This is a genomic window from Kitasatospora sp. NPDC051170 (genome assembly GCF_044455705.1).
In the GTDB taxonomy this organism is placed as follows: Bacteria; Actinomycetota; Actinomycetes; order Streptomycetales; family Streptomycetaceae; genus Kitasatospora.
In genome coordinates, this window is sequence record NZ_JBITFA010000004.1 from 168,944 (window position 1) to 223,814 (window position 54,871).

Annotated in this window: 56 protein-coding genes (2 of these 56 cut by a window edge); 37 read left to right on the forward strand and 19 right to left on the reverse strand. The window is 72.7% G+C overall.

Translation table 11 applies throughout. The annotated features are described in order from the left end of the window. Together ACIBCA_RS10835 and ACIBCA_RS10840 are read right to left on the reverse strand one after the other, a co-directional pair. Positions 1–287, reverse strand: the 5' end (the start) of a protein-coding gene (locus ACIBCA_RS10835; RefSeq protein ID WP_396282549.1) for a response regulator. 403 nt of this gene lie to the left of the window's left edge; 287 of the gene's 690 nt are visible here — the first part of the coding sequence; the start codon lies at positions 285–287; its stop codon lies off the left edge, out of view. Between the two features lie 28 nt (positions 288–315). Then, positions 316–1,506, reverse strand: coding sequence for a sensor histidine kinase (locus ACIBCA_RS10840; protein ID WP_396282926.1), 1,191 nt, complete (start codon positions 1,504–1,506; stop codon positions 316–318). A gap of 166 nt (positions 1,507–1,672) precedes the next feature. Here ACIBCA_RS10840 and ACIBCA_RS10845 point away from each other — a divergent pair, with 166 nt between their 5' ends. Together ACIBCA_RS10845 and ACIBCA_RS10850 are read left to right on the forward strand one after the other, a co-directional pair. Beyond that, positions 1,673–2,689, forward strand: coding sequence for an SAM-dependent methyltransferase (locus ACIBCA_RS10845; protein WP_396282550.1), 1,017 nt, complete (start codon positions 1,673–1,675; stop codon positions 2,687–2,689). After that, positions 2,686–3,855 (forward strand): NADH-quinone oxidoreductase subunit D, encoded by a 1,170-nt coding sequence (locus tag ACIBCA_RS10850; RefSeq protein ID WP_396282551.1) that lies wholly within the window; start codon positions 2,686–2,688, stop codon positions 3,853–3,855. Before ACIBCA_RS10845 ends, ACIBCA_RS10850 begins: the two co-directional genes overlap by 4 nt. Before the next feature lie 5 nt (positions 3,856–3,860). On the opposite strand, the gene ACIBCA_RS10855 is transcribed toward ACIBCA_RS10850, so the two are convergent. Next, the gene (locus ACIBCA_RS10855; RefSeq protein WP_396282927.1) at positions 3,861–4,685 is read right to left on the reverse strand and encodes a hypothetical protein; all 825 of its coding nucleotides are present in this window, start codon (positions 4,683–4,685) and stop codon (positions 3,861–3,863) included. 316 nt (positions 4,686–5,001) lie between these two features. Here ACIBCA_RS10855 and ACIBCA_RS10860 point away from each other — a divergent pair, with 316 nt between their 5' ends. The 6 genes from ACIBCA_RS10860 (at position 5,002) to ACIBCA_RS10885 (ending at position 11,695) form a co-directional block, all read left to right on the forward strand. After that, the gene (locus tag ACIBCA_RS10860) at positions 5,002–5,868 is read left to right on the forward strand and encodes a glycerophosphodiester phosphodiesterase (protein ID WP_396282552.1); all 867 of its coding nucleotides are present in this window, start codon (positions 5,002–5,004) and stop codon (positions 5,866–5,868) included. 99 nt (positions 5,869–5,967) lie between these two features. After that, a complete protein-coding gene (locus ACIBCA_RS10865) occupies positions 5,968–6,930 on the forward strand; it encodes a Ppx/GppA family phosphatase (protein ID WP_396282553.1) in 963 nt (320 codons plus the stop codon). A 521-nt stretch (positions 6,931–7,451) separates the two neighbouring features. After that, a complete protein-coding gene (locus tag ACIBCA_RS10870) occupies positions 7,452–8,255 on the forward strand; it encodes a sugar phosphate isomerase/epimerase family protein (RefSeq protein WP_396282928.1) in 804 nt (267 codons plus the stop codon). A gap of 33 nt (positions 8,256–8,288) precedes the next feature. Beyond that, positions 8,289–9,101, forward strand: a complete 813-nt coding sequence (locus ACIBCA_RS10875) for a class I SAM-dependent methyltransferase (protein ID WP_396282554.1) — start codon at positions 8,289–8,291, stop codon at positions 9,099–9,101. A 140-nt stretch (positions 9,102–9,241) separates the two neighbouring features. Continuing rightward, complete coding sequence (ilvD, locus tag ACIBCA_RS10880) at positions 9,242–11,086, forward strand: dihydroxy-acid dehydratase (protein WP_396282555.1); 1,845 nt, start codon at positions 9,242–9,244, stop codon at positions 11,084–11,086. A gap of 81 nt (positions 11,087–11,167) precedes the next feature. Continuing rightward, positions 11,168–11,695, forward strand: coding sequence for a hypothetical protein (locus ACIBCA_RS10885; RefSeq protein ID WP_396282556.1), 528 nt, complete (start codon positions 11,168–11,170; stop codon positions 11,693–11,695). A 12-nt stretch (positions 11,696–11,707) separates the two neighbouring features. Here ACIBCA_RS10885 and ACIBCA_RS10890 read toward each other — a convergent pair whose 3' ends face one another. Beyond that, complete coding sequence (locus ACIBCA_RS10890) at positions 11,708–13,033, reverse strand: hypothetical protein (protein WP_396282557.1); 1,326 nt, start codon at positions 13,031–13,033, stop codon at positions 11,708–11,710. 113 nt (positions 13,034–13,146) lie between these two features. Next, complete coding sequence (locus ACIBCA_RS10895; protein WP_158844506.1) at positions 13,147–13,596, reverse strand: hypothetical protein; 450 nt, start codon at positions 13,594–13,596, stop codon at positions 13,147–13,149. Between the two features lie 187 nt (positions 13,597–13,783). On the opposite strand from ACIBCA_RS10895, the gene proC reads away from it, so the two are divergent. From proC to ACIBCA_RS10930, 7 genes are all read left to right on the forward strand, one after another. Continuing rightward, a complete protein-coding gene (gene proC, locus ACIBCA_RS10900; RefSeq protein ID WP_396282558.1) occupies positions 13,784–14,611 on the forward strand; it encodes a pyrroline-5-carboxylate reductase in 828 nt (275 codons plus the stop codon). 118 nt (positions 14,612–14,729) lie between these two features. After that, the gene (locus ACIBCA_RS10905) at positions 14,730–15,995 is read left to right on the forward strand and encodes an MFS transporter (RefSeq protein WP_396282559.1); all 1,266 of its coding nucleotides are present in this window, start codon (positions 14,730–14,732) and stop codon (positions 15,993–15,995) included. 38 nt (positions 15,996–16,033) lie between these two features. Beyond that, positions 16,034–17,230: an acetoin utilization protein AcuC gene (locus ACIBCA_RS10910; RefSeq protein WP_396282560.1), complete on the forward strand. Its 1,197-nt coding sequence runs from the start codon at positions 16,034–16,036 to the stop codon at positions 17,228–17,230. 226 nt (positions 17,231–17,456) lie between these two features. After that, entirely contained in the window at positions 17,457–17,666 is a 210-nt protein-coding gene (locus ACIBCA_RS10915; RefSeq protein WP_045699258.1) for a helix-turn-helix domain-containing protein, read from the forward strand. A gap of 190 nt (positions 17,667–17,856) precedes the next feature. Continuing rightward, positions 17,857–17,955: a 30S ribosomal protein bS22 gene (locus tag ACIBCA_RS10920; protein WP_003948845.1), complete on the forward strand. Its 99-nt coding sequence runs from the start codon at positions 17,857–17,859 to the stop codon at positions 17,953–17,955. Between the two features lie 148 nt (positions 17,956–18,103). Next, positions 18,104–19,204 (forward strand): NAD-dependent epimerase/dehydratase family protein, encoded by a 1,101-nt coding sequence (locus tag ACIBCA_RS10925; protein WP_396282561.1) that lies wholly within the window; start codon positions 18,104–18,106, stop codon positions 19,202–19,204. Positions 19,205–19,211: 7 nt separating this feature from the next. After that, positions 19,212–20,225, forward strand: a complete 1,014-nt coding sequence (locus ACIBCA_RS10930; protein ID WP_396282562.1) for a lysophospholipid acyltransferase family protein — start codon at positions 19,212–19,214, stop codon at positions 20,223–20,225. 75 nt (positions 20,226–20,300) lie between these two features. Here ACIBCA_RS10930 and ACIBCA_RS10935 read toward each other — a convergent pair whose 3' ends face one another. From ACIBCA_RS10935 to ACIBCA_RS10945, 3 genes are all read right to left on the reverse strand, one after another. Continuing rightward, the gene (locus ACIBCA_RS10935; protein WP_396282563.1) at positions 20,301–21,602 is read right to left on the reverse strand and encodes a DUF5667 domain-containing protein; all 1,302 of its coding nucleotides are present in this window, start codon (positions 21,600–21,602) and stop codon (positions 20,301–20,303) included. Between the two features lie 270 nt (positions 21,603–21,872). Further along, complete coding sequence (locus ACIBCA_RS10940; protein ID WP_396282929.1) at positions 21,873–22,646, reverse strand: ECF subfamily RNA polymerase sigma factor, BldN family; 774 nt, start codon at positions 22,644–22,646, stop codon at positions 21,873–21,875. A 597-nt stretch (positions 22,647–23,243) separates the two neighbouring features. Beyond that, positions 23,244–24,242: an HAD family hydrolase gene (locus ACIBCA_RS10945; protein WP_396282564.1), complete on the reverse strand. Its 999-nt coding sequence runs from the start codon at positions 24,240–24,242 to the stop codon at positions 23,244–23,246. A gap of 37 nt (positions 24,243–24,279) precedes the next feature. On the opposite strand from ACIBCA_RS10945, the gene ACIBCA_RS10950 reads away from it, so the two are divergent. The 7 genes from ACIBCA_RS10950 (at position 24,280) to hemB (ending at position 31,728) form a co-directional block, all read left to right on the forward strand. Further along, a complete protein-coding gene (locus ACIBCA_RS10950; protein WP_396282565.1) occupies positions 24,280–24,555 on the forward strand; it encodes a glutaredoxin family protein in 276 nt (91 codons plus the stop codon). Positions 24,556–24,709: 154 nt separating this feature from the next. Continuing rightward, positions 24,710–25,456, forward strand: coding sequence for an exonuclease domain-containing protein (locus ACIBCA_RS10955; protein WP_396282566.1), 747 nt, complete (start codon positions 24,710–24,712; stop codon positions 25,454–25,456). Between the two features lie 107 nt (positions 25,457–25,563). After that, positions 25,564–26,451: a redox-sensing transcriptional repressor Rex gene (locus ACIBCA_RS10960; protein WP_396282930.1), complete on the forward strand. Its 888-nt coding sequence runs from the start codon at positions 25,564–25,566 to the stop codon at positions 26,449–26,451. 25 nt (positions 26,452–26,476) lie between these two features. Next, a complete protein-coding gene (locus tag ACIBCA_RS10965; RefSeq protein WP_396282567.1) occupies positions 26,477–27,820 on the forward strand; it encodes a glutamyl-tRNA reductase in 1,344 nt (447 codons plus the stop codon). A 41-nt stretch (positions 27,821–27,861) separates the two neighbouring features. Beyond that, positions 27,862–28,872: a hydroxymethylbilane synthase gene (hemC, locus tag ACIBCA_RS10970; RefSeq protein WP_396282568.1), complete on the forward strand. Its 1,011-nt coding sequence runs from the start codon at positions 27,862–27,864 to the stop codon at positions 28,870–28,872. Beyond that, complete coding sequence (locus ACIBCA_RS10975; protein WP_396282569.1) at positions 28,869–30,521, forward strand: uroporphyrinogen-III synthase; 1,653 nt, start codon at positions 28,869–28,871, stop codon at positions 30,519–30,521. Before hemC ends, ACIBCA_RS10975 begins: the two co-directional genes overlap by 4 nt. A gap of 226 nt (positions 30,522–30,747) precedes the next feature. Beyond that, a complete protein-coding gene (gene hemB / locus ACIBCA_RS10980; protein WP_396282570.1) occupies positions 30,748–31,728 on the forward strand; it encodes a porphobilinogen synthase in 981 nt (326 codons plus the stop codon). 111 nt (positions 31,729–31,839) lie between these two features. Here the strand turns inward: hemB and ACIBCA_RS10985 are convergent, their stop codons facing one another. From ACIBCA_RS10985 to ACIBCA_RS10995, 3 genes are all read right to left on the reverse strand, one after another. Next, positions 31,840–32,121: a hypothetical protein gene (locus tag ACIBCA_RS10985; protein ID WP_396282571.1), complete on the reverse strand. Its 282-nt coding sequence runs from the start codon at positions 32,119–32,121 to the stop codon at positions 31,840–31,842. 214 nt (positions 32,122–32,335) lie between these two features. After that, a complete protein-coding gene (locus tag ACIBCA_RS10990; RefSeq protein ID WP_031063479.1) occupies positions 32,336–32,680 on the reverse strand; it encodes a hypothetical protein in 345 nt (114 codons plus the stop codon). 78 nt (positions 32,681–32,758) lie between these two features. Next, positions 32,759–33,103, reverse strand: a complete 345-nt coding sequence (locus ACIBCA_RS10995) for a hypothetical protein (RefSeq protein WP_031063477.1) — start codon at positions 33,101–33,103, stop codon at positions 32,759–32,761. Positions 33,104–33,408: 305 nt separating this feature from the next. Here ACIBCA_RS10995 and ACIBCA_RS11000 point away from each other — a divergent pair, with 305 nt between their 5' ends. Next, a complete protein-coding gene (locus tag ACIBCA_RS11000) occupies positions 33,409–34,065 on the forward strand; it encodes a hypothetical protein (protein ID WP_396282572.1) in 657 nt (218 codons plus the stop codon). A 69-nt stretch (positions 34,066–34,134) separates the two neighbouring features. Here ACIBCA_RS11000 and ACIBCA_RS11005 read toward each other — a convergent pair whose 3' ends face one another. From ACIBCA_RS11005 to ACIBCA_RS11015, 3 genes are all read right to left on the reverse strand, one after another. Continuing rightward, positions 34,135–34,533: a hypothetical protein gene (locus tag ACIBCA_RS11005; RefSeq protein WP_396282573.1), complete on the reverse strand. Its 399-nt coding sequence runs from the start codon at positions 34,531–34,533 to the stop codon at positions 34,135–34,137. Positions 34,534–34,679: 146 nt separating this feature from the next. Further along, positions 34,680–34,952 (reverse strand): chaplin, encoded by a 273-nt coding sequence (locus tag ACIBCA_RS11010; RefSeq protein WP_396282574.1) that lies wholly within the window; start codon positions 34,950–34,952, stop codon positions 34,680–34,682. Between the two features lie 109 nt (positions 34,953–35,061). Then, positions 35,062–35,304: a chaplin gene (locus ACIBCA_RS11015; RefSeq protein WP_396282575.1), complete on the reverse strand. Its 243-nt coding sequence runs from the start codon at positions 35,302–35,304 to the stop codon at positions 35,062–35,064. A gap of 348 nt (positions 35,305–35,652) precedes the next feature. On the opposite strand from ACIBCA_RS11015, the gene ACIBCA_RS11020 reads away from it, so the two are divergent. The 4 genes from ACIBCA_RS11020 to ACIBCA_RS11035 all read left to right on the forward strand — a co-directional run bounded on the left by ACIBCA_RS11020 (position 35,653) and on the right by ACIBCA_RS11035 (position 40,009). Further along, positions 35,653–35,892 (forward strand): chaplin, encoded by a 240-nt coding sequence (locus ACIBCA_RS11020; protein WP_396282576.1) that lies wholly within the window; start codon positions 35,653–35,655, stop codon positions 35,890–35,892. 247 nt (positions 35,893–36,139) lie between these two features. Further along, positions 36,140–37,780 (forward strand): RICIN domain-containing protein, encoded by a 1,641-nt coding sequence (locus ACIBCA_RS11025; RefSeq protein WP_396282577.1) that lies wholly within the window; start codon positions 36,140–36,142, stop codon positions 37,778–37,780. Between the two features lie 346 nt (positions 37,781–38,126). Then, positions 38,127–39,392: a hypothetical protein gene (locus ACIBCA_RS11030; protein WP_396282578.1), complete on the forward strand. Its 1,266-nt coding sequence runs from the start codon at positions 38,127–38,129 to the stop codon at positions 39,390–39,392. Between the two features lie 125 nt (positions 39,393–39,517). Next, positions 39,518–40,009, forward strand: a complete 492-nt coding sequence (locus ACIBCA_RS11035) for a MarR family winged helix-turn-helix transcriptional regulator (protein WP_396282579.1) — start codon at positions 39,518–39,520, stop codon at positions 40,007–40,009. A 42-nt stretch (positions 40,010–40,051) separates the two neighbouring features. On the opposite strand, the gene ACIBCA_RS11040 is transcribed toward ACIBCA_RS11035, so the two are convergent. Next, positions 40,052–40,534 carry a hypothetical protein gene (locus tag ACIBCA_RS11040; protein WP_396282580.1) on the reverse strand — a complete coding sequence of 161 codons (483 nt, stop codon included), beginning with the start codon at positions 40,532–40,534 and terminating at the stop codon, positions 40,052–40,054. A 382-nt stretch (positions 40,535–40,916) separates the two neighbouring features. Here ACIBCA_RS11040 and hemL point away from each other — a divergent pair, with 382 nt between their 5' ends. The 8 genes from hemL (at position 40,917) to ACIBCA_RS11080 (ending at position 49,015) form a co-directional block, all read left to right on the forward strand. Continuing rightward, entirely contained in the window at positions 40,917–42,233 is a 1,317-nt protein-coding gene (gene hemL / locus ACIBCA_RS11045) for a glutamate-1-semialdehyde 2,1-aminomutase (RefSeq protein ID WP_396282581.1), read from the forward strand. Positions 42,234–42,307: 74 nt separating this feature from the next. After that, on the forward strand, positions 42,308–42,958 hold the full coding sequence (locus tag ACIBCA_RS11050; RefSeq protein ID WP_396282931.1) for a histidine phosphatase family protein: 651 nt from the start codon (positions 42,308–42,310) through the stop codon (positions 42,956–42,958). 207 nt (positions 42,959–43,165) lie between these two features. Next, entirely contained in the window at positions 43,166–43,783 is a 618-nt protein-coding gene (locus ACIBCA_RS11055; RefSeq protein WP_396282582.1) for a TlpA family protein disulfide reductase, read from the forward strand. A 32-nt stretch (positions 43,784–43,815) separates the two neighbouring features. After that, positions 43,816–44,595 (forward strand): cytochrome c biogenesis CcdA family protein, encoded by a 780-nt coding sequence (locus ACIBCA_RS11060; protein WP_396282932.1) that lies wholly within the window; start codon positions 43,816–43,818, stop codon positions 44,593–44,595. 2 nt (positions 44,596–44,597) lie between these two features. Beyond that, the gene (locus ACIBCA_RS11065) at positions 44,598–46,349 is read left to right on the forward strand and encodes a cytochrome c biogenesis protein ResB (protein WP_396282583.1); all 1,752 of its coding nucleotides are present in this window, start codon (positions 44,598–44,600) and stop codon (positions 46,347–46,349) included. Positions 46,350–46,352: 3 nt separating this feature from the next. Next, a complete protein-coding gene (gene ccsB / locus ACIBCA_RS11070) occupies positions 46,353–47,480 on the forward strand; it encodes a c-type cytochrome biogenesis protein CcsB (RefSeq protein ID WP_396282584.1) in 1,128 nt (375 codons plus the stop codon). 120 nt (positions 47,481–47,600) lie between these two features. Then, a complete protein-coding gene (locus tag ACIBCA_RS11075) occupies positions 47,601–48,005 on the forward strand; it encodes a hypothetical protein (RefSeq protein WP_396282585.1) in 405 nt (134 codons plus the stop codon). 371 nt (positions 48,006–48,376) lie between these two features. Continuing rightward, a complete protein-coding gene (locus ACIBCA_RS11080) occupies positions 48,377–49,015 on the forward strand; it encodes a ScbR family autoregulator-binding transcription factor (RefSeq protein WP_396282586.1) in 639 nt (212 codons plus the stop codon). On the opposite strand, the gene ACIBCA_RS11085 is transcribed toward ACIBCA_RS11080, so the two are convergent. The 4 genes from ACIBCA_RS11085 to ACIBCA_RS11100 all read right to left on the reverse strand — a co-directional run bounded on the left by ACIBCA_RS11085 (position 49,009) and on the right by ACIBCA_RS11100 (position 52,625). Next, positions 49,009–49,635 (reverse strand): ScbR family autoregulator-binding transcription factor, encoded by a 627-nt coding sequence (locus ACIBCA_RS11085; protein WP_396282587.1) that lies wholly within the window; start codon positions 49,633–49,635, stop codon positions 49,009–49,011. The genes ACIBCA_RS11080 and ACIBCA_RS11085 overlap by 7 nt on opposite strands. Positions 49,636–49,819: 184 nt before the next feature. Then, positions 49,820–50,029 (reverse strand): acyl-CoA carboxylase epsilon subunit, encoded by a 210-nt coding sequence (locus ACIBCA_RS11090; RefSeq protein WP_396282588.1) that lies wholly within the window; start codon positions 50,027–50,029, stop codon positions 49,820–49,822. A gap of 95 nt (positions 50,030–50,124) precedes the next feature. Beyond that, a complete protein-coding gene (locus ACIBCA_RS11095; RefSeq protein ID WP_396282589.1) occupies positions 50,125–51,726 on the reverse strand; it encodes an acyl-CoA carboxylase subunit beta in 1,602 nt (533 codons plus the stop codon). A 479-nt stretch (positions 51,727–52,205) separates the two neighbouring features. Next, positions 52,206–52,625: a PLD nuclease N-terminal domain-containing protein gene (locus tag ACIBCA_RS11100; protein ID WP_396282590.1), complete on the reverse strand. Its 420-nt coding sequence runs from the start codon at positions 52,623–52,625 to the stop codon at positions 52,206–52,208. A 99-nt stretch (positions 52,626–52,724) separates the two neighbouring features. Here ACIBCA_RS11100 and ACIBCA_RS11105 point away from each other — a divergent pair, with 99 nt between their 5' ends. Next, entirely contained in the window at positions 52,725–54,176 is a 1,452-nt protein-coding gene (locus tag ACIBCA_RS11105) for a menaquinone biosynthesis decarboxylase (protein ID WP_396282591.1), read from the forward strand. After that, positions 54,173–54,871 carry the 5' portion of a menaquinone biosynthesis prenyltransferase MqnP gene (mqnP, locus tag ACIBCA_RS11110; RefSeq protein ID WP_396282592.1) on the forward strand. 198 nt of this gene lie beyond the right edge of the window, so 699 of the gene's 897 nt are visible here — the first part of the coding sequence; its start codon is at positions 54,173–54,175; the stop codon falls past the right edge of the window. Before ACIBCA_RS11105 ends, mqnP begins: the two co-directional genes overlap by 4 nt.

Sequence of the window (54,871 nt, forward strand, 5' to 3'; positions counted from 1 at the left end):
TACTCGTCCAGGTCGAAGGTGGTGAGGATCAGCACCCGCGGGGCGTCGGGCAGCGGGCTGCCGTCCTCGGACAGGCAGATCCGGCGCGTCGCCTGCACCCCGTCCAGGCGCGGCATCCGGACGTCCATCAGGATCACGTCGACCGGCGTGTGCCGCAGCCGTTCCAGGGCCTGTGCGCCGTCGCCGGCCTCGGCGGCGATCTCGATGTCGCCCTGCGACTGGAGGATCATCCGGAAGCCGGTACGCAGCAGCTCCTGGTCGTCGACGAGCATCACGCGGATGGTCAAAGGTGGCTCCTGGGGCGTCGGCGCGGCGTCAGTGCGCGGTCTTGAGGGGGAGTGTGGCGCGGATGCGGAAGCCTCCGCCGGGGCGGGGGCCGATGTCGAGGTTGCCGTTGATCATGCCGACGCGTTCGCGCATGCCGATGAGGCCGTGTCCTTGGCCGTCGGTTCCGCCGGTGGTGAGGTGTTCGGTGGTGGTGCCGCGGCCGTCGTCCTCGATCTGGACGGCGAGTTCGCGGTCGCCGTAGTCGACGGTGACGTGGGCGTGGGCGTGGGGTCCGCCGTGTTTGCGGACGTTGGTGAGGGCTTCCTGGACGATGCGGTAGACGGTGAGTTCGACGCCGCGGGGGAGGTCCTTGGGGGCTCCGGTGGTGGTGTAGTCGACGTGGAGTCCCGCGGTGCGGACCTGGTCGAGGAGTTCGGGGAGTTCTTCGACGCCGGGTTGGGGGACGTAGTCGTCGGTGGTGTCGTTGGTGCGCAGGACGCCGAGGAGGCGGCGCATTTCGACGAGGGCCTGTCGTCCGGTGGTGGCGATGGTGGTGAGGGCCTGTTTGGCCTGGTGGGGGTTGTTGTCGAGGACGTAGGCGGCGCCGTCGGCCTGGACGATCATGACGGAGACGTTGTGGGCGACGACGTCGTGGAGTTCGCGGGCGATGCGGGCGCGTTCGGCGGCGACGGCGACCTTGGACTGGGCGTCGCGTTCGCGTTCCAGGCGGGCGGCGCGGTCCTCGAGCTCGGTCAGGTACGCCCGACGGACCCGCGTCAGCCGCCCCCACGCCCAGCACAGGATGAACGGGGTGCTCATCAGCAGCATGATCAGCGCCGCCTCGCCCAGGGTGTACGCGCGGGTGTGCGCGTCGCCCGTGGCGTCGATCGTGGTCTTGACCGGGTGCATCCGCCAGTACACCAGCGGCCCGGCGCTCGCCCCGGCGACCAGCGCAAGCCGGGACGTCCACTTCTGGCCGAAGGCGGCGCCGGTGTAGGCGAACACGAGGTAGGCGATGGAGGAGGCGCCGGGATCGATGTTGGCGGCGATCTGGCCGAGCGCGATGCCGGTGGCGCCGGCCACCGTGACGTCGGGGAAGCGCCGCCGGAAGACCATCAGCGCGGGCAGCAGCAGCGCGACCAGGATCTGCGCGTCGAATCGCCAGCCCTCGTCGGAGGCGCTGTTCGGCAGGAGGCCGAAGAAGAGCACGACCGACGCCCATGCGGAGTCGACCACCATGGGGTGTCGGCGGAGCCAGGCGTTGAGTCGATGCACGTGTCCAGCGTAGGCAGTCGGGTGTGGTGCGAAGGTCCGCCGATAGGGCGATACGTCCCTACTCCGTAGGTCGGAGACGTCCCCGTGCCGGGGAGGGATGCCGGTACGCGGCCCGGTAGCGTCCCCCTCCATGACGTGGATGCGGTGGGCGCCCGCCGTGGAGAAGGCGCTGTACGACCCCGAGGGCGGTTTCTACCGCAGGCCGGAGGGCCCCGCCGGGCACTTCCGCACCTCGGTGCACGCCTCGCCGAGGTTCGCCCGTGCGGTGGCCCGGCTGCTGCTGGAGGTTGACGCGGCCCTCGGCCGGCCGGAGGAGCTGGCCCTGGTCGACGTCGGGGCCGGGCGCGGGGAACTGCTCACCGGGGTCCTGGCCGAACTGCCCGCCGAGGTGGGGGAGCGGCTGCGCCCGTACGGCGTGGAGATCGCCGGGCGTCCGGCCGGCCTGTCGTCCACAGCCCTGTGGACGAGCGAGGTGCCGCGCGGAGTCACCGGGCTGCTGTTCGCCAACGAGTGGCTGGACAACGTGCCGCTGGACGTCGGGGAGGTGGACGACGCCGGGGTGCTGCGCTACGTCGAGGTGGAGACCGCGACCGGCGAGGAGCGGCCCGGCGAGCCCGTCTCGGAAGCGGACGCGGCCTGGGCCGCCCGTTGGTGGCCCGTCGAACACCCCGGGGACCGGGTGGAGTTCGGGGGCCCCCGCGACGCCGCCTGGGCACGGGCCGTCGCCGGGCTGGAGCGGGGCCTGGCTGTCGCCGTCGACTACGGGCACACGGCCGGGCGGCGCCCGCCCTTCGGCACGCTCGCCGGATTCCTGGGCGGGCGCGAGGTGGCACCCGTACCGGACGGCTCCCGCGACGTGACCGCGCACGTGGCCCTGGACGCGATCGCCGTCCCCGCTCTCCACAGCCTGTGGACGACGCAGCGCGAAGCCCTGCGCGCGCTCGGGGTCGGCGGCGGGCGGCCGCCGCTCGCGCTCGCCTCCACCGACCCGGCCGGGTACCTGCGGGCGCTGAGCGGCGCCGGGGAGGGGGCCGAGCTCACCGACCCGGGCGGGCTCGGCGGCTTCGGGTGGCTCCTTCAGGCCGTCCGCATCCCGGTACCTAGGAGCCTGGAGACCCTCGCGGGATGGCAGACTCTCACCCCATGAGGGAGACCACGGTCGGCATCGGGGCGGGCGCCGAGAACTTCACCGGCGCGGCGGGCACCACCGACATGGTGCTCAACATCGGCCCGCAGCACCCCGCCACGCACGGCGTGCTGCGGCTGCGCCTGCTGCTGGACGGCGAGCGGATCATCACCGCCGAGCCGGTGATCGGCTACATGCACCGGGGCGCGGAGAAGCTGTTCGAGGCCCGTGACTACCGGCAGATCATCATGCTGGCCAACCGGCACGACTGGCTCTCCGCCTTCTCCAACGAGCTGGGCGTCGTCCTCGGCGTCGAGCGGATGCTCGGCATGGAGGTCCCCGAGCGGGCGGTGTGGATCCGCACCCTGCTCGCCGAGCTCAACCGGGTGCTCAACCACCTGATGTTCCTCGGCTCCTACCCGCTGGAGCTCGGCGGCATCACCCCCGTCTTCCACGCCTTCAACGGCCGCGAGGACCTCCAGCACGTGCTGGAGGAGGCGTCCGGCGGGCGGATGCACTACATGTTCAACCGCGTCGGCGGCCTCAAGGAGGACCTGCCCGCCGGCTGGCTGGGCCGCGTCCGCGCCGCCGTCGGCATCGTCCGCTCCCAGCTGCCCGTCTTCGAGGACCTCGTCCTCGGCAACGACATCTTCCGCGCCCGTACGGCCGGCGTCGGCATCCTCACCGCCGCGCAGGCCCAGGCGTACGGCGTCAGCGGGCCCATCGCCCGGGCCAGCGGCCTCGACCTCGACCTGCGCCGCGACGAGCCGTACCTCGCCTACGGCAGCGAGGAACTGCGGCAGGTGCTCACCGTCGTCACCCGCGAGGAGGGCGACTGCCTCGCCCGCTTCGAGTGCCTGCTGGAGCAGACCCACAACTCCCTGGACCTCGCCGACGCCTGCCTCGACAAGCTCGCCACCCTGGCCCCCGGGCCCGTCAACCAGCGGCTGCCCAAGGTGCTCAAGGCACCCGAGGGCAGCACCTACACCTGGACGGAGAACCCGCTCGGGATCAACGGGTACTACCTGGTCTCGCGCGGGGACAAGACGCCGTGGCGCCTCAAGCTGCGCTCGGCGTCCTTCAACAACATCCAGGCGCTGACCGAGCTGCTGCCCGGGACGCTGGTGGCGGACATGGTGGCGATCCTGGGGTCGATGTTCTTCGTCGTCGGGGACATCGACAAGTAGGGCCGCTACCCCTGCTTCTTCTTCGGCTTCACCGGGTCCGCCGGGTGCGGCGCCACCTTGCGGTCGCCCTTGGTGGCGATCCGCTCCTCGCACAGGCGGGCCAGCACGCCGTACGCCGCCCCGCCCATCAGCTCGGTGAGCTCCGGACGGTAGCTGACGTACACCGGCTCGGCGCCCTGGTGCGCGGCCGGGGCGCCGGTGCACCACCAGTGCAGGTCGTGGCCGCCCGGGCCCCAGCCGCGGCGGTCGTACTCGCCGATCGAGACCTGGAGGTAGCGGGTGTCGTCGGGGCGGTCGATCCAGTCGTAGGTGCGGCGGATCGGCAGCTGCCAGCAGACGTCCGGCTTGAACTCCAGCGGCTCGTGGCCCTCCTTGAGCGCCAGCGCGTGCAGGGCGCAGCCGGCGCCCCCCGCGAAGCCGGGGCTGTTCACGAAGATGCAGGCGCCGTTGACGCGGCGGGTCTGGCGGTCGCCGTCCTCGTCCAGCATGGTGACGCCGCCGTCTGCGATCAGCCGGCCCTTGGCGTCCGTGCCGTGCGGGTGGTTCTCCCACAGCTCGGGCGTCAGGCGCTTCGCGTGCTTCATGACGCGCTTCTCGTCGTCCTCGTCCGAGTAGTGCGCGCCCAGCGTGCAGCAGCCGTCCGAGGCGCCGCGGCCCTCGCGGATGCCGTGGCAGCCCTGGCCGAAGACGCAGGACCAGCGGGAGGTCAGCCAGGTCAGGTCGCAGCGGAAGACCTGCTCGGCGTCCTCAGGGTCGGCGAACTCGACCCAGGCGCGGGGGAAGTCGAGCGGGACCTCGTCGCGCGGGATCTCGCGGCGCAGGGTCGGCATCGCGAGGTCGACGGGTGTGGGGGAGGCTTCGGGCTTCGCCTTGGCCTTCTTCTTGGACGTTTCTGCTGGTGCCACCCGGTAAGGGTAGAGCTTTCGCGGGGCGGTGGACGGGTTGCGGCGGGTGTCGGCGGCGGCGGACGGTACGGTCTTCGACGAACCGGAGAACTGGCGGGCCGTCATTATGGGGAAGTTTTGGGGCGGTTTGATCCGAATCAGTCCTCCAGCCCGTTGTTCCGGACGAGCCGGACGAGCCGGAGAAGCCAGCCGGACAAGCCGGACAACCGGAAAGCCGACCGCAGAGGGAGCCACCCCGGCCGTGACCGCCTCGCCCCGCGCCGCCGCCCAGGCGGCCGCCCTCGTCGCCCTCGCGGTACTGGCCGCCGGCTGCGCGGCCTCCGAGGGGCCCGCCCTGCGGGCCCGTTCCGCGTCCGCGCCGCCGGTCTGCGCCAGCCCGGTGGTCGTGGGCCACCGGGGGGCTCCGCGCAGTGCGCCCGAGAACACGATGGCCTCCTTCGAGGCGGCCCTCGACCAGGGCGCGGACTGGCTGGAGACGGACGTGCAGACCACCCGGGACGGCGTCCCGGTGCTGATGCACGACGCCACCGTGGACCGCACCACCAACGGCAAGGGCGCCGTCGGCGACCTGACCGCCGCGCAGGTCGCCGCCCTGCGGGTGACGGTGGGGCCGGGCCACGCCGAGCCCGTCCCCACCCTGGAGCAGCTGCTCAAGCGCATCGAGGGCAGCAACGCCACGCTGCTGATGGAGATCAAGTGGCAGCGCACGCCCGAGGACGTCACCCGGATCGCCCGGATCGCCGCCGCCAGCGGCGCCCACGTCGTCCTCTACAGCTTCTCCGTGGACCACCTGCGCCGCGCCCACGCCGCGGCGCCCGCCCTGCCGGTGGTGCTGATCCAGGGCTCCGGGCTCGCCGAGGACCCGGGTGACCTGCCGCTGCGCGGGGTGGCCCTGGAGTCGACGCTGGCCTCCGTCGCCCGGATCGCCGAGGAGCGGAAGGCGGGCCGCGAGGTCTACGTCTGGACGCTCGACGACGAGGTGAACTGGCAGACCATGGCCTCCCGGGGCGCGGATGGTCTGATCACCGACCTGCCCGGCGCGGCCCGGCGCTGGGCGGACACCGCCGGCTGCCGCCCCGAGCGCACGGCCACCCGGCACGGCCACTGACCGCACACCGTCACGCACCGTCACGAAGTGGTCGCGGACCAGCGCGAATACCGTTGCAACGGGCCTGCCCCGCAGTGAGATCGCGTAGCGTGGAGAGTTATGCGACTCGGTGTACTCGACGTAGGTTCCAACACGGTCCACTTCCTCGTGGTGGACGCCCATCCGGGCGCTGCCCCCCTGCCCGCGTACTCCCACAAGGCCGAACTGCGCCTGGCCGAACTGCTCGACGAGGACGGCGCGATAAGCGAGGCCGGCATCGAGCGGCTGGTCGGCCACGTCGCCTCCTCGATCCGGGTGGCCGAGGACAAGGGAGTCGTCGACGTCCTGCCGTTCGCCACCTCCGCCGTCCGCGAGGCCGTCAACGGCGAGGAGGTGCTACGCAGGGTCACCGCCGAGACCGGTGTCGAACTGCGGGTGCTCTCCGGCCAGGACGAGGCCCGGCTGACGTTCCTGGCCGTGCGCCGCTGGTTCGGCTGGTCCTCGGGCCGGCTGCTCAACCTGGACATCGGCGGCGGCTCCCTGGAGATCGCCTGCGGCCCGGACGAACAGCCCGCCGTCGCCTGCTCGCTGCCGCTGGGCGCCGGCCGGCTCACCGCCCGCTGGCTGCCGGAGGACGTCGCCGACCCGGACGGGCTGCGCGAGCTGAGACGCCACGTCCGCGCCGAGATCGCCACCGTCGTCGGCGAGATCACCCGGCTCGGACCGCCCCAGCACGCCGTCGCCACCTCGAAGACCTTCAAGCAGCTCGCCCGGATGACCGGCGCCGCCCCCGCCGACGCCGGCCCGTACGCCGACCGCCGGCTCACCCGCGCAGGCCTGCTGGCCTGGCTGCCCCGGCTGTCCGCGATGACCGTCGCCGAGCGGGCGCAGATCCCCGGCGTCTCGGAGGGCCGCGCCAAGCAGCTGCTCGCGGGCGCGATCGTCGCCGACGCCGCGATGGACCTGTTCGGGCTGGAGGAGCTGGACGTCTGCCCGTGGGCGCTGCGCGAGGGCATCATCCTGCGCCGCCTGGACACCATGGACAGCCCCACCGACCGCCGCCGCCCCGCACTGGCGGGCTGACGGGGCCGGGGACGCCCCGGGCACCGGCTCCCCGTCCGGTGCGCGGTCCGTTTACGCTGTCTCCCGTGGTGCAACCAGCGGACGACGACGGGACGCGGGAGGGCCGCGCCCCCGGGGACGGGCGGCAGCGGCCGGACGGACCGCGCCGTCGGCTCGGGGAGGCGGTGCAGCGCACCGCGAAGAAGGCCGCCGCGAAGAAGGCCACGGCCAGGACGGCCCGGACGGCCAGGGGCGCCGCCGCCGAGAGCACCCCGAAGCAGGCCGCGCGCAGGAAGCCCGCGCCGAAGCCGCAGAAGCCCCAGCCACAGCTGAAGCAGCCAGACCAGCCGGAGCAGCCAGAGCAGTCGAAGCGGCCGGAGCAGTCGCCGCAGAAGCCCGCCGAGACCCGCACCGCCCGTGCCGCCGGAGCCGCCAAGGCCGCCGTGCAGTCCGTCCGCTCCGTCAAGGCCGCCAAGCGCGACGCCGCCCGCCCCCCGCTGCTGCGCACCACCGACCGCCTCGTGCTGCCCCGGCACCCGGCCCTGCACATCCCCGATACCAGGGTGGCCCTGTCCACCGCCTCGGTGTACCCGGCGAGCACCGTCGTCGCCTTCGAGCTGGCCGCCAGGCTCGGCTACGACGGCGTCGAGGTGATGGTCTGGAACGACCCGGTCAGCCAGGACCTCGACGCCCTGCGCCGCCTCTCCGACACCCACCGGGTTCCGATCCTGGCCGTCCACGCGCCCTGCCTGCTGATCACCCAGCGGGTGTGGACCACCGACCCGTGGACGAAGCTGGTACGGGCCCGGGCGGCGGCCGAGAAGCTCGGCGCGAGCGCCGTCGTCGTCCATCCGCCGTTCCGCTGGCAGCGCCAGTACGCCCGCGAGTTCGTCGAGGGCGTCAACCGGATGGCGGGCGAGACCGACGTCCGCTTCGCCGTCGAGAACATGTACCCCTGGCGCTACCGCGACCGCGAGGTGCTCGCCTACTCCCCGGGCTGGGACGTCACCGACGAGGAGTACCGGCACTTCACCATCGACCTCTCGCACGTCGCGACCTCCCGGATCGACGCCTTCGCGATGGTCGAGCGGATGGGCGACCGCCTCGCCCACGTGCACCTCGCGGACGGCAGCGGCTCCGGCAAGGACGAGCACCTGATCCCCGGCCGGGGCAAGCAGCCCTGCGCCGAACTCCTGGAGCACCTGGCCCGCACCGGCTTCGACGGCCACGTGGTGCTGGAGGTCAACACCCGCCGCGCCGCCTCCCCCGCCGAACGCGAGGCCGATCTCGCCGAGGCCCTCGCCTTCACCCGCCTGCACCTCGCCTCCCACTCGGGCGTACGCTGACGACCGGTCCGCAGGACACGCCGAGGGGGAGCAGTGACGAACGATCAGAAGTTCTCCGAGATCCGCAACTTCCGCGAACTCGCCTCGAGTTTCGGCTCCGTGGCCGCCGCCTACGACCGCGGCCGCCCCGGCTACCCGCAGGAGCTGTTCGACGAACTGGAACGCGCCTGGGGCCGCAGCCTCGAAGGCGCCCGGACCCTGGACGTCGGCGCCGGTACGGGCATCGCCGCCCGCCTGCTGGCCGCCCGCGGCGCGGACGTGGTCGCCGTCGAGCCCTCGGCCGGGATGGCCGCCCAACTCCTCGCCGTCTCACCGCGGTTCCCGCTGGTGCGCGGCGTCGGCGACGACCTGCCCTTCCACGACGACTCCGCCGACCTGATCACCTACGCCCAGGCGTTCCACTGGACGCACCCCGAGAAGTCCCTGCCCGAGGCCGTCCGGGTGCTGCGGCCCGGCGGCGCCCTCGCCGTCTGGTGGAACGTCTTCGACGAGAGCGTCCCCTGGGTCCGCGCCCGCGACGAGCGGCTCTCCGCGGCCCTGTCCGGCCGCTACCACGGCTACGGCCACATCGACGACCTGACCGCCCCCTTCACCGCCGCCGGGCTGGAGGTCCACCGCGCCAAGGTGAGCTGGCAGCGACAGGTGCCCGTCGAGCAGGTCGTCGACAACCTCACCTCCCGCTCCTACTTCGCCTCCCTGCCGCCCGGGCGCCGCGAGTCGCTGCTCGCCGGCGAAAGGGCCGCGCTGCTGGCCGAGTTCCCGGACGGGCAGGTCGTCGAGCCGTACGTCCTGGACCTCACCGTCGCCGTCACCCCCGCTCGATCCGCCGCCGTCACCCCCGCTTGATCCGCGCTCGACCGGGGCTGCCCGCATCGCGGACGGACCGTCCGCCGGCCGGACGGCGGGCGTAGGCTCGATACCCACAACGGCCCCCGCACCCTCCCGCCGGCGGGGCGCCGGCGAGAGCCCCGAAGGAGTGGAGCACAGTGCCCGAGCTGAAGTCCCGTACGGTCACCCACGGTCGCAACATGGCAGGCGCCCGGGCGCTCCTCCGGGCCGCCGGCGTAGCCCGCGAGGACTTCGGCAAGCCGATCATCGCGGTCGCCAACTCCTTCACCGAGTTCGTCCCCGGCCACACCCACCTCCAGCCGGTGGGCCGGATCGTCTCCGAGGCGATCAAGCAGGCGGGCGGCATCCCGCGCGAGTTCAACACCATCGCCGTCGACGACGGCATCGCCATGGGCCACGGCGGCATGCTCTACTCGCTGCCCTCGCGCGACCTCATCGCCGACTCCGTGGAGTACATGGTCAACGCGCACTGCGCCGACGCCCTGATCTGCATCTCCAACTGCGACAAGATCACCCCGGGCATGCTGATGGCCGCGCTGCGCCTGAACATCCCGACGGTCTTCGTCTCCGGCGGCCCGATGGAGGCCGGCAAGGCCACCCTCGTCGACGGCACGGTGCGCAAGCTCGACCTGGTCGACGCGATCTCCCAGGCCGTCAACGAGAACGTCTCCGACGAGGACATCGCGATCATCGAGGAGAACGCCTGCCCCACCTGCGGCTCCTGCTCCGGGATGTTCACCGCGAACTCGATGAACTGCCTCACCGAGGCCATCGGCCTCTCGCTGCCCGGCAACGGCTCCGTCCTCGCCACCCACACCGCGCGCAAGGCCCTCTACGAGAAGGCCGGGCAGACCGTCGTCGAGATCACCAACCGCTACTACGGCGGCGACGACGCCTCGATGCTGCCCCGGGCGATCGCGACCCGCGCCGCCTTCGAGAACGCCATGGCCCTGGACATCGCCATGGGCGGCTCGACCAACACCATCCTCCACCTGCTCGCCGCCGCCCAGGAGGCCGAGCTGGACTTCGACCAGCGGGCCATCGACGCGATCTCCCGCAAGGTGCCCTGCCTGTCCAAGGTCGCGCCCAACGGCTCGTACTACATGGAGGACGTCCACCGCGCCGGCGGCATCCCCGCCATCCTCGGCGAACTCCACCGTGGCGGACTGCTCAACGAGGACGTCCACACCGTCCACTCCGACTCGCTCGCCGAGTGGCTCAAGACCTGGGACGTGCGCGGCGGTTCGCCCTCCGCCGAGGCCGTCGAGCTGTGGCACGCCGCCCCCGGCTGCGTCCGCTCCGCCGAGGCGTTCTCCCAGTCCGAGCGCTGGGACACCCTGGACACCGACGCGGCCGGGGGCTGCATCCGCAGCGTCGAGCACGCCTACTCCGTCGAGGGCGGCCTCGCCGTGCTGTACGGCAACCTCGCCGAGGACGGCTGCATCGTGAAGACCGCCGGCGTCGACGAGTCGATCTGGACGTTCAGCGGCCCGGCCGTCGTCGTCGAGTCCCAGGAGGACGCCGTCGAGGCGATCCTCGCCAAGCGCATCAAGGAGGGCGACGTCGTCGTCATCCGCTACGAGGGCCCCAAGGGCGGCCCCGGCATGCAGGAGATGCTCTACCCGACCTCCTTCCTCAAGGGCCGGGGCCTCGGCAAGGCGTGCGCGCTGATCACCGACGGCCGCTTCTCCGGCGGCACCTCGGGCCTGTCCATCGGCCACGCCTCCCCGGAGGCCGCCTCCGGCGGCACCATCGCCCTCGTCGAGGACGGCGACACCATCGCCATCGACATCCCCGGCCGGACCATCTCGCTGGAGGTCCCGGACGAGGTCCTCGCCGAGCGCCGCCGCGCCCTGGAGGCCGGGAACGGCTACCGGCCGAAGAACCGCGACCGCCAGGTCAGCGCGGCCCTGCGCGCCTACGCGGCGATGGCCACCTCCGCCGACAAGGGCGCCGTCCGGGACGTGTCCAAGCTCGGCTGACCCGGCCCCGCGCGAGGGGAGCCGTCCCGACCGACGGGACGGCTCCCCGCCGCCACCCCGGCCCGGGGGATAATCGACGGCGTGAGCGAGCAGCCCCCCACCACCGCCCCCGTCCCCGGCGCCCCCGCACCGGAGGCGATCCGCTTCTTCGGCACCACCTGGCTGAACCGGGACGGCGGCTACTGGCTGCGCCGGGTCGGCTTCTCGGTGGGTGCCCTGCTGGCGACCGCCGCCGCCGTCCTCGTCCTGCGCTTCGGCGTGGAGGGCGTCAGCCTCTCCCAGAGCGGCGGCTTCCTGAACGGGCTGCTGACCGCGGCCATCGCGGTCTGCTCGATGATGGCCGTCATGCGCACCTGGAAGGTGCTCACCGAGGGCAAGGACCGCCTCACCGGCTGGATGGCCGAGGACAAGTCGCTCGGCGCGGTCTGGCTGATCGGCGGCGCCGGCACCCTGGCCGCCTACTTCGCCCGCAGCCTGGTCGAGGCCCCCGGCGAGTCCGTCAAGCGCGCCGCCTACGAGCAGGCCCTCGCCCAGCACACCAAGCGCCAGGCCGACCGCAGCGGCCGGCCCGACGCCAAGACGCCGGGCCGGGGCAAGCGCAAGCGCTGATCCGCGCAGCGGTCAGTACCGGCTGACGGTCCCGCACTCGCCGCCGTCGTCGGGGGCGAGGTCCTTGCTGCGGTCGTACGGGTCGGTTGCCGGGCCGGTGGGCCTGGAACCCGGGGCGTCCGGGGTGCCCGGCTGGTCGGCGAACTGCTCGAACCCCGGGTGGTAGAAGCCGTCGTAGACGCCGCAGGCCGAGTTGGCGGAGTCCGACGTGGTGCCGGGGGCGTGGACGATCTTCTTCGGCTTGACCGTGTAGCGGGCCGGGTCGTAGAAGCGGAAGTTCTCCACCCGGCGCACGATCGTGCGGGTTGTCGGGGTGTCGGGGGCGACGTCGTCCACCGGCACCACCAGGCTCACGGGCTTCGCGGTGCCGTCGGCGGGCTTGGTCGGCTTGGGCTGAGCCGGCTGGGTGGGCTTGGGCCGCTTGCCTGCCTCCTTGCCCGGGCGCAGCGCGTACACGTAGCTGTAGTCGGTGCGGACCAGCACGCCCTTGTCACCGTCGCTCTCGTACGTGATCCGGCCCTGTACCTTGACCACCGCACCGACCGGGATCGCGTCACGCTGGTCGAAGCGGCTGAACCAGGCGGTGGCGTCGTGCTCCTTGGACGGGTTGTCCAGAGCCGCTGCCGCCTGGTCGCTCTCCTCGCGGTCCATCATCGCCAGCGCGGCGTCGGGACGGCCACCGGCGATCACCGCGGGGTCCAGGTTGGTGGCCGTCAGGTAGTCCTTGACCAGCTGCAGCTGGTTGGCGACCTGGTCGGCGGAGAAGACGCCCAGCGCCTTGGCCTCGGGGAGCACGAACGCCTCGGCGCCGTTCGGCCAGCCCTCGGCGGGGGAGCCGGCCCACGGGTGGGCGGCGGTCGGCGTGTCCTCGGAGATCCTGGGCGGCGCGGTGGTGGGCTTGGCCGTCTCCGGGGCGACGGTCGGCACAGGGGTAGCGGTGTCCGACGAGTCGCCGTGGAGCCAGGTGCGCAGCCCGTCCACGTTCAGCGCGGCCAGCAGCACCACGACGGTCAGCACGATGAACAGCGGGGTGCGCCACTCGAACCTGCCGCGGACCGGCTTCAGGTTGCCCCACGCGTCGTAGGCCAGGGGCTTCGGCTTGCGCCCGAAGCGGCGCTTCGGCGGCGTCGGCCCGTCGTTGACGGAGCGGCGCCCGCCCGGGTCGACGGGCGGGGTGTGCTTCCATCGCGCGGAGAGCATGCGGGTGCGCCCGCTCTGCTCCTTGACTTCGGCACCCTTGACGAAATCCTCGTCGAGGACGAGGTCTGCGAACGGGTCCTTCCCGCCCGCCTCGCGGCCCTCGTCGGGACGCGGTTCCGGATCTTCGGCTATCGGCATCGCGCCAGTATGCCGACGAGGGGTGACGGTTTGTCGATCGGGGGCACACCTTGTGGTGAACTCGCGCGCGAGCCGCGCGAGTTCAGTGCCGTTTCATCCGGATCGCGCCGGTTTCACCCCTTCTTGCGGGCCTGCTTCACCGACCCCACCACGCCGACCACGCCCAGCAGGATGGCGGCGGGCAGCAGCGACTCGAAGAAGGCCCAGATCAGGCCCGCGTCACTGAGCAGCCACTGCGCCACGGTGTTCAGCACCAGCAGCCCGCCGGCCGCCGGAAGCGCCGCCTTCCACGGGTGCGCGTCCGCCCAGCGGGCCAGCCGCCGGTCCGTGGTGTCGCGGCGCAGCTGACCGCCGACCGAGCCGACCAGGAAGAAGAAGAACAGGCCCCAGCCGGCCGGACCGGCCAGCATGCTCAGCGCCCAGTCCCCGGTGATCGCCTCGATCCCCAGGGCGGTCGCCCCCACCACCGCACCGACCCCCGCGGCAGTCCGCCACGGGCCCACCGTCGCCGAGGCGACCGCGAGTTGCCGGTTCTCACGTCGGGACATCTCGTCGTGTGCCATACCTCAACGGTGCTCCCACGAGGCCCCGCGAGCCATAGGGGAAACCCCCGAGTTTCCCCTGAGGGCGGCCTCCACCCGGCAGAACCGCCTCCCTCCATCACTTCCACAGCCCACGGAGCGGACGCTCCCGCCGCCCGCCCCCGCCCGGTGCGAGGATGGCCGCAGTACCGAGGTGAGGAGCCGAACCATGGCCAGCAGTGGGGCACGCGGACAGAAGATCGCCTTTCTGGGCACCGGCAAGATCGGCGAGGCCCTGCTCTCCGGCCTGCTGCGCGCCGGCAAGGCCCCGGAGGACGTGATGGTGACGGCCCGCCGCCCCGAGCGCGCCGCCGAACTCGCCGGCCGGTACGGCGTGGCGGCCGTCTCCAACGCCGAGGCGGCCAAGCTCGCCGACACCCTGATCCTCGCCGTGAAGCCCCAGGACATGGGCTCCCTGCTGGAGGAGCTGGCCCCGCACCTCGGCGCCGACCGCCTGGTGATCTCGGCGGCGGCGGGCATCCCGACCGCCTGGTTCGAGGAGCGGCTCGCCGCCGGTACGCCGGTGGTCCGGGTGATGCCCAACACGCCCGTCCTGGTGGACGAGGGGATGAGCGTGATCTCCGGCGGCTCGCACGCCACGGAGGAGCACCTGGTGCGGGCGGAGGAGATCTTCTCCTCGGTCGGCAAGGCGCTGCGGCTGCCGGAGGCCCAGCAGGACGCGGCGACCGCGCTCTCCGGCTCCGGCCCGGCGTACTTCTACTTCCTGGTCGAGGCGATGACGGACGCGGGCATCCTGCTCGGCCTGCCCCGCCAGGTGGCGCACGACCTGATCGTGCAGTCCGCGATCGGCGCCTCGGTGATGCTGCGCGACTCCGGCGAGCACCCGGTGAAGCTGCGCGAGGCGGTGACCTCCCCGGCGGGCACCACCATCGCGGCGATCCGCGAGCTGGAGAACCACGGGGTGCGGGCCGCGCTGCTCGGCGCCCTGGAGGCGGCCCGGGACCGCTCCCGGGAACTGGCCTCCGGCGGCAAGTAGGCCGCGGGCGGGCGATGGATCCCGTAGAGAAAGTCGCTGCACGACCCCTCCCGTGGCGACGTCGCACGCCCTACGCTCTCGGCCAACATCGTCGTACCGGCCGGTAGCGAGGTCCCGCATGAGCGTCGAAGCACCCGCGCAGTCCGGACAGCCCGAACAGCCCGGACAGTCCGGAACGCCCGAGCTCACCCCCGAGCTCACCCCCGGGCTGCGCGCGGGCCGGGCCGCCCTCGCGGTCAGCTTCCTGCTCCAGGGCGTCACCTTCGCCCTGCTGGTCACCTGCATCCCGGAGATCCAGCACCGCTACGGGCTGAGCGACGGCCTGCTGCCCGTCTTCCTGGCGGCCGTGCCGATCCTCGCGGGCGTCGGCTCGCTGACCTCCGAGCGGGTGGTCAGGCGCACCGGCGCCCGCGCCGTGCTCAGGGTCGTCCAGCCGGCGATCTGTCTGAGCCTCGCCGCCGCGGGCCTCGGCGACGAACTCTGGCAACTCGCCCTGGCCCTGGGCGCGTTCGGCCTGCTGGTCGGCGCGCTGGACGCCAGTATGAACATGCTCGGGGTGGGCCTCCAGCACCGCTACGGCCGCTCGATCATGATCGGCTTCCACGCCGCCTTCAGCCTCGGCGGCATCCTCGGCGCCGCGATCGCGGGCCTCGGCTCCCACTACGAGCTGGGCCTGCCGGTGCTGTTCGGCGCCTCCGCCGCCGTGATCGCCCCGCTCGCCGTCCTCACCGGCGCCCGGTTCGCCGGACCGGCCGAACTCGGCGACGCCGTACGGGAGGCCGCCGAGGCCGCGGCCCGGTCCATCCCCTGGCGCCCGCTGCTGCCGCTCTGCCTGGCGATGGCCTTCGCCTACATCGCCGACGCCTCCGTCTCCAACTACAGCGTCAAGTACCTCACCGACGGCCTCGGCAGCCGCGAGGACCTCGCCAAGCTCTCCTACCTCGGCTACATGGTCGCCATGCTGTTCGGCCGCGCCCTCGGCGACCGCGCGGTGCAGCGCTTCGGCGCCGTCCCGGTGGTGCGCGTCGGCGCCGCGCTGGCCGCGCTCGGCTTCGCCCTGGCCGCCGCCGCGCCCGGCGCCTGGGCGGGCATCGCCGCCTTCACCGTGCTGGGCCTGGGCATCTGCGCGATCATCCCGCAGGTCTTCGCGGCCGGCGGCCGGCTCTTCCCGGCCGACTCGGACGCGGCCGTGGCCCGGCTCAACCTCTTCAACTACGTGGGCTTCCTGATCGGTTCGCCGCTGGTCGGCGCGATCGCCGACGCGAGCTCGTACCGCTGGGCGCTGCTCGCCCCGATGCTGCTGGTGCTCGCCGTCCTGCCGCTGGCCGAGCGCTTCGCGCCCACCCCCGTTCCTCCTGCCGTTCCCTCACCCGTCGCGCCCTGACAGCCGCCCGGCCACCCCCACCCGCTACGGTGGAGGCCATGCCCGAAGCCGAGCGTGACACCCCCTGCGGCCTGCAACTCTTCTGGGACGAGGCCGTCATCGCCTACGACTTCGGCCCCGGCCACCCGATGGACCCGACCCGGCTCGCGCTCACCATGCGCCTCGTCGAGGCCCTCGGGCTGAGCACCGGGCCCGGGGTGGCCGTCCGCTCCGCCCCGCCCGCCGGGGACTCCACCCTTCAGCTGGTGCACACCCGGGAGTACGTCGAGGCCGTCAAGCACGCCGCCGCCCACCCCGAGCTGTCAGACCCCCGGCACGGGCTCGGCACCGACGACAACTGGTCCTTCCCGGCCGTCCACTCGGCCTCCGCGCTGATCGCCGGCCAGTCCGTGGCCGCCGCCGAGGCCGTCTGGCGCGGCGAGACCCCGCACGCCGTCAACTTCGCCGGGGGCCTGCACCACGCCATGCCCGGCAAGGCGTCCGGTTTCTGCGTCTACAACGACCCGGCCCTCGCCATCGCCCGGCTGCTCGAACTCGGCGCCGAGCGCGTCGCCTACGTCGACGTCGACGTCCACCACGGCGACGGCGTCCAGCAGGCGTTCTGGAACGACCCCCGGGTCCTCACGATCTCCCTGCACGAGCACCCGGCCACGCTCTTCCCGCAGACCGGCTGGTCCACCGAGACGGGCGGCCCCGACGCCGTCGGCACGGCCGCCAACCTCCCGCTGCCCGCCGGCACCGGCGACTCCGGCTGGCTGCGCGCCTTCCACGCCCTGGTGCCCGAGCTGCTCGCCGCCTTCCGCCCGCAGGTGCTGGTCACCCAGCACGGCGCGGACACCCACCTGGAGGACCCGCTCGCCCACCTCGCCGTCACCGTCGACGCCCAGCGGCTGATCGCCGAGGACCTGCACGACCTCGCCCACCGGCTGACCGGCGGCCGCTGGGTCGCCACCGGCGGGGGCGGCTACGCCGTGGTCGACGTCGTCCCGCGGACCTGGACCCACCTCGTCGCCACCGCCGCCGGACGGCCCGTCGACCCGGCCACCGAGACCCCCGAGACCTGGCGCGCCGAGGTCTACCGCCGCACCCGCCGCCCCGCCCCGCTGCGCATGACGGACGGCGCGCGCCCCGCCTGGCGCGACTTCGACGCGGGTTACGATCCGGCGGACCGGCTCGATCAGGCCATCCTCGCGGCCCGCCGCGCGGTGTTCCCCCACCACGGACTGCTGGCCTGAAAACGGCGTTTCGGCCGTCGGCGGACCGGGCGGTGCGTACGCCGACCGGGCACATCCGCCGGGCGGCTACGTACTGCAACAGTCCTATCTCTCACCGTACGAGGACTGCTTCTCCCCTCTTCCCACTGGTACCACCCATAACTACTCTGGGGATACACGTGTGCCGGTGGAGTCACCGGAGGGGAAGCCGGTGCCTTGCACACGGGTTAAGGGTCGGGTGATGGTCATGAGTTCCGTCGAGCGCCCCCTGCAGGAAGTCGTCTTCCTGACCGTGGCGGAGGTCGCCGCGGTCATGCGGGTGTCGAAGATGACGGTGTACCGCCTGGTGCACAGCGGAGAGCTGCCGGCCATCAGGGTCGGGCGGTCCTTCCGGGTGCCCCAGCAGGCGGTGCACGAGTACCTCAAGGAGTCCTACGTGCGTCTTGAGAGCGCGTAGTCCGCGGCGTTCGAGCCCGGGTCCGCCGACGCGGGCCCGGGCCCGTTCGCCGTGGATTTCCCGGGCGTTTCCCGGACAACAGGAGTGCGGGTTAGGGCCCCGGGCAGCCGGACGGTAGGCTAGGCCCTCACGTCAGTCGTATGGACTCCGTCTCTCACGGGCGAGAGTCTCAGTGAGCGAGGGTTGTTCCGTGGGCTCTGTCATCAAGAAGCGTCGCAAGCGTATGGCCAAGAAGAAGCACCGCAAGCTTCTCAAGCGCACTCGCGTTCAGCGTCGCAACAAGAAGTAAGCGCCCCCGGCCGCGCCTAGCGCGCCCAGCGCTTGCATCGCCCGCCCAGGCCCTCGTGGCCCGGGCGGGCGATGTCGTTTCACGGCCCGGCAGGGCGGCGCGGTACGGTGCACGCAGGCTTCTCGGGTCGGGAATGGGGTGCAGCACCGTGGGTGTCGTCGTGCTCGTCACCGGCGTGGCACGCCATCTGGGTGCCCGCTTCGCCGCCGAGATCCGCCGCCGTCCGGGCGTCGACCTGGTGGTCGGCGTGGACGTGCAGCCGCCCCGCCTGCCTCCGGAGGAGCCGGAGGGCCCGGCCGCCCCGTACCGCTTCCACCAGCTGGACCTGCGCCGCCCGGCCGTCGCCCGGGTGATCGCCGAGCACCGGGTGGACACCGTGGTGCACCTGAGCGTCAGCGCCACCGGGCTGGGCTCCACCAACCGCTCCGCGGTGAAGGAGTCCAACGTCATCGGCACCATGCAGCTGCTCGGCGCCTGCCAGAAGGCCCCCGGGGTGCGCCGGCTGGTGGTGAAGTCGACCACGGGCGTGTACGGCTCCGCCCCCCGCGACCCCGCCGTGTTCAGCGAGCGGATGCAGCCCAAGGACCAGCCCGGCGGAGGATTCGCCAAGGACGCGGCCGAGGTCGAGGGGTACGTACGCGGCTTCGCCCGCCGCCGTCCGGACGTCGCGGTGACGGTGCTGCGCTTCGCCAACATCGTCGGCCCGGGCGCCGACACCCCGCTCAGCGAGTACTTCGCGCTGCCCGTCCTGCCGACCGTTCTCGGCTACGACCCCCGGCTGCAGTTCGTCCACGAGGACGACGCCGTCGCCGTGCTCTGCCGGGCCGCGGGGGAGCCCGAGCCGGGCACCGCCAACACCGGGACCTTCAACGTGGCCGGGGAGGGCGTGCTCCTGCTCTCCCAGTGCGCCCGCCGGCTCGGCCGCCCCATGCTGCCGCTGCTGCTGCCCGCCGTCTCCTGGATGGCGGTGCTGGCCCGGCAGACCCGGCTGGTGGACGTCTCGCCGGAGCAGCTGCGGCTGCTCACCCACGGCCGGGTCGTGGACACCACCCGGCTGCGGGAGACCTTCGGCTACCGGCCGGTCTTCGGCACCCCGGAGGCGTTCGCGGACTTCGCCGCGGCCCAGCGGCCGGGCCTGCTGCCGCCCGAGCGGCTGGCCGCCGTCACCGACCGGATGACCGCCCTGCTGGGCCGCGAGGGCACGAGCGGCCTCCCTTCCGTACCGACCCGCCCCCGCCCGAGGAGCTGAACCCGCCATGAGTGCCGCAGCCGAGAACGCGCCGGGCGAGGCCAAGGTCATCCCCATCGAGTCCGCCCCGAGCTGGACGACCCCCGACGCCGGGGCCCCGGCTCTGGCCGACCGGATCGCCGGGGCCGTGGGCGGGGCGCTGTCCGGGCAGCTCGGCCCGGCCGCCACCAGGGTGTTCGGCAAGGGCTGGGAGGGCCGGGCGGCCGAGGGCCTGTCCTTCCTGCGCCGCCGGCTCACCGGCGAGTACGAGGTGGACGAGTTCGGCTTCGACCGGGAGCTCACCGAGGAGGTGCTGCTCTCGCTGCTGCGCCCGCTGGCCGAGAAGTACTTCCGGATCGAGGTGCAGGGCGTCGAGAACATCCCGGCGGAGGGCGGCGCGCTGATCGTCGCCAACCACTCCGGGACGATCCCGCTGGACGCGCTGATGACCCAGGTCGTCATCCACGACCACCACCCGCACCGGCGGCACCTGCGGATGCTCGCCGCCGACCTGGTGTTCGTGCTGCCGGGGATCAACGAGCTGGCCCGCAAGGCCGGCCACACCCTGGCCTGCAACGAGGACGCCCAGGCGCTGCTGGAGCGCGGCGAGGTGGTCGGGGTCTGGCCGGAGGGCTTCAAGGGCATCGGCAAGCCCTTCTCCGAGCGCTACAAGCTGCAGCGCTTCGGGCGCGGCGGCTTCGTCGCCTCGGCGCTGCGGGCGAAGGTGCCGATCGTGCCCTGCTCGATCGTCGGGGCGGAGGAGACGTACCCGATGATCGGCAACGTGAAGACCCTGGCCCGGCTGCTGGGCCTGCCGTACGTGCCGATCACGCCGACCTTCCCGTGGCTGGGCCCGCTCGGGGCGGTGCCGCTGCCGACGAAGTGGACGATCCGCTTCGGCGAGCCGATCGCGACCGACGGCTACCCGGCGGAGGCGGCGGACGACCCGATGCTGGTCTTCGACCTGGCCGACGAGGTGCGCGAGACCATCCAGCACACCCTGTACCAACTCCTGGTGCAGCGCCGCTCGGTGTTCTTCTGACCCCTTGCTGATCCGTACGCCCGACGGGCCCCGGTGGAGTGTCCACCGGGGCCCGTCGAGCGTTCCGAACCGGGATCAGCCGCCGAGGATGCGCAGCCCGGGCAGCAGCCCCGGGATGAGCGGGGGCACGTCCACGCCCTGCTGCTGCGGGGCCGCGCCCGGCGGGCCGGGCACGGTGCTGGCCCGGGGCGCCTGCGGCGGGGCCGCGTCGGTGCTGGGCGAGGGCTTGGGGCCGGTGAGGCCGTTGGTGAGGTTGCCCACCAGGCCGTTGACGGCGTCGGCGCCGCCGCCGGGCAGGGCGCTGGGCAGGCCGCCGCCCTGGGTGCCGCTGCCGGTGGCCCCGTTGCCGGGGTTGGCCGGGGTGCGGTCGGTGCCGCCGGGGCGGTTGGCGCCCGTGCCGGTGCCGCCCTGGGTCTGGTCGGTGCCGGGGGTGGTGCCGGTGCCGCCCTGGGTGTCGGCGGAGGAGCCGGGGGTCCTGCCGGCGGTTCCGTCGCCCGCTCCGTCGCCGGGCCGGCCGTCGCTCTTGGCGGCGGGCTGGGCCAGGTGCAGGGGCGCGACGTCCTCGCTTATGTCGTCGAAGAGGCGGTTCACCTGGTCGGCCTGCCGGGTGAGCTGGACGGGCAGCTTGCCCTCCAGCTCCGTCCAGCGGCCGTCCTCGTCGTTGGCGAACCCGGCGAGGGCGCGCATCGGATCGAGCGAGCCGTTGCTGCGGTAGACGGAGCGCAGCAGGTCGCGGCCCTTGAGGGCGTCGGTGTGCATGTCGTCCAGGGCCCGGCGGACCTGGTCGACGGTGCCCGGGCTGAGGGCGCCGGCCGGGTCGCCGCGGCCGACCAGGCTCTTGGCCTCGCCGAGGCGGGTGGCGGCGTTGTCGAGCAGCAGCCGGCCGCGCTCGGAGTCGGAGTCCGCGAAGTCGAGGCGGAGGCCTTCGAGTCCGCGCTTCATGCCGTACAGCGTGTCGCCCGGGAGGGCGTTGGAGCTGGCGGCCGCGGCGCCGGCGAGGCTGCCGACGGCGAGCCCGGCGACCAGGCCGCCGATCGCGAACCGGCGGCTCCAGCGGCCGCGTGGTGCGGTCCGGACGGCGCGGTGGCGGCGCTGGCGGGGCACGGTGGCGCCGCCTCCGCCGGCGAAGGCCTGCTCGAACGCGGCCATCAGCTGGGCGCGTTGGACGGTCCGGACCTCGTGGTCGAGCTCCGGACCGGGCAGGGCTCCCAGCGCGTCGGCCACGCCGACCAGTTCGGCCATCGCGGCCGATCCGGCGCCGATGGCGGCGGGGTCGGCCGTCTCGGCGCCGGCCGCGCGGCGCTGCTCCGTCTGGTGGGCCTCCAGCACCTCGGCGAAGGCCCTCGCCCGCCGGTGCTCCAGCACGTTTGCCGTCACGGGCCTCACCTCCCTTCGTCGTTGTCGACTGCCCGGCCTGCCGGACGGTTGCCCGGGCGGGCCAAGGCCACTCCATCGGGTGACAGGTCGCAATTCGACTTGACGGTATGCCCGGTGGTGGCTTGCACGCTGGCCAACGAGCGGTGCGGGCGGTCGGTTACGCGTGGCTGATCATCGGATCGACCGTTCACCCGGACGTGTCGGCCGCACACGGATGGTGACGTGCGGCCCGGCGGGCCCGCGGTTATCGCGCCTTCGGTCACCGCCGCCTCACCGCGCGTCGGGCGGGAGGAGCCGGGCCAGGGTGCGTACGGCCCGGTACTGGAGGGTCTTGATGGCGCCCTCGTTCTTGCCCATGATCCGCGCCGTCTCGGCCACCGAAAGCCCTTGCAGGAAGCGGAGGGTGACGCACTCCTGCTGCTGCGGGTTGAGTCGGCGCACGGCGTCCAGCAGGGCGGCGTTGGAGAGGGACTCCAGCACCGACTCCTCGGGGCTGCGCTCGCACTCGTTGGAGTCGAGCATCTCGCCGGTGGTGACCTCCAGCCGGAACCGGCTGGACTTGAAGTGGTCGGCCACCAGGTTGCGGGCGATGGTGACGAGCCAGGCGCCGAAGTCGCGCCCCTGCCAGGTGAAGGTGCCGATCCGGCGCAGCGCGCGCAGGAACGTCTCGCTGGTGAGGTCCTCGGCCGTGGCCCGGCTGCCGACCCGGTAGTAGATGTAGCGGTAGACGGTGTCGGCGTAGTGGTCGTAGAGCCGGCCGAAGGCGTCGCTCTCGCCGTTCTGGGCCCGCTCGACGAGCTCCATGATCGGGTTGTGCTCGGTCTCGTAGCCGGGGCTGGGGGCGGTGCGGGTGCGCCCGCGTCCGAGGCCGGTGCTGCCGGTGCGGCTGCGCGAGCCGGTGCCGGCGGAGCCTGCGGCGGTGGTGCGCAGGGCGAGGCCCGGCCCGGGCTGGGGGCCGAACGCGGCTCCGGCGGGGACGAGTTGGGGTGAGGCGACGAACTGGCTGCGCAGCAGGGTGCGCAGCAGGTCGAGGCCCGTGGAGATCTGCCGCTCGGTGGCCGGTCGGCCGCGCAGACCGGTGCGGGGACGCAGGGGCGCGGACGACGGGCGGGAGGGTGCAGGCGCGTCGTTCCGGACGGGTGGGTACACGGGACTCCCAGAGGCAGAACTGTGGACGGATCACCTCCGCCTGCGCGGAGAGCGCGCCCGTTCCGCCCGTTCGAGCGGGGCGGTGGGGTGACGCGCATCCAGGAGAGAATAACGCTTTGTGCAATGACAGCTACACCGTGTGGCCGAAGTGGTCGTTTGAGATCCACTTGATGCGCATATTCGGCTGACACTGACCGGAGATGTCATCGTTCATCCGGCTCAACGTGATCGAACGGGCGCCCAGGGTGACCAATTCGGCGCTGCGACGGGCGGTTTCCCAGCCTTGGCGGTCGGCAACCCCTGACTTTCCCGGACTGGCGAACGATCAGAACCGGTCACCGGCGGCCAGGTTCACGCAGTGGGGCGTGAAACGCCTGGTGGGAGCGGGAGTTCGCCCGTACGAGGGGGCGGAAAAAGGCCCCGGTTGACGTCGCGTCGCCCGTCCGGGGGAGTGCCGTGAAGCCCCGGGGGGAAGGCGGTTCGGACGGCGGCTCAGCCGAGCCGGCGCCGCCGGTGCAGTGCCGCCGCGGCCGCCGCCGCCCCGGCGAGCACCCCGAGCGCGGCCGCCGCCGGCAGCCCGATGCGGGCGGCCCTGCGCCCGGTGCGGAAGTCGCGTACCCGCCAGCCCTGGGCCCGGGCGTGGCGCCGCAGCGCGCCGTCCGGGTTCACGACGTACGGGTGGCCGACGAGGGAGAGCATCGGGATGTCGTTGGCCGAGTCGCTGTAGGCGGCGCAGCGGTCGAGGTCGAGCTGTTCGCGCCGGGCCAGGGCGCGCACCGCGGCGGCCTTGGCGGGCCCGTGCAGCATCTCGCCGACGAGCCGGCCGGTGTAGAGGCCCTCGCGGGCCTCGGCGACGGTGCCGAGCGCGCCGGTCATGCCGAGCCGGCGGGCGATGATCCGGGCCACCTCCAGCGGGGCGGCGGTGACGAGCCAGACCCGCTGCCCGGCATCCAGGTGCATCTGGACGAGGGCGCGGGTGCCGGGCCAGATCTTGTCGGCGACGACCGGCTCGAAGATCTCCTCGCAGATCGCCTCGAGGTCGGCGGTGGGCTTCCCGGCGACGATGCCCAGGGCGGTGTGCTTGGCGTCGGAGATGTGGTCCGGGTCCTCGGTGCCGTGCAGCCGGAAGAGGGTCTGCTGCCAGGCGAAGCGGGCGATGTCGCGGCGGGTGAGGAAGCCGCGGCGGTAGAGGCCGACGCCGAGGTAGAAGATCGCGGCCCCGCGCAGGATGGTGTTGTCGCAGTCGAAGAAGGCGGCGGCGTGCGGGTCGTCCGGGTCGGGGGTGTGGTTCCCGGCGGGGGCCCTGGGCGCCTTGCGGCCGGCGGCGGGCGCCTCACCGCCCTGCGGCACCTCCTCCGCCACGTCCTGCGGCAGGGGCTGCGGCGCTGCGCGCAGCGCCGCCTCGGCGGCCTCCGCCGCGGCCTCGCCCGCCAGGGCGCTCCGCTCGGTGGGGGAGCGCCTCGCCTGGGTGAGCCTTCGGAGCACGGCCATGTCATCGAGCATAGCCAGCCGGGCGGAGAATGCTCCCGTGAGCCCATTGCTGCGACGCAGGACCCCCGAGCCCGGGAACCGTACCGTCACCCTCCTCGCCAAGCCCGGCTGCCATCTGTGCGACGAGGCCCGCGAGGTGCTGCTGCGGGTGACGGGTGAGCTGGGGGCGGCCTTCGAGGAGAAGGACGTCACCCAGGACGAGGAGCTGTTCCGCCGCTACTGGGAGCAGATCCCGGTGACCCTGATCGACGGGCGCCAGCACGACTTCTGGCGGGTCGACGAGGCGAGGCTGAGGGCCGCCCTGGCGCACTGACCGGGCTTCACCGCCCCCGCCGTCCGGCGGGGATGGTTCGCCGAATCGTTGTCGAAGACATCCCGGTTCGGCTTGGTTCGGGGCGCTACGGTCGGCTTACGATCGAACGCGTTTGCGCCCGTGGGGGGCTGATGAGCACACGAGGACTGCCGCCATGCTTCCCCGCCCGACCTCCGGCACCCCCGAAGCCCCCTCCGGGGCCCGGGGCTTCGCCGTGGTGGACGTGGAGGCGACCGGCCGCAGCCCGTGGCGCCACCGCGTGGTGGAGATCGCGGTGGTGCTGCTGGACGCGGCCCTGCGCCCCGAGGGCGAGTTCGCGACCCTGCTGGACCCGTCGGGCCCGGTCGGCCCCACCCATGTGCACCGGATACGCCAGGCCGACGTCGAGGGCGCCCCGCGCTTCCGCGAGATCGCCCCGCACCTGCTGGAGCTGCTGGCGGGCCGGGTGCTGGTGGGCCACCACGTCACCTGCGACCACGGCTTCCTGGACCGCGAGTTCGCCCGGATCGGGGTGCCGCTGCCGCCCGTCCCCCTGCTGTGCACGATGCGCCTGTCCCGTGAGCACCTGCCCCCGGCCCCCGGCTACGGCCTGGCGGCCTGCGTGGAGGCGGCGGGCCTGGGCTGGTACCCGGCGCACACCGCGCTGGGCGACGCCCGGGTGACGGCCGAGCTGCTGCGGCACTGCCTGGGCGCCCCCTCCTGCCCGCCGGACGACTGGGCGGGCCCGCTGCGCGAGGCCGCCGTGGTGCCCTGGCCCCGGCTGGGCCGGGCCCGCTCCCGCCCGTCCGACGCGGGCGTCCCGCTGGTGCGCAGGGAGGCGCCGTACGGCCCGTGGCTGCCCGGTGCCCAGGCCCCGGCCGTGGTCCTGACGCGATGCGGTGCTATGGGCTCGACGGCGTGATGCGCATCACTGTGCGGGGACAAATCGGACACCATCTTTGTGCACACGTTCACAAACGCATAGCCTGGCTGCCAAAGCCCAGCTTCACCCACAGGAGCACCGTGGCAATCGGCCGATCACCACAGAGCAGTTCGCAGACGCCCGACCAGGGCGCCGCGCGCCGACCCTCGCGTGCCCGGGGCATCCCGGAGGCGACGGTCGCGCGCCTCCCCCTCTACCTGCGGGCCCTCACCGCGCTCTCCGAGCGCTCGGTGCCGACGGTCTCCTCCGAGGAGCTGGCCGCCGCGGCCGGCGTGAACTCGGCCAAGCTGCGCAAGGACTTCTCCTACCTCGGCTCCTACGGCACCCGGGGCGTCGGCTACGACGTCGAGTACCTCGTCTACCAGATCTCCCGCGAGCTCGGCCTGACCCAGGACTGGCCCGTGGTCATCGTCGGCATCGGGAACCTCGGCCACGCGCTCGCCAACTACGGGGGCTTCGCCTCCCGCGGCTTCCGCGTCGCCGCCCTGCTGGACGCCGACCCCAACGTGGTCGGTTCCACGGCGGCCGGCCTGCCGGTGCGGCACATGGACGAGCTGGAGTCGATCGTCGAGTCCCAGCACGTCTCCATCGGTGTGATCACCACCCCGCCCGGCGCCGCCCAGCAGGTCTGCGACCGCCTGGTCGAGGCGGGCGTCACCAGCATCCTGAACTTCGCCCCCACCGTGCTGGCCGTCCCGGACGGCGTGGACGTGCGCAAGGTGGACCTCTCCATCGAGCTGCAGATCCTCGCCTTCCACGAGCAGCGCAAGGCCGGTGAGGAGCCCGACCGCACCGAGTCCGTCCTCGACCGCGCTCCCGGCCCGGTCCGAGCGGCCGCCGCCAAACTGAGGCGGGCGGCCGGCGGCAGCGGCAAGGGCCGCACCGCCGACACGCCGGCCAAGGACCAGGCCGAGCAGGCCAACGGCAAGAGCGCCAAGGGCGACGGGGACCTCTCCGCGGTGATGCCCGCATGAACACCGAGAGCCGCTGGGGGCGGGCATGAGTCTTCTCGTCGTCGGACTGAGCCATCGCACGGCTCCGGTCGGCGTGCTGGAGCGCGCCGCGCTGACGGGCGAGGTGCCCACCCGCCTGCTGCACGACGCCGCCGCCACCGCCACGGTGGCCGAGGCCGCGCTGCTCAACACCTGCAACCGGATCGAGCTGTACGCGGACGTGGACAAGTTCCACGCCGGCGTCGCCGAGCTGTCGCTGCTGCTCGCCCACCACAGCGGGGTGGACCTGGAGGAGCTGACCTCCCACCTGTACGTCCACTACGAGGACCGCGCCGTCCACCACCTCTTCTCGGTGGCCTGCGGCCTGGACTCGATGGTCGTCGGCGAGGGCCAGATCCTCGGCCAGCTGCGCGACTCCCTGGCCAAGGCCCAGGAGGAGCACACCGCCGGGCGCGGCCTCAACGAGCTGTTCCAGCAGGCCCTGCGGGTCGGCAAGCGGGCCCACAGCGAGACCGGCATCGACAAGGCCGGCCAGTCCCTGGTCACCTTCGGCCTGGAGCAGGTCGCCGCCGGCGCGGGCGAGATCGCCGGCAAGCGCGCCCTGGTCGTCGGCGCCGGCTCGATGAGCTCGCTGGCCGCCGCCACCCTGGTCCGCTCCGGCGTCACCGACCTGATGATCGCCAACCGGACCCCCGCCCGCGCGGAGCGCCTGGTCGAGATCCTCGGCCCGGACGTCGCCCGCACCCTGGACCTCGCCAAGGTCCCCGAGGCCCTCGGCGACGTCGACCTGGTGATCTCCTGCACCGGCGCGGCCGGCGTGGTGGTCAGGGCCGAGGACGTGGCCGCCGCCGTCGCCCTGCGCCCGGCCGGCGCGAGCCCGCTCGCCCTGCTCGACCTCGCCATGCCCCGCGACGTCGACCACGCCGTCCACGAGCTGGACGGCGCCCTGCTGGTCGACCTGGAGAGCCTCTCCCACGCCCACGCCGCCACCCCCGGGGCCGGCGACGTCGACCAGGTCACCCGGATCGTCGCCGACGAGGTGACGGCCTTCGGCGCCGCCCAGCGGGCCGCCCGGATCGCCCCGACCGTCGTCGCCCTGCGCTCGATGGCCTCCGACGTCGTCGCCGCCGAGCTGGGCCGCCTGGACTCCCGGCTGCCCGACCTCGACGAGCGCTCGCGCGCCGAGATCACCCAGACCGTCCGCCGCGTCGTCGACAAGCTGCTCCACGCCCCGACCGTCCGGGTCAAGCAGCTCGCCGCCGAGCCCGGCGGCGCCTCCTACGCGGAGGCCCTGCGCGAGCTGTTCGACCTCGACCCGGCGGCCGTCCACGCCGTCTCGGGCACCCCGGTCGGCGGCGCGCCCCAGCCCTCCGCCGGGGGCACCAGATGAACCGTCAGCCATCCCACGAGTACCACCGGGACGATCACCTCATGAATGGTCAAGCGATCACGGAGCCGGCCCCGGCCGACTCCGCCCCCCTGCGGCTCGGCACCCGGCGCAGCGCGCTGGCCATGGCCCAGTCGGGCATGGTGGCCCGCGACGTGACCAGGGTCACCGGGCGCCCCGTCGAGCTGGTCGAGATCACCACCTACGGCGACACCTCCCGCGAGGCGCTGGCGCAGATCGGCGGCACCGGCGTGTTCGTCTCCGCGCTGCGCGACGCGCTGCTGGAGGGCCGGATCGACTTCGCCGTGCACTCGCTCAAGGACCTGCCCACCGCCGCCCCCGAGGGCCTGGCCCTGGCCGCCGTCCCCGAGCGCGAGGACGTCCGCGACGCCCTGGTCGCCGCCGAGGGCCTGGCCCTGGACGAGCTGGTCGAGAAGCTGGAGGGCGCCGGCCGCCCGGCCCGCGTCGGCACCGGCTCCCCGCGCCGGATGGCCCAGCTCAACGCCTGGGCCGCCGCCCGCGGCGCCCAGTTGGAGACCGTCGCGATCCGCGGCAACGTGGACACCCGCATCGGCTACGTCGCCTCCGGCGGGCTGGACGCCGTCGTGCTGGCCACCGCCGGCCTCAACCGGCTCGGCCGCAGCGCCGAGATCTCCCAGCACCTCGACCCGGAGCTGATGATCCCCGCCCCCGGACAGGGCGCGCTCGCCATCGAGTGCCGCGCCGCCGACACCGGGCTGACCGCCGCGCTCGCCGCCCTGGACCACGCCCCCACCCGGGTCGCCGTGGCCGCCGAGCGCGCCCTGCTGGCCACCCTGGAGGCCGGCTGCTCGGCCCCGGTGGCCGCACTCGCCACCTGGGGCGGGGAGAACGAACTGCAGCTGGACGGCGTGGTCGGCGACCCCGACGGAACCGCCCTGCTGAAGATGTCCGCCAACGGTCCGATCGTCCTCGACGAGACCGCCGAACAGCAGGCGCGGGCCCTCGGCCACGCGCTCGCTGAACGGCTGCTCGCCGCGGGCGCGGACACCCTGATGGGGGAGCGAGCCCGATGAGCCCCACCGCCGCGACCGACGCCCTGTTCCCGAACGGGCACCCCGCAACCGGGCGGTGCACCTTCCTGGGCGCGGGCCCCGGTGACCCGGGCCTGCTGACCCTGCGGGCCGTCGAGGTGCTGGCCACCGCCGACGTCCTGGTCGCCGACCCGATGACCGCCGTCGCCGTGCGCAGCCACTGCCCCGCCTCCGTCCAGGTGCACCACCCGGCCGCCGAGGGCGCCGACTTCGACCTGGCCAAGCTGGTCGGCGAGGCCGTCCGCTCCGGCAAGCACGTCGTGCGCACCGTCGACGGCGACCCGGGCCTGGACGGCTGCGCCGCCGAGGAGATGCTCAGCTGCGCGGGCGACGGGATCGCCTTCGAGGTGATCCCGGGTGTCGCCCAGTCCGTCGGCGTCCCCGCCTACGCGGGCGTCCCGCTGCGCGGCGCGGCCGGCGCCGACGTGCGCTTCGTCGAGGCCGCCGCGCTGCTGGCCGGCGGCCCGGTGGACCTCGGCTCGGCCGACACCACCCTGGTGGTCCGCACCACCCTGGGCCAGCTGCCCGCCACGGCCGGCGCCCTGGTCGCCGGCGGCCGCACGGCCGATTCGGCGCTGAGCGCCACGCTCTCGGGCACCACCACCCGCCAGCGCACCTTCACCTCGACCCTCGCGGGCATCGCCGCCGACCTCAAGGCCGCCCGGGTGCTGCCCTCGCCGGTCTCGGCCCCCGTCGACCCCGCCACCCCGGTGATAGCCGTGGTGGGCGAGCAGGTCGCCCACCGCTCCTCGCACTCGTGGTTCGAGACCAAGCCGCTGTTCGGCTGGAACGTCCTCGTGCCGCGCACCAAGGAGCAGGCCCACGGCCTCTCCGAGCAGCTGCGCTCGTACGGCGCGGTGCCGCAGGAGGTGCCGACCATCGCGGTCGAGCCGCCGCGCACCCCGCAGCAGATGGAGCGGGCGATCAAGGGCCTGGTCACCGGACGCTACGAGTGGATCGCCTTCACCTCGGTCAACGCCGTGCGCGCCGTCCGGGAGAAGTTCGAGGAGTACGGCCTGGACGCCCGCGCCTTCGCCGGGATCAAGGTCGCGGCGGTCGGCGAGACCACCGCGCAGGCCCTGGTGGACTTCGGTGTGAAGCCCGACCTGGTGCCCTCCGGCGAGCAGTCCGCCGCCGGTCTGCTGGAGGACTGGCCGCCGTACGACCCGGTCTTCGACCCGATCGACCGGGTGCTGCTGCCGCGCGCCGACATCGCCACCGAGACCCTGGTCGCCGGCCTGGTCGAGCTGGGCTGGGAGGTCGACGACGTGACGGCCTACCGGACGGTGCGCGCCTCGCCGCCGCCGGCCGAGACCCGCGAGGCGATCAAGGGCGGCGGCTTCGACGCGGTGCTCTTCACCTCCTCCTCGACGGTGCGCAACCTCGTCGGCATCGCCGGCAAGCCGCACAACGTCACCGTCATCGCCTGCATCGGCCCGGCCACCGCCAAGACCGCCGAGGAGCACGGCCTGCGGGTCGACGTGATGGCCCCGGCGCCGTCGGCGGCCGCCCTGGCCCAGGCGCTGGCAGACTTCGGGGCCAAGCGCCGCGACACCGCGACGGCCGCCGGTGAGCCGGTCTACCGGCCCAGCGAGCGCCGCCCCGGCTCGCGCCGCAAGGCCGCCCGCTAGAGGGCCCGTCCGGCGGATCCCGCCGGGCGCGCGACGCCGGGCATCCCGCCTGGCCGCACGCCCGAATCGGCCAAGTACGTCCGGTACGAGGCCGACTCGGGCGCACGCCCAGCCGGGCGCCCGACGCCGCGCGCTCATCCGGCAGGATCCGCCGGACGGGCCCCGCCCCGTCCGGGGGCGGTGACCGCCGCCCCCGGTGCCGTGCAACCGTTCGGAGAGAGAAGCCGTGTCCGCTGAATTCCCGTACGTCCGCCCCCGCCGGCTCCGCCGGAGCCCGGCGATGCGCCGCCTGGTCGCCGAGACCCGGCTGCACCCGGCGGAGCTGATCCTGCCGCTGTTCGTCCGCGAGGGCGTCAGCGAGCCGGTGCCGGTCACCTCGATGCCCGGGGTCGTCCAGCACACCCGCGACACCCTGCGCAAGGCCGTCGTGGAGGCGGCCGAGGCGGGCCTGGGCGGCGTGATGCTGTTCGGCGTCCCGCTCGTGCAGGACGCGACGGGCAGCGAGGGCACCAACCCGGACGGCATCCTCCAGCAGGCGATCCGGGACGTGGTCTCCGAGGTCGGCGACTCCCTGGTGATCATGTCCGACCTCTGCCTGGACGAGTACACCGACCACGGCCACTGCGGCGTGCTGGCCGCCGACGGCAGCGTCGACAACGACGCCACCCTGGAGCGCTACGCCGAGATGGCCCGGGTGCAGGCCGACGCGGGCGTCCACCTGGTCGGCCCCTCCGGCATGATGGACGGTCAGATCGCCGTCATCCGCAAGGCGCTGGACGAGGCCGGGCACCAGGACACCGGCATCCTCGCCTACACCGCCAAGTACGCCTCCGCGTTCTACGGCCCCTTCCGCGAGGCCGTCGGCTCCTCGCTCAAGGGCGACCGCAAGAGCTACCAGCAGGACCCGGCCAACGCCCGCGAGGCGCTGCGGGAGCTGGAGCAGGACCTCGCCGAGGGCGCGGACATGGTGATGGTCAAGCCGGCCATGGCCTACCTGGACATCCTGCGCCAGGTCGCCGACGCCTCCCCGGTGCCGGTCTCCGCGTACCAGGTGTCCGGCGAGTACGCGATGGTCGAGGCGGCCGCCGCGAACGGCTGGATCGACCGCGAGCGGATGGTCATGGAGACGCTCACCTCGATCCGCCGCGCGGGTGCCGAGCAGATCCTCACCTACTGGGCCCTCGAAGCGGCCGCGATGCTCAAGTAGGAGGTACGGCATGACGGAAGGCCGGGCCCCCGCGAAGGAGGGGGCCCGGCCTTCCGTCATGCGAACGAACGACCGTACGACCCTACGACTCTACGACCCTGCGACCGGAGGCTACTTCCAGTCGTGGCTGTGCCAGCCGTCGGTGTGGGCGAAGCCCTCGAAGCCGCCCATCACGTCGGTGGAGGTGGCGGCGAAGCCGCCCACGGCACCGGCGGCGGTGTTCGAGGTGTGGGCGATGCCCCAGCCCTCGGCGGCCAGGAACGGCTCGTCGGCGGAGGCGACGAACTGTCCGCCGCCCGCGAGGCCGGTGTGGGCGAACGCCGGGGTGGCGGCACCGGCGAGCGCCAGTGCGGCGACGGCGGTGAGCGCGGCCTTGGCCAGCGTGCTCTTCATGGAACTGCCCTCTCTCTCGGAGCGCCCGGGCGGGCGCTCATGACACGTGATCACATCCGGCCGTCGGCCCCGACGCCCCACGCGCCGGGCCCGGTGACCGGTCACCCGGTCGGACCGCGCCGGATGGGCGGCCGGGCCGGACACCTCGTCACAAGCCCGGAGGGCCCGGGGAGACCAACCTCCCCGGGCCCTCCGTCCGTGCTGTGCGCCTTGATCAGCCGATCAGGTGCGAGACACCCGCGTCGCCCGAGGACTGGGTGTTCTGGCCGACGTTGCAGATCTGCTTCGGGGTGCTGTTCAGGACGGGCACCTCGACCGGAACCGCGACGCCGACGACGGCGACGGCGATGTTGTGGACCTCCGGCAGGCAGATGTTGGCGTTGTCCAGGGTGTGGAAGTTCGGGCTGCCGTTGCCGTGGGTGCCGGTCTGGTTGGTACCGCCGTTGCCCTGAACGGAGGTGGCGGCGCCGTCCGAGTCGATGATGGCGGAAGCCGAGCCGGCGGACATCGCGATGGCGGCGGCGGCCAGGCCGGCGGCGGCGAGGGACTTCTTGATCATTTCCGGTTTTCCTCTCGAGGGGTGAATCGGGGAGCGATTCGAAGATGGTTCAGAAGGTTCGGTACGGCTGGGGGAGCGTCAGCCGACCAGGTGGGACACGCCCGCGTCGCCGTGGCTCTGGGTGCCCTGGCCCTGGGTGCAGTACTGCTTGCCGCCGCTGTTGGCGATCGGGACCTCGACCGGGACGGCCACGCCGAGCACGCCAACCGCGATGTTGTGGATCTCGGGGAGGCAGACGTTCGCGTTGTCCAGGAAGTGGAAGTTCGGGCTGTTGTTCCCGACGGTGCCGGTGAAGTTGGTGCCGCCGTTGCCCTCGATCGAGGCGGCGGCGCCGTCCGCGTCACCGATCGCCGAGGCGGGCGCGGCGGCGGCGGCCAGCGCGGCGACGGCCAGGCCGGCGGCGGCGAAGGACTTCTGGATCATGGGGAGATCCCTCTCTGAAAAGCTCTCTGGTTTCCGTGCGTACAACGCGTAGAACGCTCAGACCCGGTCTGCAGTCACTGACGTCCAGATCAAAGAATGACGGCACGGAAGGTTACGGGGATTTTTGAAAAGAGTCCGGGAGGCGCGTCCGGAGGTGGTTTCCGGTCGGATTATTAGTCCGAACCGGTTAACGCCCGCAATCCGGACTCGGGCTGACTCGTTGAAGCAGTTTGCTTTCCGGCCGCGTGCGCGCGGTCTTCGGTACGAATGGATCTCCAGTACGGACAGGTGGAACGGTGAAAAGCATGAAGTTCTCCAAGCGGGCCGGCGCGATGCTGCTGGCGGTCGGTGCGGGCGTGCTCGCCTCCCAGGGATCGGCCTCCGCCGCCCCGATCGGCCCGGACCAGGTCGGGGCCCTGGAGGACAAGCTGGCCACCCAGCAGGTCCCCGCCGACATCCCGCTGGCGCCGCTGGGCAGCCACCTCCAGGCCGGCATCCCGGCCTCGCTGGTGATGCCGCCCGTGCCCGGCCGCACCACGAGCACCGAGCTGGTCCCCGACCACCTCGTCCCGCAGCTCAGCACCGGCCGGGTCGGCCCCAGCGCCAAGGCCGAACTGCCGCTCCCGCTGGTGGACCAGGGCGCCGACCTGGGCCAGGTGCTGCTGGACGCCCCGGCCGCGCCGCTGCACGCCGACACCCCCGGCCTCGCCCTCGGCAAGCCGCTGGCCCTCGCCCAGGACGGCACCGGGCAGCTCGCCGACGGCCGGCTCAAGGTGGACGAGGTGGACCCGCGCCTGGTCACCGGCGCCGTCCAGGCCGTCCCCGGGGCCAGCGCCAGCCTCGGCGGCGACGACCAGCGGATCTCCGTCACCGACAAGGTGAACGACCTGGCCACCACCGCCACCGCGACCACCACCGGCGTCGTGCAGCAGACCGGCCTGAGTGACCTGACCCAGCTCTGACGGTCCGTACGAGGAAGGGCCGGGCCCCCGCCGCGGGGTGCCCGGCCCTTCGCCGTACGCGACGCGGGCTCAGCCCGGCAGCACGCCGCTCAGCCCGCCGACCAGCGGCAGGTCCTTGACGCCGCCGCCCGTGCTCAGCGGCCCGGTCAGCAGGTCTGTGCCGACCGGGGCGAGGCCCTGGTCCGGCTTGAGGGTCGCGCCGTTGTTCAGCACGTCGGCCGAGGAGTTCGCCCACGGGTCCAGCCGCAGGCTCTTGATCGGCGCGACGCCGTAGCCGAGGCCGGAGGTCGTCCCGCCCAGCGCCTGGCCGACGTCCGTCTTCGCCAGCGTCGCCGGGCCCGGAGCGGGCGCAGGGGCGGGGGCGGCCTGGGCCGTACCGGCGCCCAGCAGCACCGCGGCGCCCACGGCGGCGGCCAGCGAGGCCCCGGTCTTCGTCGAGGTCTTCGGAAGCACGGTCTTCGGAAGCATGCGGATCACCCTTCGGTGGATCGGGGTTCCGGACGGTCGACCGCCCGGGGATGCCGAACTGCCCCCCGGCCGGTCGGTCGGGGGGCAGTACTACGGCCGATGGGGGTCCCCCCGGCCGAAGGCTGGGGGATGTTGCCGATCGGCGATCAGCAGTCGTCCGCGGGGTGGTGCGGGTGCGCGTCGATGTTGGCGCAGGAGTTGCCGAAGGCCGGGTTCAGCAGGCCGATCACGTTGATCGAGTTGCCGCACAGGTTGATCGGCACGTGCACCGGGACCTGGACCTGGTTGCCCGAGGCGACACCGGGGGAGCCGGCGGCCACGCCCTCGGCGCCCGAGCTGGCGGCGGCGGAGCCGGCCGCGCCCAGGACCAGGCCGGCGGCGGCGGCGGAGAGGACGGCGACCTTCTTCATGTTCTGCATGGGGGTTGATCTCCTCGATCACACACGGGGTGGAGCGAGCCGCGCCCCGCACTCGGGGCGCGGCACGGGCTCAGGGGAATCACGCGTCGCCGGCGCGGCGACGGCCGATTCAGCCGATGTTGGCGCAGTTGTTGCCGAACGCCGGGTTCAGGATGCTGATGACGCCGATGGAGTTGCCGCAGACGTTGACCGGGATGTGAACCGGGATCTGGATCTGGTTGCCGGAGAGCACACCCGGGGAGCCGGCGGCGACACCCTCGGCGCCGGAGCTGGCGAACGCACCGCCCGCGGCACCGAGGACCAGGCCGGTGGCGGCCAGGGACAGGGCGGCGGCCTTCTTGAAGTTACGCATCTGTTCTCCTCCGATTTCTGCCCGACCGTTGGGAAATGTCGGGAGGCGGGCGAGCAGGAATACTCGCCCGAGGTCTTCTGGGATTTCCGTGGTTTTCACTCCGGCGGCGCACACCGGCGTGTGGACGCCCATGGCTCGGACGTTGACGCAGCCGCCGCGTCGTGAGGGAGAACGAGACACGAGCCGTGGGGAAACGGTCCGGCCGAAGCTGATCACCCGAATGCCGATCGGGATCGCCATTGCTCCACACGGGTGACAGTGCGGGCACCGTCGCAACCGGTTCGGACGGGTCTCGTTCTAGATGTCGCACTCCCCGTGCATCTCTGTATGAACAGTCAGGAGGCTCGCATGAGCATCAAGAAGACCGCCGCCGTCGGCGCGGCCGTGGTGGGCATCGTGGCCGCCGGCGCCGGCACCGCGATGGCCAGCTCCGGCGCCGAGGGTGTCGCCGCGGGTTCCCCCGGTGTCATCTCGGGCAACCAGGTGCAGGTTCCGGTTCACATCCCGGTCAACCTGTGCGGCAACACCATCGACGTCGTGGGCCTGCTGAACCCGGCTTTCGGCAACCACTGCGTCAACGCGGGCTGACACCCGGCACCCGGTTCGGCCGGTGCGGGCCGCCGCTGCGCGCTTCCCTCCTGGGGCGCGTGGCGGCGGCTCTGTCGCGTTTCCCCCTGGGGATCGCCTGGAGCGCCGTCACGAGGCGTGCCGCAAGCCTTGTTGGACTACTCGTCAGTACCTAATGTGAGACCTGCTCACCTTTTCTTGCTCCTCCTGCTGGAACCGTCCGGCGCCCCCCGGCCGGCGGTTCCCCCACCCCCGCAAGGAGTTGCGTGTGACCAGGTTCCGATCGCCGGGGGCGCTGCTCGCCACCGGCGCCCTCCTCGCGGCCCTCGGCTTCGCCGGCGCCCCCGCCGCCGTCGCCGACACCCCCGCCGCCCCGGCCCCCGCCACCGCCCGTCCGGCCGCGATCGTCTCCCTCGGCGACAGCGCCATCTCCGGCGAGGGCGCGGGCACCGACACCAACGACGGGTACTTCCCGGAGACCGACACCCCGACCGACTACTGCCACCGCCACCCCAAGTCGGAGATCTTCGTCACCGACATCCCCGGCGTGACCCCGATCGACCTCGCCTGCTCCGGCGCCCAGACCGGCGACCTGGTCAGCGACCCCGCCCTCGCGAAGATCACCGGCCCGGGCAGCGGAGACTTCGGCGAGCCCAAGCAGGACGTCGGGCTCGCCGCCGCCGCCGGGAAGTACGACGTCAAGATGGTCGTGGTGACCATCGGCGCCAACGACGACTTCGACTTCAGCGGCATCATGATGCACTGCCTCGCGCAGTACTTCCCCGTCCCCAAGGACCAGGGCTGCCGCGACACCATCGGCAGCGACGAGATCCGCCGCCGGGCCGCGGCCCTCCAGCCGAAGGTCGTCGCCGCGCTGCAGAACATCCGGCAGACCATGCGCAACGCGGGCTACGCCGACTCCTCGTACCAGCTGGTCTACCAGTCGTACTTCAACCCGATCACCCCGGACATCCGCCGCAACGACTACCTCGGCAAGATCGCCGACGGCTGCCCGGCCTTCCCCGAGGACCTCGCCTGGGGCCACAACTGGGTGGTGCCCACCTTCAGCGACGCCCTGCGCGGCGCGGCCGAACAGGTGCCCGGCGTGCGGTACCTGGACCAGCGGCGGGTCGCCTTCGGGCACGAGGTCTGCGCCGAGTGGACCAGCTCCCCGTACGAGTACACCAACGGCGACGTCATCAACCTCGCCGAATGGGCCCGCAACGGCTGCGACGCGCAGATCGGCATCCCGGGCCTGTGCATGAACATGGTCCGCCAGTCGTACCACCTGCGGGTGGCCGGCTACCGGGGCGAGGGCGTCTGCCTCGGCCAGTTCTTCGCCCGCCCCGACCTGCCCCAGGCGTACTGCACCCTCAACCAGCAGAACGTCACCTCCATCCAGCCGCTCAGCCCCGGCAAGCCCTTCGGCGACACCCCCGAGGACGGCGCCTGGTACCAGCTCACCAACGCCGCCGGCGGCAACGCCCTCGACCTCACCGGCGGCGGCACCTACGGCGACTCCACCAACGGCCGCGCCGCCATCACCTATCCGGCCACCGGCGGGCTGAACCAGTCCTTCGTCCTGGAGGCCAAGGCCGGCGGCAGCTACGAACTCGACTTCAGCGGCAACCGCAACATGTGCCTGGACGCCAACGCCGCCTCCACCGCCCCGGGCACCCGGATCCAGCAGTGGGGCTGCAACGCCGGCGCCAACCAGCACTGGATCTTCAAGCCCTCCGGCGACGGCACCTACCGGATCGCCGACTCCGCCGACCCCACCAAGGTCCTCGCCGCCTCCACCACCCTCGACCCCAAGGGCAACCCCACCGTCCAGCTCGCCACCGACACCGGCGCCCCCGAGCAGCGCTGGCAGCTCGCCAAGCTCGGCATCGTCTACCTCCACGGCTAGGCCCTCTCTTTCGGATCTTGCCGGGCGGGCAACATCCGAAAGAGAGGGCCCTAGAACCCCTCACGAAGCCGTCGCCGCCCCCACCCGGGCGGCGACGGCCGCGCTCATCGGGTACGGCGTCTCCACCGGCAGCAGCCCCGGATCACGGGTCAGCCGGACCTGCTCGGCCAGCGCCATGGCATGGCGGCATCGTCCAGGGCCGCGCCCGGCGGGTGCCACGGCTTTTCGCCGGGCGAGTTCCCCGGGCGAGGCGGGAGGGGCGGAAGAGGCGGTGCCGTAGGCTCTCGGGCAAATCGCTGCGCCGAAGCCGCGCGGAAGTCATGAGCGGGGCGGAGTACGGGAGCAGATGAGCACGGCATCGAGTACCGCGTCGTCCAGTGCCGAGACCGCCGCGGCGCCCACAGCACCCGAGGTCACGCAGCGGGCGCCCGGGAGGTTCAGGGCGCAGGCCCGCCGGTTCGCGCCCGCCCTGGGCGCGTACGCGGCGGTCAAGGCGATCGGCCTGGCCGTCTTCCTCGGGCTGCTCGTCCACACCGGGGACTACCTCAAGAAGGCCCCGGGCCGAGGCGGCGGCGCTCGGCCCTGGGACGTGCTCGGCACCTGGGACGGCGTCTGGTACCAGCGCATCGCCGAGAACGGCTACAACCCGCAGCTGATCCCGCTGCACGGCTTCCCGCGGGCCACGTTCTACGAGAACTCCTCCGCCTTCTTCCCGCTCTACCCCTGGCTGATGAGGCTGGTCGGCGCCGTCACGGGCCTGGGCCCGTACGGCTCCGGGATCGTCGTCTCGGTGCTCGCCTCGCTGGTCGCCGCGGCCGGGATCTTCGCCGTGGCCGAGCGGCTGGGGGGCGTTCGCGCCGGGGTGATCGCCGCCGTGATCTGGGGGCTGTTCCCCGGCTCGGGCGTGGAGTGGGCCGTCTACTCCGACTCGCTGTTCGTCGCCCTCTCCGCCTGGGCCTGCTACTGCGTGATGACCCGCAGCTGGCTCACCGCCGGAGCGCTGACCCTGGTGGCGGGCCTCAACCGCCCGACCGCCGCCGCGCTGATCGCCGCCGTCTCGGTCTCCGCCCTGGTGGCGCTGATCCGCGGCAGGGACGGGGTGGCCCGCCCGCTGACCGCGATGCTGATCACCCCCTGGGGCCTGGTCGGCTACATCGCCTGGGTCGGCTGGCGGATGGGCGACTGGGGCGGCTACTTCAAGCTCCAGCGCGGCGCCTGGAACCGCTACTTCGACGGCGGCGCCTCCACCCTGAGCACCGTCATGGACGTGGTCACCGGGCACTGGACGTTCTGGCAGTCCAACCCGGCCCCGGACCTCATCGCCATCGCCCTACTGATGGCCCTGCCCGGCCTGCTGGTGCTGCTGTGGCAGGCCCGCCCGCCGCTGGTGCTGTGGGTCTACACCGGGCTCACCATCGTCCTGGCCCTGAGCAGCAACCAGATCTTCGACAACATCTCCCGCTACCTGCTGCCCGCCTTCCCGCTGTTCATCGGCCTGGCGGTGGCCCTGCGCCGGGCGCGGACCTCGACCGTGGTCGGCCTGTTCGCGATGCCCGTCCTCGCGGCGGGCTGGTACGCGGGGTACGCGCTCTTCGAGCTGGGCATCCCGTAGGCGGCAGCCCGCACCCCAGCCCGCACCCCAGCCCGCACCGCCGCTCGGGGGACGCCCGGGGCGCCACGGATTGGTTCGCAACGGGATCATCCGCTCCCGGACGGGCCGTTGCTAACCTCGACCGCATGACGACGACCTCGCCGGCGCCCCGCACCCGCGACCTCTCCGGTCTGCTGGACCACGCCAGCCACGTGCTGGCGACCAGGATGGCGGCGGCCTTCGCCGAGCTGGGGATCACCCCCCGCGAGTACAGCGTCCTCTTCCACGCCCAGCAGGCCGAGCACACCCAGATCCAGCTGGCCGAGCTGACGGACGTCGACAAGACCACCATGGTCGTCACCGTCGACGAACTGGAGAAGGCCGGCCTCGCCGAGCGCCACCCCTCCACGGCCGACCGCCGGGCCCGGATCGTCTCCGTCACGGAGGCCGGCGCCCAGGCCGTCGAGCGCGGCACCGCCATCGCCGACCGCGTCCACCGCGACCTGCTGGACTCCCTGCCCGGCCCCGAGCGCGAGGTCTTCGTCTCCGCCCTGGCCCGCCTGGTCGAGGGCCACCTCGCCGAACCCGTCGAGAGCGACCGCCCCGTCCGCCGCGCCCGCCGCCCCCGCGGCACCTGACCGCAGGTCGACTCACCTCAACTCACCGGCGGAGCAGGACCGTTACGGCCAGACCAGGCAGTACAGCTGGTGCCCCGCGTCGTGCAGCCGGTTCGCGAAGTCCTGCCACTCGTGCAGCATCGTGTAGATGACGAAGGCGTCGCGCGGCCCGCGCCGGTCCGGGACGGTGGACCAGATGAACGCGGCGGCGCCGAGCTCGGTCTCGTCCGCCTTGCGCAGCGGCTCGACCACGTTGTGCGGGAGCTGGACGACGGCGTAGTCGGGGTGGAGGACGACCAGCTCGAGCGGCGGCACCTGGTGCAGCGGGACGCCCTGGATGCCGGTGAGCACCATGGCGCTCATCGTCTCCGGCTTGATCTTGGTGGACAGGTGCCCGTTGGGCGAGCCGCTGGTCTCCATCAGGTCCCCGAGCCGGCCGAGCGCGCCGAGCTCGCCCGCGTCCAGGCCCAGCCCGCCCGGGCCGAGCGCGGTGGGCACTCTGGCGGCGGTGGCGCGGTCCGGTGCGCCGAAGTACTTGTACGTCACCCCCACGCGTCCCTCACCCCGCCTCTCGCCGCCGCGACGGCCACGTCCCGTCCCCGCTCCCGTACCCCCGCGTGCGGCTTCGGCCGGGCTGCGGGGGCCACCCGCGGCCTCGTCGTAGCCGTCCTGCGCCTCGGACACTCGGACCATCCTCACCGGAATTCGCCGGAATCGACAGACCCCCGCACGCCCGGCGTCCCTCCGGACGTGCTCCTTACCCGTCATGCGCCGCCGTACCCATTCGCGGTACGCGGCAGTCCTCTGCCAGCCACCGGCGCGCTCTTGCACCCGGTGTGCAAGGACAACCGTACCGACAACGGTGCCCGGATCATCGTTCCAGATGATCGGGCCCGACATGCAGAGGGCAAGGACACGATTTGAGACCATGTCCTTTGTGAGCTACCCCTATGAAGCCCCCCAGTCCCAGTCGCTGTTCGACCGCGCCTCGGTCGTGACGCCCGGCGGCGTCAACTCCCCGGTGCGCGCCTTCCGCGCGGTCGGCGGCACGCCGCGCTTCATGGTGTCGGGCACCGGTCCCTACCTCACCGACGCCGACGGCCGCGAGTACGTCGACCTGGTCTGCTCCTGGGGCCCGATGATCCTCGGCCACGCGCACCCCGCCGTGATCGACGCCGTCCAGCAGGCGGTCACCCGCGGCACCTCCTTCGGCACGCCCGGCCGGGGCGAGGTCGAGCTGGCCGAGGAGATCGTCTCCCGGGTCGCCCCCGTCGAGCAGGTCCGCCTGGTCTCCTCCGGTACGGAGGCCACCATGTCCGCGATCCGGCTCGCCCGCGGCTTCACCGGCCGGGCGAAGGTGGTGAAGTTCGCCGGTTGTTACCACGGTCACGTGGACGCGCTGCTGGCCGCCGCCGGTTCCGGCGTCGCCACCTTCGGCCTGCCGGACACCCCCGGCGTCACCGGCGCCCAGGCCGGCGACACCATCGTGCTCCCGTACAACGACCTGGCCGCCGTCGAGGCCGCCTTCGCCGCCCACCCCGGCGAGATCGCCTGCGTCATCACCGAGGCGTCGCCCGGCAACATGGGCGTCGTCCCGCCGCTGCCCGGCTTCAACGGCGGCCTGGCCCGCCTCTGCCGCGAGAACGGCGCGCTGTTCGTCTCCGACGAGGTGATGACCGGCTTCCGCGTCTCCAAGGCCGGCTGGTACGGCCTGGAGGCCGCGAACGAGGGCTGGGCGCCGGACCTGCTGACCTTCGGCAAGGTCATGGGCGGCGGCTTCCCCGCGGCGGCCTTCGGCGGCCGCGCCGACGTGATGGCCCACCTCGCCCCGGCCGGCCCGGTCTACCAGGCGGGCACCCTCTCCGGGAACCCGATCGCCACCGCGGCGGGCCTGGCCCAGCTGCGCGGCTGCACCGACGAGGTGTACGCGACGGTCGACAAGGTCTCCGCCGAGATCTCCGGCCTGGTGTCCGCAGCGCTCGCCAAGGAGGGCGTGGCCCACCGGCTGCAGACCGCCGGGAACATGTTCTCGGTCTTCTTCACCGAGGCGACGGTCACGAACTACGACGAGGCGAAGACCCAGGAGGCGTACCGTTTCACCGCCTTCTTCCACGCCATGCTGGCCGAGGGCGTCTACCTGCCGCCGTCCGCCTTCGAGTCCTGGTTCGTCTCGGCGTCCCACGACGAGCGGGCGATCGAGCGCATCGCCGCCGCCCTCCCGGCCGCGGCCCGCGCCGCCGCCTGACCGCCCCGATCCAGACGACCCAGCCTCAGGAGTACCGAGAAGTGAGCGCCAAGGAGATCACCGTCGTCCACGTGATGCGACACGGTGAGGTGCACAACCCGGAGGGCGTCCTGTACGGGCGCATGCCCGGCTACCACCTGTCCGAGCTGGGCCGGCGGATGGCCGACCGGGTCGCCGAGGACCTGGCCGGGCGGGACATCACCCACGTGGTGGCCTCCCCGCTGGAGCGCGCCCAGGAGACCGCCGAGCCGATCGGCAAGGCGCACGGCCTGGAGGTCGCCGTCGACGAGCGGCTGCTCGAGGCGGAGAACATCTTCGAGGGCAAGACCTTCGGCGTCGGCGACGGCTCGCTGCGCAACCCCGGGTACTGGAAGTACCTGACCAACCCGTTCAAGCCGTCCTGGGGCGAGCCCTACCTCGACCAGGTCGTGCGGATGATGGGCGCGCTGGGCGCCGCCCGGGACGCCGCGCGCGGGCACGAGGCGGTCTGCGTCAGCCACCAGCTGCCGATCTGGATCCTGCGCTCCTTCGTCGAGCGCCGCCGGCTCTGGCACGACCCGCGCAAGCGGCAGTGCTCGCTGGCCTCGCTGACCAGCTTCACCTTCGAGGGCGACAGCATCGTCTCCGTCGGCTACCGCGAGCCGGCCCGCGACCTGCTGCCCGCGCACCTGATCGGCAAGGGCAAGAAGGGCGACAAGCCGGTGGGCAAGAGCTTCGGCGCCTGAACGCGCGCGAGCACGCACGGAGGCTTCACGGATGCTTTCCGAGCGCGGCTGAACGCTACGCCAGGCCCGCGTAAACGGTGGGTAAGTATGACCTCGGGCCGCCCGGTGACACCCGGGCGGCCCGACTGCGTCCCAGGTCAGAAGGGGTGCGGCGCGCAGGGCGGGGCCCCGGCGAACGGTTCCCGGCCTCCATGCGAAACTTTTCACATGTCTGCCATGGCGCGCCCCCGTCCCCGTGTCGCCGCAGCCGCCGCCGCCACTGCCGCCGCCGCTGCGCTCGCCCTCACCGGATGCTCCTCCTCGGGCTCCTCGGGCAACGGCGCGGACCAGGTGGGCTTCGTCTCCGTCAAGGACACCAACATCTCCAAGGCCGAGCCCGGCCACCGCGTGGAGGCCCCCGACATCTCCGGCGAGACGCTCGACGGAGGCCAGGTGAAGCTCTCCGACTACCGGGGCAAGGTCGTGGTGCTCAACGTCTGGGGCTCCTGGTGCGGCCCCTGCCGCGGCGAGGCGGACGACCTGCAGCGCGTCTGGACCAAGTACAAGGACCAGGGCGTGCAGTTCCTCGGCATCAACACCCGGGACTCGGAGAAGACCAACGCCGTCCGCTTCGAGCAGGAGAAGGGCGTCACCTACCCGAGCATCTTCGACCCGGCCGGCAGCCAGCTGCTCAAGTTCCCCAAGGGCAGCCTGAGCATGCAGTCCATCCCGACCACCCTGGTCATCGACCGGGACGGCAAGCTCGCCGCCCGCGCCGTCGGCGGCACGGTGGACGACGCGCTGGAGTCGATCCTCCAGCCGGTGGTCGCGGAGCCGGTGAAGTGAGCGCCACAGCCCCCGTAGCCGACCCCGCCGCACTGCACCCCGCCGCCGCACTCCACCTGGCCGACACCTTCACCACCGTCCAGAGCGGGGCGCTGCTGGCCGCCGCGCCGATCGCGGTCGCGGCCGGTCTGCTCTCCTTCTTCTCGCCCTGCGTCCTGCCGCTGGTGCCCGGCTACCTCTCGTACGTCACCGGCTTCTCCGCCGCCGACCTCGCGGACGCCCGCGGCGCCCGCCGCGGCCGGATGCTGGCCGGCGCGGCCCTGTTCGTCCTCGGCTTCACCGCCGTCTTCGTCTCCGGCGGCGCCCTGTTCGGCCAGTTCGGCGACACCCTCCAGGAACACAAGCGGGTCATCTCGATCGTGCTCGGCACGGCGACCGTGGTCATGGGCCTGGCCTTCATGGGCCTCGTCCCCGGCCTGAGCATGCGCGAGGTCCGCTCGCACCGCCGCCCGGCGATCGGCCTGCTGGGCGCCCCCCTGCTGGGCGTGGTCTTCGGCGTCGGCTGGACGCCCTGCATCGGCCCGACCATGTCGGCCGTCCAGGGCCTGGCCCTGAACCAGGCCGATGCGGCACGCGGCGCACTGCTGATGACCTTCTACTGCCTGGGCCTGGGACTACCGTTCATCGTGGCCGCGCTGGCCTTCCGCCGGGCCCTGGGCGCCTTCGGCTGGGTCAAGCGGCACTACCCGCTCGTCATGCGGATCGGCGGCGGCATGCTCGTCCTGGTCGGCCTGCTGCTCGTCTCCGGGCAGTGGGACGTGATGGTGAGCGACCTGCAGTCCTGGACCGCCGACTTCCAGATCGGAATCTGAGCGTGAGCAAGACCACGACCGAGGCCGAGCTGCCGCCGGCGCCGGACGAGACCGAGGCCGAGCGGCTCAGCACCGCGCCGGTCGATTCGGACGGCCCCACCGGCATAGGGGTGATCGGCTGGGCGCGCTGGATGTGGCGTCAGCTGACCTCCATGCGGGTGGCGCTGATCCTGCTGTTCCTGCTGTCGCTGGCCGCGATCCCCGGCTCGCTGCTGCCGCAGAACGGCCAGGGCAGCCAGGCCGCGCTCAAGGTCGTCGCCTGGAAGGCGCAGCACACCACCGTCGCGCCCGTCTACGAGAAGCTCCAGCTGTTCGACGTCTACAGCTCGGTGTGGTTCTCCGCGATCTACATCCTGCTGTTCGTCTCGCTGGCCGGCTGCATCGTGCCGCGCACCTGGCAGTTCGTCGGCGTGCTGCGCTCCCGCCCCCCGGCGGCGCCGCGCAACCTGACCCGGATGCCGGTGTACGCGGCCTGGCGCACCGAGGCCGAGGCGGAGGCGGTCAACGCCGCCGCGCACCGGCTGCTGCGCAGGCGGGGCTTCCGGGCGCACCTGTCGGGCGGCTCGGTGGCGGCCGAGAAGGGGTACCTGCGCGAGGTCGGCAACCTGCTGTTCCACCTGTCGCTGTTCGCCCTGCTCGGCGGTTTCGCCTGGGCGAGCCTGGCCTCCGGCACGGCCGGCAAGCTGATGATCGAGGGCGAGGGCTACGCCAACACGATCACCCAGATCGACGACTTCAGCGGCACCCCGTTCTACACCTCCGACGACCTCGACCCCTTCTACCTGAAGCTGGACAGCTTCACCGCCCGCTTCCAGGCCAGCGGTTCGCAGATCGGCGCGGCCCGGCAGTTCACCGCGAACGTCGAGTACTCCACCGGCAGCGACCCGACGCAGACCACGCCGGGCAAGATCGAGGTCAACCACCCGCTGGAGATCGGCGGCAGCAAGGTCTTCCTGATCGGCCACGGCTTCGCGCCCGTGGTGACCGTCAAGAACGCCAAGGGCGAGGTCGTCTACCACGGCGCCACGCCGTTCCTGCCGCAGGACGCCAACCAGACGTCCACCGGCGTGGTGAAGGTCTCCGACTACGGCGTGGGCCCCGACGGCAAGAAGGTCCAGCTCGGGTTCACCGGCAACTTCCTGCCGACCGCCCCGGCCAGCTTCGAGAACACCGGCCCGATCTCGCTCTTCCCGGACGACGCCGCCCCGATGCTGGTGCTCAACGCCTGGGCGGGCGACCTCGGCAACGACGCGGGCCGGCCGCAGAACATCTACCAGCTGGAAACCCGCAAGATGACCCAGCTGATGCAGGACGGCCAGCCCGCGAGGGTCCGGCTCAAGCCCGGCCAGGGCTGGGACCTCCCGGACGGCTACGGCACGCTCACCTTCGACGGCTACAAGCGCTTCGTCAGCCTCAACATCTCGCACCGCCCGGGCAACGAGGTCGCCCTGTCCGGCGCGGTCCTGGCGATCCTCGGCCTGATCGGCTCGCTGTTCATCCAGCGCCGCCGGATCTGGGTGCGGGCACTCGCCCTGCCGGGCGGCGGCACCCAGGTGGAGCTGGCGGGCCTCGGCCGCAGCGAGTCGGCGAAGATCGCCGACGAGCTGGCCGAACTCGCGGTGGACCTCCAGGACGACGCCCCCGCCACGGATGAACCAGATGATTCGGACGATTCGGAAGACCCCGGCCCCGACCCCGGAGCTGTGGACGCACCCTCGGAACCCGTCCCCGCCGACCAGAACTCCAAGGAGTAGACGGTGCAACTCGCCTCGGTCGACCCACAGCTGGCCGATCTTTCCCTCAAGCTGATCTATTCGGCCATGGTGGTCTACACCCTCGCCATGTTCGCCCACATGATCGAGTGGACGTTCGGCAGCAAGGGCGCCATCGCCGTCCGGTCGAACGCGGCGGCGGCCAGCCTCTCCGAGACCGTCGCCACGGCCTCGACGAAGGCCGCCAAGAAGGTCACCGTCACGGTGGCCGGCGCCGGCGGCCGGACCACCACGCTCACCCGCACCGCCGTGGCGGGCGAGGGCGCGACGGTCGTCACCAGCGGCCGCGGCGCGGACGAGGTCGACGGGCCCGGCGCGGCCGGCACCAGCGAGCGCGCCGACCTCGCGGGCCGCATCGCCGTCTCCCTCACCGTGCTGGCCCTGCTGCTGCACGGCGGCGGCATCGTCGCCCGCGGCCTGTCGGTCGTCCGCTGGCCGTGGGGCAACATGTACGAGTTCTCCTGCGCCTTCGCCTTCGCGATGACGGCCGCCTACGTGGTGCTGCTGGCCGCGAAGAAGAAGGTGCGCTGGCTGGGCCTGCCGGTCGTGCTCGCCGCGCTGCTGACCCTCGGCATCGCGACCTCGCTGCTGTACACCGACTCCGAGCAGCTCGTCCCGGCCCTGCACTCGCCGTGGCTGGCGATCCACGTCTCCACCGCGATCTTCTGCGGCGGCGCCTTCTACGCGGCGTTCATCGCCACCCTGCTCTTCCTCGGCAAGGACTCCTTCGAGAAGCGCACGGCCGCCGGCCTGTCCACCGGCCCGCTGGGCACCTCGGCCTCGATCTGGCGCCGCCTGCCGGCCGCGTCCACCTTCGACAAGCTGTCCTACCGGATCAACGCCCTGGTCTTCCCGCTGTGGACGTTCACCATCATCGCGGGCGCGGTCTGGGCCGAGGCGGCCTGGGGCAAGTACTGGGAGTGGGACCCGAAGGAGACCTGGTCGTTCATCACCTGGGTCGCCTACGCCGCCTACCTGCACGCCCGCGCCACGGCCGGGTGGAAGGGCCGCAAGGCGGCCTACCTGGCGCTGGCGGCCTTCGCCTGCTGGCTCTTCAACTACTACGGCGTGAACATCTTCGTCACCGGAAAGCACTCCTACGCGGGGATCTGACGGGGCGGCGCACACCCACCGGCCCGGCTGTCCGCAGAGGTAGCCGGGCCGAGTTGTGACAGGGGTAGTTCGTGCCGGCCGCCGGCCGGTACGGGAGGGACTTGAGGAGGAGATCGCGCAATGGAGTGCGACGAGGTCATGCTGACCGTCCGAATCACCGCTCGTGAGCAACTGCTGCTCCGGCGGCTCGCCCAGGGGCACCGGAGCGACGTGTCCGAGGTGGTGGCGGACGGCCTGCTGGACGTCATCCCCACGCTCAGCTCGCCGCAGGACGCCTACCGGCTGCTCGGCGCCCTGGCATCGCCCGCGCCGTGCGCCCTGACGGTCTGGCTGCCGGCCCCGCTGGCCGACCTGCTGGTGCCGGGGGCGACCCGGATCGCCCAGATCACCGGGCTGCGGATCGAGTCGGCCAGCGCGATGCTGGGCGCCGCGCTGCGGCTCTGGCTGGCCCAGGACCCGGTCCGGCTGGCCACCAACCTCAGCGTGATGCACGCGGGCCGCCCGGCGGCCCTGGCAGCCGCGTAGAGCCCGCTCCCCGCCTCCCGCGTCACCTGTCGGCGGGAGGCGGGACCCGGCGGTCGAACGGCGGCTGCGGACGCTCCAGACGCTTCGGGCGCTCTGGACGGCCCTGGACGGCCCTGGACGGCTCCGGACGCTTCGGAGCAAAACATACATACCACCCGGTATGTCTTCTGCGGCCAGGGTCACCCCGGCCACGCGACCCTGCACACCCCCTCCGGCCTGCGGAAACGCCGGTCGGGCGACCCCCGGCCTTGGGCGGGGGGCCGTCCCCCGCTGAACGGCGGGGTCGACGAGGGGGCTAGGTTGGAGACCAGCCATGCGGTTTCGGACGGGGTGGGGATCGCGTCCGGCAGAGCCATGAGGGGCGGGGGCCAGTGGTCAAGCAGGTACGCGCGGAACGGACCAGGAGCGCCGTGCTGGTCGCGGCGGCGAACACCTTCGCCGAGGTGGGATTCGAGACCGCCAGCCTGGTCGGCATCAGCCGCAGGGCGGGCGTCAGCAAGGGCGCGCTCTACTTCCACTTCGTCTCCAAACAGGCCCTCGCGGACGGCGTGCGCGCCGCCGCCGGGCGGGAGATCGGCTCGGCCGCGCTGCGCGCCCTGCGCACCGAGGGGCGCCCGCTCCAGGGCCTGATCGACCTCTCGAACGAACTCGCCCGCATGCTGCGCGAGGACGTGGTGGTCCGGGCCGGCGTGCGGCTCGGCCGGTACGCGTCCGGCGACCAGGGGCTCTGTGCCGAGGCCGCGGCCGCCCCGGCGGGCTCCGACGCCACCTGGCGCAGCCTCACCGCCGTCGTCCACCGCCTGCTGGACCGCGCCCAGGACGCGGGGGAGCTGCGCCCCGAGGTGGACCGCCGCGCCGCCGCCGAACTGCTCACGGCCGTCGCCGCCGGACAGGTCCTGCTCTCCGGCGGCCGCCCCGAACGGCTCGGCCCGGAGGGCGTGCGCCGGGTCTGGACGGCCCTGCTGCCCGCTCTCGTCCCGACCGATCGCCTGGACGCCTACGACTACTGAATCCCGGTGTGCGTCCGGTCGGCCACGCTCAGCCGGGCGAGCGCGTGCGGCTGGACGAGCCCGGGCAGCAGCAGCGTCCACATCGTGGTCATCCGCGGCACGAGGTCGCGCCGGTCGGTGAGCACCTGGGAGCTGAGCTGGATGCCGGTGACGGCCCCGGTGATCACCCCGGCGGCCGCCGCCGGGTCGATGCCCGGGTGGAGGTCGCCCTCGGCCGCGGCCTGCCCCAGCAGCTCGGCCACCAGGTCCATCCAGCCCTGGTAGGCCGCGCGCTGCGGCTGGGTGAAGCTGCCGTGCTCGATGGTGAGCCGGATGCTGCCGCGCACCAGCGCGTCCTCCTGGAGGGCGTGCGCGAAGGAGTACCCGAGGTCGATCAGCTTCTGCACCGGCGAGTCCGAGCGCGGCACCCAGGTGGCGATCCAGGCGCCCTGCCCCTCGATGACGGCGAGCGCCAGCTCCTCCTTGGAGCGGAAGTGGAAGTAGAGCGCGCCCTTGGTGACGCCGGCGCGCTCGAGGATCTCGGCCATCGTGGCGGCGGCGTAGCCCCGCTCGTCGAAGACCTCGGCCGCCGCGAGGAGTACCGCCTGGCGCGTCGCCAGCGCACGGGCCTGCCTGGCCATCGCGGCCTCCTGGTGGTTCTGGTGCCCTGGGGCGGGGCCGCGGTTCAGTCCGCTACGCATCCTACCGAGCCGGTTCCGCTTGTCGGGGCGGGAGGAACGACCCGTGGACGCCTTGTGTGCCGGGGGGCGAACGCCGAGACGGCCGGTCACCGCGGAGGGTGACCGGCCGTCTCGAAGGATGGGATCAGGCTGCCTGCTGCCAGCTGACGGGCGAGTAGTACGCCGGGCGGCGCTCCAGGCGGTGCCAGTTGGCGATGGGCTCGAGCGGCGCGGCGGCCGCGGCCTGCTGGGCGACGGCCGCGCGGGCCGCCAGCACGGCGGTGAGGGCGGCCAGTTCCTCGTCGGAGAGGGAGCCGCGCACGATGCGGACGAGAGGTTCGGCGGAAGCGGTCATGGTCTGGTTTTCTCCCCCGGTGGCAGTGGTGTGTGTGGCACTCGGTACGGCACTCGGTACGGCACCTGGAACGGCCTGCGGCGCGAAGCGCCGTGCTACATCGGCGGGTTGCCGTGTTTGCGGCTGGGCAGGTCGGCGTGCTTGGTGCGGAGCATCGCGAGGGCGGAGGCGATCACCTGGCGGGTCTCGGCGGGGTCGATGACGTCGTCCACGAGGCCGCGCTCGGCCGCGTAGTACGGGTGCATCAGCTCGCTCTTGTACTCCTTGATCTTCTGGGCCCGCATGGCTTCCGGGTCCTCGGCGCCGTTGATCTCACGGCGGAAGATCACGTTGGCCGCGCCCTCGGCGCCCATGACGGCGATCTCGTTGGTCGGCCACGCGTAGGAGAGGTCGGCGCCGATCGAGCGGGAGTCCATCACGATGTACGCGCCGCCGTACGCCTTGCGCAGGATCAGCGAGATCCGCGGCACCGTGGCGTTGCAGTACGCGTACAGCAGCTTGGCGCCGTGGCGGATGATGCCGCCGTGCTCCTGGTCGACGCCGGGCAGGAAGCCGGGCACGTCCAGCAGCGTGACGATCGGGATGTTGAAGGCGTCGCACATCTGGACGAAGCGCGCGGCCTTCTCGGAGGCGTTGATGTCGAGCACGCCGGCCAGCGACTGCGGCTGGTTGGCGATGATGCCGGTGACGTGGCCGTCGACGCGGGCCAGCACGCACAGCACGTTGGTGGCCCAGCGCTCGTGGACCTCGAGGAACTCGCCGTGGTCGACGATCTCCTCGATCACCTTGCGCATGTCGTACGGGCGGTTGCCGTCGGCCGGCACCAGGTCCAGCAGGCTGTCGTTGCGGCGCTCGACCGGGTCGTCGGAGACGACGGACGGCGGCATCTCGCGGTTGTTCTGCGGCAGCAGCGACAGGAGGAAGCGGACCTCCTCGATGCAGGACTGCTCGTCGTCGTAGACGAAGTGCGAGACGCCCGAGACACCGGCGTGCACGTCGGCGCCGCCGAGGCCGTTCTGGGTGATCTTCTCGCCGGTCACGGCCTGGACGACGTCCGGGCCGGTGATGAACATCTGCGAGGTCTCGCGGACCATGAAGACGAAGTCGGTCAGCGCGGGGGAGTACGCGGCGCCGCCGGCGCACGGGCCGAGCATCACCGAGATCTGCGGGATGACGCCGGACGCCTTGGTGTTGCGCTGGAAGATGCCGCCGTACCCGGCGAGCGCGGTGACGCCCTCCTGGATGCGGGCGCCGGCGCCGTCGTTCAGGCTGACCAGCGGGGCACCGGCCGCGATGGCCATGTCCATGATCTTGTGGATCTTCTGCGCGTGGGCCTCGCCGAGCGCCCCGCCGAAGATGCGGAAGTCGTGGGCGTAGGTGAAGACGGTCCGGCCGTGGACGGTGCCCCAGCCGACGATCACACCGTCGGTGTGCGGCTTCTTGGCCTCCAGGCCGAAGCCCTGGGCGCGGTGGCGGCGCAGCGGCTCGACCTCGTGGAAGGAGCCCTCGTCCAGCAGCAGCTCGATGCGCTCGCGGGCGGTCAGCTTGCCCTTGGCGTGCTGGGCCTCGGTGGCCTTGTCGCTGGGGCCGCGGAGCACCTTCTCGCGCAGCGCGTGCAGCTCGGCGACCCGCCCTCGGGCGTCGGCCGCGGTCTCGGGGACCTCGTCGCCGACCGGTGCCTCATGCACAACCGTCATCTCGAACCACTCCAAGGGTGAGGGAACTTTCCGACAGCCAACGAATGCTGTGCCCCCGGCTGCGAATCACTTTCTTCACTTATGACTGTACGAGGGGCCGAGGGTCGGTTTCGGCGTCGATTCCGTACAAGGTCGGGTTCGTTTAGCTGTGGCCCCTGTACAGAAGCGGACGCGGAAGGCCGTTCGCGCTCGGTGTCCGTTCGCGTACGCGGGGTTGGCGCAGAGATGATGGCCCGATGATCTGAACATGAAGGAAAGCCCAGGTCAGCGAGGTCTGACGCGATGGCCGAAAGAGATCGCAGGGCGCCGGTGGCCGATAGCCATGAGTAGGCGCCCGGTCGCGGGCGATGAGGGCGGAAAGCCCTCCGATGGTAGGGAAGCGCCAAAAACGCCACAGCCCACCCGGAGCCGTCCGTGTGGGCTGTTGGAGGTAGATGTAGATCAGGTCAGGCCGGAGGAAGATCAGGTCAGGACATGCCTCAGGGCTTGTGGCCGTCCTCCGGCTCGTCCTTGCCGCGCAGCTCCTGCTCGCGACGGCGCAGATCGGCCTCCCACTCCTTGAGCATCTCCTCGTGGTGCTTGTCGCTCTTCTTGAGGTCGTCGAGCGAGGCCAGGAACTCGGGGTCGTCGTCCGGCGCGACCTGCCGGCCCCCGCGCGGGGGCCGCTGCCCGGCGTACGGGGAGCCGTCGGCCGTGGCGGGCGCGGTGCGGACGAAGCCGCGCTGCTTGCCCGCGATCAGCCAGGCGATCGGGCCCAGCGGCGGGAAGAGCAGCACGATGAGCACCCAGACGACCTTGGGCAGGTGCTTGACCTCGTCCTCGGGCGTGGTCAGGCAGTCGACGAACGCCCACACCCAGAGGGCGAGCGGAAGGATGATGGTCAGAAGAATCCGCAGCATGGCGGCGATCTCCCCCCGAGTGAAGGCGGTGGTGGCCGGGGCACCTCTACCCGGGCCCCTTGACCGAGCCAGGCTATCGGGTGGCGGATACTGACAGGCATGGCATACGACGATCTCCGCTCCTTTCTGCGGGCCCTCGACCGCGAAGGCGACCTCAAGCGCATCAAGGCGGAGGTCGATCCCCACCTGGAGATCGGCGAGATCGTCGACCGGGTGCAGAAGGCCAAGGGCCCGGCGCTGCTCTTCGAGAACGTCAAGGGCTCGTCGATGCCGCTCGCGATGAACGTCTTCGGGACGGAACGCCGCCTCGCCAAGTCGCTCGGCCTCAAGGGCCCCGAGGACATCTCCGAGAAGATCGCGGGCCTGCTCAAGCCCGAACTGCCGCAGGGCTTCACCGGCTTCCGCGACGCCTTCGGCAAGCTCGCCTCCATGGCCCACGTGCCGCCGCGCAACGTCAAGGACGCGCCGGTGCAGGAGGTCGTCCTCACCGGTGACGACGTCGACCTCGACGCGCTGCCCGCCCTGTTCACCTGGCCGATGGACGGCGGCTCCTTCTTCAACCTGGGGCTGACCCACACCAAGCACCCCGAGACCGGCATCCGCAACCTGGGCCTCTACCGCCTCCAGCGCCACGACCGCCGCACCATCGGCATGCACTGGCAGATCCACAAGGACAGCCGCAACCACTACGCCGTCGCCGAGAAGCGCGGCGAGCGACTGCCCGTCGCCATCGCCTTCGGCTGCCCGCCGGCCGTCACCTACGCCGCCACCGCGCCGCTGCCCGGCGACATCGACGAGTACCTCTTCGCCGGCTTCATCGCGGGCGAGCGGGTGCGGATGGTCGACTGCAAGACCGTCCCGCTCCAGGTCCCCGCGGACGCCGAGGTCGTGATCGAGGGCTGGCTCGAGCCCGGCGAGATGCTCCCCGAGGGCCCCTTCGGCGACCACACCGGCTTCTACACCCCGCAGGAGCCCTTCCCCGCGCTGAAGATCGACTGCGTGACGATGCGGCGCCGCCCGATCCTGCAGTCCATCGTGGTCGGCCGCCCGCCCACGGAGGACGGCCCGCTGGGCAAGTTCACCGAGCGCTTCTTCCTGCCGCTGCTCAAGATCATCATCCCGGACATCGTCGACTACGACCTGCCCGAGGCCGGCGGCTTCCACAACTGCGTGATCGTCTCGATCGACAAGAAGTACCCCAAGCACGCCCAGAAGACGATGCACGCCATCTGGGGCGCCCACATGATGTCGCTGACCAAGCTGATCATCGTGGTGGATGCGGATTGCGACGTGCACGACTACCAGGAAGTCGCCTGGCGGGCCTTCGGCAACGTCGACTACAGCCGCGACCTGACGGTCGTCGAAGGGCCGGTCGACCACCTCGACCACGCCTCGTACCAGCAGTTCTGGGGCGGCAAGGCGGGCATCGACGCCACGCGCAAGCTGCCGGAGGAGGGGTACACCCGGGACGGTGGCTGGCCGGAGATGGTGTCCTCGGACCCGGCCACGGCCGAGCTGGTGTCGCGTCGTTGGAAGGAGTACGGGCTGTGAGCACCGCTGCCGTCGAAACCCCCGGGCGCACGAAGGCGTTCCTGCGGCTGGTGATGATCGAGCACTCGGTGTTCGCGTTGCCCTTCGCCTACATCGCGGCGCTGACGGCGATGTTCATGGCCGACAAGCGGGTGCACTGGGGCGAGCTGTTCATCGTCACCGTGTGCATGGTCGGGCTGCGGACCTTCGCCATGGCCGCCAACCGGATCATCGACCGGGAGCTCGACGCCCGGAACCCGAGGACGGCGGGGCGCGAACTCGTCACCGGCGCGGTCTCGTTGAAGACGGCGTACGTCGGGTCCGCGGTCGCGCTGATCGTGTTCCTCGGCGCGGCGGCGATGCTCAACCCGCTCTGCCTGGCGCTCGCGCCGGTGGCCGTGGTGCCGATGGTCGTCTACCCGTACGGGAAGCGGTTCACCAACTTCCCGCAGGCGATCCTCGGGCTCGCGCAGTCGATGGGGCCGGTGGGCGCCTGGCTCGCGGTGACGGGCAGTTGGTCCTGGGAGGCGGTCGTGCTGGGCGCGGCGGTCGGCATCTGGATCGGCGGGTTCGACCTGATCTACGCCTGTCAGGACGTCGAATCGGACCGCGAGTCCGGGGTGCTGTCCGTGCCCGCGCGGTTCGGGGTGCCGGCGGCGATCTGGGGGGCGCGGGTCTGCCACGTCCTTACCACGCTGCTGTTGGGCTGGTTCGCG

Coding starts and splice junctions, on each gene's coding strand:
- ACIBCA_RS10975 (WP_396282569.1), top strand. CDS start 28,869: ATGAGCCCCACCGCCGCGACCGACGCCCTGTTCCCGAACGGGCACCCC.
- proC (WP_396282558.1), top strand. CDS start 13,784: ATGGCCAGCAGTGGGGCACGCGGACAGAAGATCGCCTTTCTGGGCACC.
- ACIBCA_RS10840 (WP_396282926.1), bottom strand. CDS start 1,506: ATGGTGGTCGACTCCGCATGGGCGTCGGTCGTGCTCTTCTTCGGCCTC.
- ACIBCA_RS10855 (WP_396282927.1), bottom strand. CDS start 4,685: ATGCCGACCCTGCGCCGCGAGATCCCGCGCGACGAGGTCCCGCTCGAC.
- ACIBCA_RS11035 (WP_396282579.1), top strand. CDS start 39,518: ATGACGACGACCTCGCCGGCGCCCCGCACCCGCGACCTCTCCGGTCTG.
- ACIBCA_RS11010 (WP_396282574.1), bottom strand. CDS start 34,952: ATGCAGAACATGAAGAAGGTCGCCGTCCTCTCCGCCGCCGCCGCCGGC.
- ACIBCA_RS10905 (WP_396282559.1), top strand. CDS start 14,730: ATGAGCGTCGAAGCACCCGCGCAGTCCGGACAGCCCGAACAGCCCGGA.
- ACIBCA_RS10890 (WP_396282557.1), bottom strand. CDS start 13,033: ATGCCGATAGCCGAAGATCCGGAACCGCGTCCCGACGAGGGCCGCGAG.
- ACIBCA_RS10955 (WP_396282566.1), top strand. CDS start 24,710: ATGCTTCCCCGCCCGACCTCCGGCACCCCCGAAGCCCCCTCCGGGGCC.
- ACIBCA_RS10915 (WP_045699258.1), top strand. CDS start 17,457: ATGAGTTCCGTCGAGCGCCCCCTGCAGGAAGTCGTCTTCCTGACCGTG.
- ACIBCA_RS10910 (WP_396282560.1), top strand. CDS start 16,034: ATGCCCGAAGCCGAGCGTGACACCCCCTGCGGCCTGCAACTCTTCTGG.
- ACIBCA_RS11055 (WP_396282582.1), top strand. CDS start 43,166: ATGTCTGCCATGGCGCGCCCCCGTCCCCGTGTCGCCGCAGCCGCCGCC.
- ACIBCA_RS10990 (WP_031063479.1), bottom strand. CDS start 32,680: ATGATCAAGAAGTCCCTCGCCGCCGCCGGCCTGGCCGCCGCCGCCATC.
- ACIBCA_RS10945 (WP_396282564.1), bottom strand. CDS start 24,242: ATGGCCGTGCTCCGAAGGCTCACCCAGGCGAGGCGCTCCCCCACCGAG.
- ACIBCA_RS11090 (WP_396282588.1), bottom strand. CDS start 50,029: ATGACCGCTTCCGCCGAACCTCTCGTCCGCATCGTGCGCGGCTCCCTC.
- ACIBCA_RS11050 (WP_396282931.1), top strand. CDS start 42,308: ATGCGACACGGTGAGGTGCACAACCCGGAGGGCGTCCTGTACGGGCGC.
- ACIBCA_RS10845 (WP_396282550.1), top strand. CDS start 1,673: ATGACGTGGATGCGGTGGGCGCCCGCCGTGGAGAAGGCGCTGTACGAC.
- ACIBCA_RS10930 (WP_396282562.1), top strand. CDS start 19,212: ATGAGTGCCGCAGCCGAGAACGCGCCGGGCGAGGCCAAGGTCATCCCC.
- ACIBCA_RS11095 (WP_396282589.1), bottom strand. CDS start 51,726: ATGACGGTTGTGCATGAGGCACCGGTCGGCGACGAGGTCCCCGAGACC.
- ACIBCA_RS10995 (WP_031063477.1), bottom strand. CDS start 33,103: ATGATCCAGAAGTCCTTCGCCGCCGCCGGCCTGGCCGTCGCCGCGCTG.
- ACIBCA_RS10865 (WP_396282553.1), top strand. CDS start 5,968: ATGCGACTCGGTGTACTCGACGTAGGTTCCAACACGGTCCACTTCCTC.
- ACIBCA_RS11100 (WP_396282590.1), bottom strand. CDS start 52,625: ATGCTGCGGATTCTTCTGACCATCATCCTTCCGCTCGCCCTCTGGGTG.
- ACIBCA_RS11020 (WP_396282576.1), top strand. CDS start 35,653: ATGAGCATCAAGAAGACCGCCGCCGTCGGCGCGGCCGTGGTGGGCATC.
- ACIBCA_RS10850 (WP_396282551.1), top strand. CDS start 2,686: ATGAGGGAGACCACGGTCGGCATCGGGGCGGGCGCCGAGAACTTCACC.
- ACIBCA_RS10965 (WP_396282567.1), top strand. CDS start 26,477: ATGAGTCTTCTCGTCGTCGGACTGAGCCATCGCACGGCTCCGGTCGGC.
- ACIBCA_RS10985 (WP_396282571.1), bottom strand. CDS start 32,121: ATGAAGAGCACGCTGGCCAAGGCCGCGCTCACCGCCGTCGCCGCACTG.
- ACIBCA_RS11030 (WP_396282578.1), top strand. CDS start 38,127: ATGAGCACGGCATCGAGTACCGCGTCGTCCAGTGCCGAGACCGCCGCG.
- ACIBCA_RS11105 (WP_396282591.1), top strand. CDS start 52,725: ATGGCATACGACGATCTCCGCTCCTTTCTGCGGGCCCTCGACCGCGAA.
- hemL (WP_396282581.1), top strand. CDS start 40,917: ATGTCCTTTGTGAGCTACCCCTATGAAGCCCCCCAGTCCCAGTCGCTG.
- ACIBCA_RS11000 (WP_396282572.1), top strand. CDS start 33,409: ATGAAGTTCTCCAAGCGGGCCGGCGCGATGCTGCTGGCGGTCGGTGCG.
- ACIBCA_RS10895 (WP_158844506.1), bottom strand. CDS start 13,596: ATGGCACACGACGAGATGTCCCGACGTGAGAACCGGCAACTCGCGGTC.
- ACIBCA_RS11015 (WP_396282575.1), bottom strand. CDS start 35,304: ATGCGTAACTTCAAGAAGGCCGCCGCCCTGTCCCTGGCCGCCACCGGC.
- ACIBCA_RS11085 (WP_396282587.1), bottom strand. CDS start 49,635: ATGGCCAGGCAGGCCCGTGCGCTGGCGACGCGCCAGGCGGTACTCCTC.
- ACIBCA_RS11005 (WP_396282573.1), bottom strand. CDS start 34,533: ATGCTTCCGAAGACCGTGCTTCCGAAGACCTCGACGAAGACCGGGGCC.
- ACIBCA_RS11075 (WP_396282585.1), top strand. CDS start 47,601: ATGGAGTGCGACGAGGTCATGCTGACCGTCCGAATCACCGCTCGTGAG.
- hemC (WP_396282568.1), top strand. CDS start 27,862: ATGAATGGTCAAGCGATCACGGAGCCGGCCCCGGCCGACTCCGCCCCC.